Origin of the sequence: Oceanihabitans sp. IOP_32 (genome assembly GCF_009498295.1) — a bacterium.
Classification (GTDB): domain Bacteria; phylum Bacteroidota; class Bacteroidia; order Flavobacteriales; family Flavobacteriaceae; genus Wocania; species Wocania indica.
In genome coordinates, this window is sequence record NZ_CP040813.1 from 3,317,580 (window position 1) to 3,375,250 (window position 57,671).

Genomic DNA, 57,671 nt, shown 5'->3' on the forward strand with positions numbered 1-57,671 from the left:
TGGAATACTATTAAAGATTTAAAATCTGATTTATTTACGGGAATTAACGAAAATGAGTACATGTATTTAATACACAGCTATTATGCCGAGCATTGCAAAGCAACCATTGCCAAAACGCATTATGGACTAAATTACGCATCGGCATTGCAGCACAATAACTTTTACGGTGTACAATTTCATCCAGAAAAGAGTAGTTTAGCGGGAGAAACCATATTGGAAAATTTCCTGAGGTTAGGAACTGGTTAGAAATTTTTCGAGGAAATACTACCAGAAAAATCAGAAGAAATATAAAAACTAAAAAAGAAGGCAAGGAGTTGCTGGCCATAACAGAAGCCTCAATTAATATGGCCAAAAGGAATAACAACAAAAAGGATTAGGTTACTTTGTATCTTTAACTTTTTAATATTTAATATTGAATATGAGAATAATACCAGCAATAGATATTATAGACGGTAAATGTGTGCGTTTAACCAAAGGCGATTACGGCACAAAAAAAATATACAGCGAGAGCCCTCTTGAAATCGCTAAAACTTTTGAAGGTTCTGGAATTAAATACCTGCACTTGGTAGATTTAGATGGCGCTAAAGCAAACCACATTGTAAACTATAAGGTTTTAGAACAAATTGCATCGAAAACAAGTCTTAAAATTGATTTTGGCGGCGGTTTAAAAAGTAACGAAGATTTGCATATCGCTTTTAATTCTGGTGCTAGACAAATTACAGGCGGGAGCATTGCGGTTAAAGATCCAGAAATTTTTGAAGGTTGGATAGCCAAATATGGTTCTACAAAAATTATTTTAGGAGCCGATAGCGATAACGGAAAAATTTCGATAAGCGGTTGGATGGAACAGAGTAAAGAAGCGGTCATCCCGTTTATAAAAAAATATCAAAAAAAGGGCATTCAATATGTTATTTGTACAGACATTTCAAAAGATGGTATGCTAGAAGGTCCTTCGGTAGAATTGTACCGAGAAATTCTTGAAGCCTGTACCAATAGTAGTAGTGGTCAATCTATAAAATTAATAGCATCTGGCGGTATTTCAAGCATTGAAGAACTGCCTGTTTTAAAAACCTTAGGATGCGAAGGCGTGATTATAGGAAAAGCGATTTACGAAAACAGAATCAGTTTAAAACAATTGGAAAAATTCGTTTAAAATAAACTGTTTTTCTATTCCCATGAAGATGGAAATTATACTTAGATATGTGATGTATTAAGATTTCCGCCTTTGCGGAAATGAAAAAAATAATTTTTTATGTTAACAAAAAGAATAATCCCTTGCTTAGATATTAAAGACGGTCGCACCGTAAAGGGTGTTAATTTTGTCAATTTACGCGATGCTGGCGATCCCGTAGAACTGGCAAAACAATACGCTACGGTTGGAGCAGACGAGCTTGTTTTCTTAGACATTTCGGCCACCTTAGAAGGTAGAGCCACAACTTTAGATATGGTTTTACGCGTTGCCGAACATGTTAATATTCCCTTTACTGTGGGTGGCGGGATTTCTTCTGTAGAAGATGTGGACGCCCTTTTAAAATGTGGTGCCGATAAGGTATCTGTGAACTCCTCAGCAATAAAACGACCAGAATTAATAAATGAATTATCTAGTAAATTTGGCAGTCAATGTGTGGTTGTTGCCATTGATGCCAAGCAAATTAATGGCCAATGGAAAGTACATTTGGCAGGGGGTAGTGTGGCAACCGATTTGGATTTATTTGAATGGGCCAAAGAAGTTGAAAGTCTTGGCGCGGGTGAAATTTTATTCACATCCATGGATCATGATGGCACAAAAAATGGTTTTGCAAATGACGCTTTAAATAAGCTTTCTGAAACATTAAACATTCCTATAATAGCCTCTGGTGGCGCAGGAAATGTGCAGCATTTTATAGATACCTTTAAAGACGGAAAAGCAGATGCAGCATTGGCCGCTAGCGTTTTCCATTTTGGAGAAATTTCTATTCCAGACTTAAAAAAAGAATTAAAAGCTAATCGTATTGAAGTGCGTTTTTAGAAACTTTAGACTAAACTAACTTCAAGAGCTTAAAACTGTAATTTATGACCATAAAATTCGACTCTAACGGACTTATACCAGCAATCATCCAAGATGCTACAACTAAAAATGTATTGATGCTTGGGTATATGAATGAAGATGCTTACCAAAAAACCATTGAAACTAAACAAGTCACTTTTTTTAGCAGAAGTAAACAGCGCTTGTGGACCAAAGGCGAGGAAAGTGGAAACTTTTTAAATCTCATCGATATTAAAAACGATTGCGATAACGACACTCTACTTATTCAAGTTAAACCTAATGGTCCAACCTGTCACAAAGGAACAGATAATTGTTGGGGCGAAACCAATCATTCAAATTTCGGTTTTTTCTCGACCTTAGAACAGGTAATTGCAGAGCGTGTTGCCAATAAAGACACCAATACATCTTACGTGGCCAGTTTGTTTTCAAAAGGAATCAATAAAATTGCACAAAAAGTAGGCGAGGAGGCTGTAGAAACCGTGATTGAAGCCATGGATAACAACGATGACTTATTTCTTTACGAGTCGGCAGATTTACTCTTCCACTATCTCATGTTACTGCAAGCTAAAGGGTTTACATTAAAAGATATTGAAGCCGAATTAAAAGGGAGACATAAATAAAATAGACCGTAATCGGCTTAAGATCAAGAGTCGTCTAAAAATGACCGATTGAAAAACTTTATCTTAAGATATCCAATATTTTGCAGTGGCCTTTTTTGAAAACCAAATGAGAAAAACACAAACAGCAATTACCATTAGAGGCATAACTACATTTGGCAGGTCGAAATTTATAAACAAATAAATATGCTGAGTAATGGCACTTAACCCAGAAAGAATAAATAAGCTATAAGCGATTTTCTTTCGCAAAAGCAAAGGCTTGATGATCTTTATTAAAACCTCTTGGTGCGGTTTTTACTTCATCGCCTACAAAACCGCCCCAAATACTTTTAAAGGTTTTGTTTTCGAGTATTTCTCTGATTTCTGAGTCGTCCATTTCAAACTCCTTTCTAATGCGAAGCAAGTCTTCTTTATTTGGTTCCCAAAAGCCAACAGCGATAAAACTCTCGTTGTGAGGCTGAATATGAAGATAATACCCACCTCGTAATCTGGGTTTTGTTCTATTAAACGATCCGCCAAAATGGGTTTTGTAAGGCAGTTTGTTTTTAGAAAAACGCACATCTCGATATATTCTGAATACTTTAGATTTTTCAATCCTATCGTGCTTGTTTAACTGTTCTGAAACCGAATTGTAAATGGCTTTTATTTCTTTTTCAACAGCTTTAAACTCAGCTTTGTTATCATTAAACCAATCGCGATTATTGTTTTTTTCTAGTTTCTTTAAAAAGCTGAAAGCGGATTTCAATGCAGATGCGCTCATGTAATTACTATTTTGAATTATTTGTATGTTAATATTAAATAAGTGAATGTAAGTAATTGGCGGATTGAATTAAACCATTTTTCCTCAAATTATCTAAAACTTCAAACTCATCTAAATCTGGATGTCTTCTATTTAACACTAATTTCTTAAAAGCTTCTATTGCTTTTTCGTGGTTTAAATCTATTATATCTGCAATGAAATCATCGGCAGATTTCGCAGCCAGTCCGAAAGACGCCAAATAGTCATTTGGAAAATCTTTCAAATTATTAGTTACAATAATATTTGCATTTGTTTTAATTGCGGCAGCCAGTACATGTCGATCTTTTTCATCAGGTAAAGTTAATCCTTCAATTAAAGGCTCGTAATTTATTACAAGTGCATCAGGGAAGGCCAAATTTGCCCTATTAATTCTTTTTTTTATTTCTTTATCTTCTAGTCCTTTTCTAATCATTACGTCTTCCCATTCATCAAAAATATGATTGCTCCATTTTGGCGTGAACAAATCATAATGAGCAAACCAAAATAACAAGTCTCTAATTTCTATCGGATAAATAACATTCGTGTCAAGAACACAAGTAAAACGTACGCTATGAATCATATAATCCTAATTCTTCATCAGACTTCATCATATCTATAAGAAGTTGTTCCCGTTTCAATTTCATTTTTTTCTTGTAATTCATGACATCTTCAAATTTCACTCTGCGATGTCTTCCTACCATAGTGAAAGGAATATTTCCTTCCTCTAATAATTTAACAAAGTGAGGTCTTGAACAGCCCAATAATTCGGCTGCGGCTTGTGTAGTCATTTCGGTTGCAATAGGGACTACGGAAATTGGCTTTCCTTGACCGGTTGCTTTTAAGATTTTAGCTAAAAGCTTAAGTGCTTTTAAAGGAATCTTAATTTTTTCTGTAGTTTCCTCAATTTCAATTTCTAAACTTTCAGAATGTATATCCTCCAATGTGGCAGCAAGGGCATTATAAGATTCCATTGCTGCAATCTGCTCCTTTTTTGAAGGCTTTTTTATGTCGTTAAAGTATTCCATTTTAATAAAATTTTCTTTATATTATAAAAATAAACGAAATAAACGAAACAGTTTTAATCTGGTATGTTAATTTTTTGATAATAAAAATCATTAATGTCCGACAAAAGACATAAGACCGCTTCGCTAATAGACATAAGAACCAAGACTTGATTCTAACTAACTGATAAACAGAAGTACTTTAAATTAACAAAATAGTTCATTAAATCTTAATAATTATTTCAAATAAGCAAGGTGACATTTTAAAAAACGTGCAAAGTTCTTAATTTTAAAAGGATTGACAGCATTTTAATATTTTTAATCGGACACTAGTGAATATAAATTAATACAAAGTATAAAATATATTGAATGGTTTGGTTTAGAGCTACTAAAAATTTGTATAAATTTCGTATTGATAAGTCTCTTTCTTGTACATTAATGACGCAAAACTCACAACATACCACATATACCTCCCATTGACAGCCAAACAATAAACTACAAAAATATCATCTTGGTTCAAACTCTATATCTTTAAGAATTAGACCCGATGCTGGTGCGATATAGTCCATTCTCTTGTTGTAGTCTTCTTTCAAGCTTAATTCGATGTCCTTTAACGTTAATTTTCCTTTGCCCAAATCGAATAGCGTCCCCATCATTAAGCGTATTTGGTTTCGCATAAAACCCTTGCCTTTAACTCTTAACACATAACTTTTTTCTGGGAAATAATTAGCGGTATAAATCGTGTTTTCAACCAATTCGCAAAGTAATACCGTTCTATTATAAATACCATTATCGGTGGGTTTATAGCAATAGGATTTAAAATAATGTGAACCCTCAAAAAGCTTTGCCCCTTGTTTCATGGTCTCGATATTTAAATCATCGAGAATGGTAGTCATTATGGGGGCACAAAACGGATGGCATTTTTGCCCATAAGTAAACAAGTATAAGTACTCTTTAACTTTGGAGTGTTGTATAATATTAAACTTATTATCTACCTCCTGGATGTTTAAAGCCCTAATATCTTGAGGCAGATTGTAATTAAATAACTCTAAAAAAGCGTTTAAATCTTCAATAGGTTCAAATAAAAACAACTCGATTGCTGCACATTCTGCCGATACCATAGCATCTGTTCTACCCGAACTTAGAGTTTTAAAACGCTGGCCTTCTAAAATATAATTAAAGGTTCTATCTACCATATGGTGCAAGGTTTTAACATTGGGTTGTTTTTGCCAACCATGAAAACGATACCCTAAATATTGAATAGAAATGAGGTAATAATATTTTTTCATTATTTCTTTTTAGAGGAAGGGAAAATACATTCTTTTATTAATTGTGACAAAAAAATTATAAATTGTATTCGTACTAAACATTTTAAAACTAATTATTATGACAAATTCTTCTAATAAACCACCTGTTTGGTTCTGGATTGTAAGCCTTTTAGCTTTAATATGGAACGGCTTAGGTGTTATGGCGTATTTAACAAGAGCATATGCCACCGATGAAATGATTGCTTCATTGCCGGAAGCGCAACAAGCCGAATTTCTTGTGGAATATCCTACTTGGTATACTGCTGCTTTTGCTATGGCGGTTTTTGCGGGTGCATTAGGCTGTATAGCTTTGATTTAATAAAAAAGAAACAATACATTTTTATTAAAAAATTCTCAGATAAAGAAGTTTTAGACTCTAAGTTTATCGATACAGTAAACGAATCATTTAAAGTGGTTCGACCTTTTTTAGATTATATGAGCGATGTATTAACTACAGATTTGAATGGGGTTTCGCTTATTGATTAACGCCATTAAATAAAAAGACGTATTACCGCAGATAGCGCAGATTTGCAAAAAAAAATATTGAATACTATAACAAATGAAACTAATGAGAGAAATCTGCGGTAATCTTTGCAATCTGCGGGAGACAAATCACGAGCGTTCAAAAACACACACGTAAATATTTAGGCAAAAATGTCATATAGATTTATGGCCTTCACACTTTTTAAAGATTTTGATATATGGTTTGCAACTACATAACAATCAATAGCTCAGGCTTCTCAAAAAGTTGCATGTTACTCAGTAATCGCTCTTTTATCATGTTCATCATACGTCTGTTAAGCGCTGAAGAATTTTCAATATAAATTAAATATTCTTCAACCGTAAAAAGTCCGATAATCATACCTTTTACAGAATTTCGAAATTTCATATCTTTTTGCACTAGATTTTCAATATAATCCTGACGTTTTTGTAGGGATAAATCATAAAAAACAGATTTGTATTTAACGACATAATTTTTAAAAACCTCTATAATTAATTCGTTTTGGAACTTTATTATTGGTCGTAAAACTAAATTCTGAAAATGCTCTTCAGCACTCATATTTTCCTTTATTTTTGCCGAAATAATTTCTGGGCGAATACGTTTTAGGCTAGATGCTCTTGTTGTCATAACTTAGGAATTTTATTAAAAATACCATTAATTGAGCTATAAAAATTTCTAAAGCCTTTATTATTATCAACGAGTTTATTAACATTGAATAATTTATATATTTTTAGCACAAAATAATGTAATTTTGCGCTCTTAATAAGCTATAGCGAATGGCTTTTAGTTTTCCTTTACATCAACTATTAGCGGCTTACTATGACTAAAGTTAGAACCATAGCTTTTTAATACTTGCATAACCAAAACACATAGGTTCATAAATTAATTACAACACATGAAATTTAAAACAAGAAAATGGATTAAACCGGGTGATTTAAACCCAAACGGCACTTTATTTGGCGGGCGATTATTAGAATGGATTGACGAAGAAGCCGCATTATTTGCCATAATTCAATTCGATAATAAAAAAGTCGTGACCAAATCTATGGGTGCCATAGAATTCTTGGCCTCTGCCAAACAAGGCGATATTGTAGAAATTGGTTTAAAAATCACCAAGGTCGGGAATGCCTATATTGCACTGTGTTGCGAGGTTAGAAATATTATGACTCAAGTTACCATTATTAGTATCTCTAATATTGTTATGGTGAATTTGGGCGAAGACGGTAAGCCCAAACCTCATAATAGAAATATTTTAAAGGCTTAAAAAAATGGGGTTATGCCATTTAAATATTATAAACAATACAGCTGTTCGGTTGCATAAAATATAATTTTTAAATCATTTGTTATAAATTTTATAAAAATATAAGAACTAAGTGTTTTTAAGTTTTAATTGCGTGCTAGAAAGCATAAATTTGAATTAGATTACATGTTTAAAAGCCTGTTTTTTGTTTTATTGCAAAGGCTTTTTAACACCAAAAAATTAAATTATATGAGCAGTACATTGTTTGATAAAGTATGGGATTCGCACGTGGTGCGACAAATTAAGGGCGGACCAGATGTGCTATTTATCGATCGTCATTTTATACACGAAGTAACTAGTCCTGTGGCTTTTCTAGGTCTTAAAAACAGAGGGTTAAAAGTTATGTACCCTGAACGCACTTTTGCTACAGCAGATCATAATACGCCGACTATGAATCAGCATTTGCCAGTTCAAGATCCACTTTCGGCAAATCAGCTAAAGGCTCTAGAAGACAACTCTAAAGCCCACGGAATTAGTCATTGGGGATTAGGCCATGAAAAAAATGGTATTGTGCATGTTATAGGACCAGAAAATGGTATTACATTCCCTGGAGCGACTATTGTTTGTGGCGATTCACATACTTCCACACATGGTGCTTTTGGTGCTATTGCTTTTGGTATTGGTACATCGGAAGTCGAAATGGTGCTCTCTACACAATGTATTATGCAGCCAAAACCTAAAAAAATGCGTATTAATCTCAAAGGGCAATTAGGCTTAGGCGTAACCCCTAAAGATGTCGCTTTATATATTATCTCGCAGTTAACGACTTCTGGTGCAACCGGATATTTTGTTGAATATGCAGGAGATGTTTTTGAAAACATGAGTATGGAAGGTCGTATGACGGTTTGTAACATGTCTATAGAAATGGGGGCACGTGGCGGTATGGTTGCTCCAGATGAAACCACTTTCAAGTATCTAAAAGACAAACCCTTATCTTTAAAAGGTGAAGCTTGGGATGAGGCCGTGGCGCATTGGAAGACCTTAAAAACAGATCCCGAGGCGACGTTTGATAAAGATTTAACATTCGATGCCAGCGTTATAGAACCTATGATTACTTACGGTACGAACCCAGGTATGGGGATGGGTATTTCTAAAAACATACCTAAAGCCGATTCTCTTGAGGGTGGTGTAGCCACTTATAAAAAGTCTTTAGAGTATATGGGATACGAAGAAAACGAATCTATGCTTGGTAAAAAAGTAGATTACGTGTTCTTGGGAAGCTGTACCAACGGAAGGATTGAAGATTTTCGTGCGTTTGCTTCTATAGTTAAAGGTAGAAAAAAGGCTGCTAATATTACAGCTTGGTTGGTACCAGGCTCGCATGAAGTTCAAGAAAAAATTAAGAAAGAAGGTCTATTAGATATTATTAACGAGGCTGGTTTTGTTCTAAGACAACCCGGATGTTCGGCGTGTTTAGCGATGAACGACGATAAAGTTCCTGCTGGAAAATACGCGGTTAGTACTTCTAACAGAAACTTCGAAGGCCGTCAAGGCCCTGGCTCAAGAACCTTATTAGCAAGCCCATTAATGGCTGCTGCTGCCGCAGTTACTGGCATAGTTACAGATCCAAGAGACTTAATATAACAGCTTTTAGCCTTTGGTTTTAGCCATGGGCTTATAAAAACTAAAACACCATATTGCTAATAGCTATCGGCCAACAGCAAGGTGCAAAAAACAAAAATAATGGCATACGATAAATTTAATATACTAACAAGTACCGCAGTTCCGTTACCTTTAGAAAATGTAGATACCGATCAAATCATACCTGCACGATTTTTAAAAGCTACTAAACGTGAAGGCTTTGGAGACAATTTATTCAGGGATTGGCGTTATAATAATGATAACACACCAAAAGAAAGTTTTGTTTTAAACAATCCTATTTATAGCGGAAAAATATTAGTAGGCGGTAAGAATTTTGGTTCTGGATCTTCGCGAGAGCATGCGGCTTGGGCGGTTTACGATTATGGTTTCCGATGTGTGGTTTCCAGTTTTTTTGCAGATATTTTTAGAAATAACTGTTTAAATGTAGGTGTTTTACCCGTACAGGTGAGCCCAGAGTTTTCCGAAAAGATTTTTGAAGAAATTTACAAAGATGCTAATACCGAGATTGAAATTAATCTTCCAAATCAAACCATAACCATTCTTTCTACTGGTGCTCAAGAATCTTTTGAGATTAATTCTTACAAAAAAGAAAATATGTTAAATGGGTTTGACGACATTGATTATCTTCAAAACATGAAAGATGAAATTCAATCTTTTGCAGATAAATTAATGCTCTAATATAACCATTATCCTTTTTGGGGCTTTGCCAATAGAGCACCCCAGAAAAAAGTAAATAATAGTTTATTTTTCTCAACCTTCTTATTATGGTCTAGCAAAGCACTGTCTAGACTAAAGTTAAAATTAAAAGTTTAAAAACCATACTAATGAAATTTAATATAGCCCTTTTAGCGGGAGATGGCATAGGTCCAGAGGTTATCGATCAAGCTGTAAAAGTTAGCAATGCCGTTGCCAAAAAATTTGGTCATGAAATCACTTGGAAACCGGCCTTAATGGGAGCTGCTGCTATCGATGCTGTTGGCGAACCATACCCTGCAGAAACTCATGCTATTTGTGCGGCTGCAGATGCCGTTTTATTTGGGGCAATTGGACACCCGAAATACGATAACGATCCGAGTGCTCAAGTTCGTCCAGAGCAAGGTTTATTAAAAATGCGTAAAGCCTTAGGCTTATTTGCTAATGTACGCCCAACCTTTACATTTCCGTCGTTATTAGACAAATCACCTTTAAAAAAGGAGCGTATTGAAGGTACCGACTTGGTGTTTTTGCGTGAGTTAACAGGTGGTATTTATTTTGGAGAAAAAGGAAGACGTGATAACGGAAACACCGCCTTCGATAATTGTGTGTACACCAGAGCAGAAGTGGAACGCTTAGCCAAAAAAGGGTTTGAGTTAGCCATGAAACGTTCGAAAAAACTGTGTTGCGTCGATAAGGCTAACGTTTTAGAGACTTCACGTTTATGGCGTGAAACGGTTCAAGACATGGAAAAAGATTACCCAGAGGTGGAAGTGAGTTATGAGTTTGTAGATGCCGTGGCCATGCGCTTGGTACAATGGCCAAATAGTTATGACGTGTTAATTACCGAAAACCTATTTGGAGATATCTTAACGGATGAAGCCTCTGTAATTTCGGGTTCTATGGGGTTAATGCCTTCAGCTTCAATGGGAGCAGATATTGCTCTGTTTGAGCCTATTCATGGGTCGTACCCTCAGGCTACAGGGCTAAACATTGCCAATCCTATGGCAACCGTGCTATCTGCTGCGATGATGTTTGAAATGGCGTTCAATTTACCAGAAGAAGGCGAGGCGATTAGAACAGCTGTTAATAGAGCACTTGCTGAAGGTTATGTAACTGAGGATTTGGCAAACGGCGGCAAAGCTTATGGCACCAAAGAAGTAGGGGATTGGCTCGCCAAAAATATCTAGTACAGAATACATTGTTAAATTGATATTAAACGCCTGTTTTATATAAAATCAGGCGTTTTTTAATTTTAAAAATCTAAAAATATTCTATTTCAAAAAGAGAAATCATGTTGTTTTTACGCGCTCTGGTTTTATGAAATCGGTGTTACTTGGTAACTCGAAAAGTTCTAATTCAAAATAAGAGAGTGCAGCTATAAGATGATCAAAAATATCGGCCATAATATACTCGTAATTCGCCCAGCGTTTGTCACTACTAAACGCATAAATTTGTAACGGTATACCTTGGGTTGTAGGTTCTAATTGACGCACCATAAGCATCATATCTTTATTTATACCAGAATGGTGATTTAAATAGCTATCGATGTATTTTCTAAAGACTCCAAAGTTAGTTAGATTTCTACCGTTTATAAGTAATTCTTTATTCGCGTTAATATTGGTATTGTACGTTTTAATATCACTTTGACGGTTTTCTAAATAGTCTGTAATTAATTGAACTGCTTTAAGTTTTTCAACTTCATTATCCTTTAAAAATTTAATGCTATTTTGTTTTACAAACAAGGATCTCATAATACGTCTTCCATCAGAATCCGTCATCCCTCGCCAATTCTGAAAAGAATCGGAAATAAGAGCGTAAGTCGGTATCGTTGTTATCGTATTATCGAAATTTTGCACTTTAACGGTTGCTAAAGATATTTCGGTAACATAACCATTTGCCCCATATTTATCGAAAGTAATCCAATCGCCAATGCGAACCATATCGTTTATAGAGACTTGAATACTCGCTACAAAACCTAAAATGGTGTCTCTAAAAATTAAAATAATAATGGCCGACAGGGCTCCTAAACCGGTAAAGAATTTTACAAATGGAATGTCGGTAATTACAGCGAATGCAGAGATAGAACCTACGATCCAAGCAAAAATCATAAAGACTTGAATATAGCTATCTATGGGCTTGTCTTTTAAGTTAGGTAGGGATTTTAAATAATCTTTAACGGTATTTAATAGGCTTCTAACAATCCAAAGTGCCAAAACAATAGCAAAAACCTCTAAGGTTTTTCTAATAAAAGTTTGAAAAACAGGAAAGTCGAAAAAGATGATAGGAATATACTCTATAACGATTAATAAAGGAATAATATGCGCTATGTTTCGAGGCGCTTTATTAGAAATTAATATGTCGTCGAACCGTGTTTTAGATTTTGCAGCAATCTTTGAAAATAGTGCTCGAATAAGTCTTCTAAGAATGTAATCAAGAATAAAGACAACAATTAAAAGCACAATTAAAAGCGCCAACATATTTAAATATTTTGCAAGCGTGCTATGGGTGCCTATCTCAACTAGATAGTCATAAATAATTTTCTTGTAAAACTCCATGTGTTTTATTGGTTTAAATAATGTTTATCGACATAAAAGGTACCGAAAGGGATAATAGAAGCAAAAAGCACAATACCAAACTGTTTGTTATTCCAAGAAAAGTCTTTTTTGTAAAGAAAAGCCAAGACAATGTAAGCCATGAATAAAATACCATGTGGCATCCCCAAGAGTTTTACGTATTGCGCGTCGTTAGCCAAATATTTAATAGGTGTTGCTACAAACAATAACAGTAAGTACGAGATTCCCTCAAAAAAAGCGACCACTCTGAAAATATTAATATAAGAAAACATACCCGTTTATTTTATTACAAAAATAGAACAGAAATATCTAGAAAGAGAAGGTTTTCAAATTATTTTATAAGGCATTAAATATGATAAGACCGTAAATTGCAAAGCGCAATAATCTTAACGAACCAAACAGAACAACAGCCTTAAATGGGAACTTGATAATACCAGCCGCAATACAAGAAATTGAAAAGGGTAGTGGTAGCAAGGCACCGACAACTATTAAAAAACCACCCCATTTTTTAGAGTTTTTAAGTTGTTTATGCATTTTTAGCTCTAAATAGTCATGGACGTACGGTATTTTTGTAATGGCGCGTCCCATCCAATACGATAATAATCCACCACCATAAGATAGCAGTCCTAGAAGACTTAAATAAAACCAAGGACTATGCATTTTTCCTGCCCAGGCAATAAAAACTTCGGGCGGAATGAGTCCTAAAAGCGTTTCGGATACAAAAAAGAAAGATAATACTCCAATGGCTGGTAATATTTGGGTTAGTCGCGTTAAAGCATCATTAATATTGTAATAATGATTGATGGTATATAAAGCTATTACAGCTAAAATTATATAAGGTAAAGCCGATTTAACTGCCTTCCATACAAAGGTATAAAAACCAGTATAGGTATAGTATTGGTGCAGTAGTTGTAATTTCGATTTCCCTGATTTCGATTTATCTTTTGACTTCATATATTCACTTTAAAAGATATGCAAATATAAGTTTATAAATTTTACTTTTTTATCCCTTTAAATGGTTTAATTAAATTTTAACAGAAAACCAGAGATAGATTAGAGCTATTCAAGTAGAAAGAGCTCGTCTAATTCTGCTTTAAGCATATTAAACAAGCTCTTTTTTAAAGGACTATTTTCTAAAATAATTAACTGAAAATCAAGTAAGTTTTATGATTCACTGTCCATAAGTGCAAAAAACTTATTGATATTTGGTAAAATAACGATACGAGTTCTTCTATTTTTTGCCCGGTTCTCCTTGGTTTCATTGTCGGCGATTGGCATATAGCTGCTACGTCCTGAGGCAATTAGTTTCTCTGGAGCCACATTGTAGTTATTTTGTAATTTACGAACTACCGACGTGGCACGTAAAACACTTAAATCCCAGTTGTCAGCAATTTTTTCGGTGTTGATAGAACGCGGATCGGTGTGTCCTTCAACCATAACTTCAAGACTTGGCTCAGAATTAATAATGTTTGCTATTTTCTCTAAAATACCATCTGCTTTACCGCTCAATCTATAGCTAGCCGTATTAAAAAGCATTTTATCAGAAATCGAAATCATTACTACAGTTTCGTCGATATTAATTGCAATATCTTCGTCTTCGTTAAGCGTGTTATTGTCTATAGATTTTTGAAGCGTGTAAGATACTGCTAAATTCATAGAATCTTGAAGGGTGTTGGCTTGAGCTAAAACTGCGGGATCTACATTTTTAAGTGTTTCACGCATTTTTACTTTAGTGGCATTAGAAATAACAGCAACATCGCCAACGGCTTCAAATTTAACATCGTTTTCTTCGGTAAGTTGATTTATTTTAGAATTGTAGGTGTCTACACGGGCTTGAATTTGAGCAAATTTAGATTCTAATTCTTCATTTTCTACACGTGCTTTAGTTAGTGCACTTGTGATTTCACCATTTTCACGCTCAAGCGCTGTGTATTTCCTTTTTGAAACGCAGCTTGATAAAACGATAGCGGCTACAACTACAAGGGAAATGTTCTTCATATTCATAATATCTTTAAATTTATGGTTTAATGATATCTACGGCTGTAATAGGTTTTTGGATTTTTTAAGATGAGAAGATTTCTAATTAATCTGATAAAAGGGGTTAAATAGGAGTTTCTAATATTTCTATTTTACATAATATAAATTATAGTACAAATATAGTAATTTCTGTATAGCCGTTTTTCAGGCTATTTAAACATAATTGTAGATATAGTGCCTTTAGGTCTATATCGTCAACAATTATGTTAAAAGAAATTACGGCTAATTAACTTGTAGGTTTATTTGATAGCTATAATTCTATACTATGTAAAATATCCCAGTAAGTTCAGTACACTAAATAAACTTTAGTAATTGGGGTCATTAAACATTCGTGTTTTTATTAATCGTTTAATTTTAATATTCTGTACAATTGTTCAACTTTTTTAAAATACGCGATTCTCAAGAAACATCGTAACTACAAATTTGATACTATAATTAGTCGTTATGTAAAATTGCCGCCTACAAACGCTCGATTGTTTATTTAAAACATAATTGCTATTGCAATCATTTTTAAAACGCAATTATCCATCGCTTGCCAACGCCAAAATAAAAGCTAACCTTTTTTCTCTTATTAAAAATCGCGTATTCGACAAATCATCCACTGGATCATTGTATTTGTATAGCCTAAAATATGCACGCTCATTTCTCCTATTGTTTTACCAAAATTTTATGAGGCCAAGTTTAATATCGAGATTCTATTTTACATAATAAAATTCTAAAACATACCGAAATCATATCCCAAATTGGATAATCTAAAAGACATAGCTTGAGTACTAACATTAAATTTACTAGCTAATTTTTCTATTATATCATCACCATTTAAGTTTTTTGCTTCTTCTAGAATTAACGGTATTGGCATTAATAATGCTGCCGCAAATGCGTTCGCCTCTCTTTCTTTAAGGATTTCTCCTGTCGATGATTCTGAATTACGATACATTATACTTTTATTCTTATCTATGAATAAAGATTTGCTTTTAGAATGCAAAACAAAATGTCCTAATTCATGTGCAATGGTGAATCTTCTTCTTTTCTTGCTCTGATTTAAATTAAAAGCAATATAAGGCTTGTCATCTTTTATGACAAATAAACCTGACACATCGTCATTGAAATTTGAAGCTTCTACTCCTACTCCCAACTTCTTTGCTAACTTATTAACATTAATTGGAGACTTTAAAAGATCAAATTCCTTTAAAATGTTTACAGTTTTTTCTTCGATATAGTTAAAAATCATTTATTTAGATTCTTTATTATTTCTTCTATTGCCTTCTTGGAATCTTCATCCAAATCACTAATATTCTTTAAAATATCACTGTACTCGTTTGTAGAAATATGCTTTTCGACCTCGTTAAAAGTTGGTAGCAACTGTTGTAAATCAAAATTTAACACGGAAGAAATATCATATAATACGTGCAATGGTGGCTGATGCCTTCCTAATTCTATATTAGAAATTGAAGCTCTACTAATAAATATTTTTTTAGCTAAATCTTCTTGACTATAATTTAGCCTATGACGAGCTTCTTTTATTCTTAATCCTATAATCTTATATAGGGTTGAATTAAAATCTTTCATATAATACTTAACGTTTTGCAAATATAAATATTGTTTTGTTAATAAACAATGTTTGTTTAATAAACATATAAACTAAAAGCTTACTATATTGGCATAATTATTGTTTTTGATTTGGCTAATTCTAAAAAGAAAAAAATGGCTACAAACAAACCAGTCGGAGACAACGCAAGAAAAGGAGCAGTAAAACAGCGCTCACAAGTATTAAACCCTAAAACAAATCTTTATGTAAAACGAGATACACAAACAGGAAAGTTTATGGACGTAAAAACTTCTGGAGGGAAATTCAAAGGAGTTAGAAAAGAAAAATAATGGAAAAAGAAAGATTATTATATACCATAAATAGGTTTGACCACTATTTTGATAGTGTAAATAACAAGACAGCTGTATACATAGCTATTAACACTTTTGTTGTTGGTTCTCTTATTACTTCATATGTGACCTTAATAGATGATATTAGTTGTTATTCTGGAATATTTCAAGTTTTAATTTCAATTTCATTTCTGATTGGATTGACAACATTAATAATTTTAGTAAACGCAAGTATCCCGTTTTTTTCTAAAGATTCAAAATCATTGTATTATTTCGGTGGTATTGGAATGATGAAAAAAGATGAGTTTGAATTATGTTCAAAAACGCTCACAACAAAAAAAGAAATGAAAGATTTAAGAAATCAGGTGCATACTCTTTCTTCTGGTTTAACAACAAAATTCACCAAATTAAAATTAGCAGGTAGATTATTGATAATACAATTCGTCTTGTTAATCCCAATTTTTATAATAATAATTTTTAATAAATAAGAATATGAAAATATACAATGACTACCTCCAAATAATTAAAGACGCTGTTGAAAGTGATGCATCCAATCAAATTTATAAAGGATTAGGTTCTCCAATACATAGTAGGACAAATGAGCAATTTAAAGCAATATTAAACAGAGTTGAAAGTAAAGAAATAGCATCAGAGATGAAAATGTTTTCTGAAGGCTTAGGCAGACCAATTAATTATAATCAACAATTAGGACTTCATCCTAGTTTTGCTCATTTAAAAAACACTGACAACGTAGAAGAACATTATATTGTATCAGTATTTATTGATATTAAAGGAAGTACAAATCTTTTCAAAAAATTTAATAAAGAAACTAACTTTTTAATTACAAATGCAATTATCAAAGCAGGAATACATACGGCACTAATATTTGGAGGATATGTTCATAGACTACAAGGTGATGGTATGTTTTTATATTTCGGTGATGAAAATACAGAGCAGAAGAAAGCAGTTGAACTAGCATTACAAATGGTTAGTGTTTATACACATTTTGTAAAAAATGATCTTAAAGAATATTTAATGTCTCAAGGTATTGAAAATATTGGAGTAAGAACTGGGATTGATCTTGGAAAAAAGGAAGATGTATTATGGGGCAATTCTGGAATAGGTGAAATTAGTGAAGTTACAACTTGTAGTTTGCATACAAGCTTAGCCAGTAAAATGCAGTCCTCAGCTTTAAGAAATGGAGTTGTTGTTGGTCAATACGTAAAGGATGAAATTCTAGCTGATGATTATTTCAGTCTTGTTTGTAATCGTCCTGATAAAACCGAAAACGACAGATACATATATAGAATTGATGATAGAAATTTCTATTATAGTCAGTATGACTTTGATTGGGGAAAATATTTAAAAAAGCAGAGTTTTGTAGCAATTGACTCCAATGGAAATCCTGTTATAAAACTTCCTTCAAGTGTAAATACAATTTCAGCACTCAAACCTATTGCAGCAATTAATAAGCCATATTTTAATGAAGGAAAAAACAAAACTTGAAAGAGATATTGATAGGTTTTGTGAGGTTTATCCATCATTTAAATACTACAAAAATTATAATAAAAAGTTTTGCCATTTAATTGGCAATCTTGATGTATGCGATTTAGAAGGGAACTACTACTTTACATTTAGAATAAAGATTTATTTAAATAAAGATAAGTATCCTTACTCTATTCCTAGAATTCAAGAGATTACTAAACACATAAAACGTACAGATGAAAATCACATTGACGAGGAAGGATTTTGTTGCTTAGATATAGAACACATTCTTGAAAAAGAATCTAGAAAAGGAATCAACCTAACTACTTTCTATAAAAATAAGGTTTATCCTTTTTTTACAAATTATATTTTTAAGAAAGAAACTGGAGACTATGCCAACGGAGAATATGCACATTTTTTTGATGGAGTAATTCAGTATTATAAAGAAGAGTTAGAAATTGAAGATTTTAAGATAATTACTAATATTATCTATGCAGTGGCTTCTAATTCAATACCTAACCGCAACGAACTATGTTTATGTGGAAGTGAATTAAAAATTAAGCAATGCCATTTGATAAAGATTAATTCATTGAAGAGCTTATCAAAATCTAGATTGATTTCAGATTTGATTAATTTTGAAAAATTTGTAAATACAAACTACTCAAATCACTTTACTTCCAACAAGAAAAAAAGATTTCTTTAAAGTATGGTTTTTCAATTCCATTCCACACACATTAAGCTTCCCTCCTACGTCGTCGCATAAAAAGTGTTCCATTAACATTGCAGAAGAAACTTTTGGGAATAAATTTTTTAAAGAAACTGTAGTAACAACTTTCGCTTTTACCAAATCGAGGCACAAGATTCGTGAACACCTCTAAAACAATAAAAAAACGTTGAGCAAAGCTCAAGTTACATAACGCAAGTACATTATAGTACAATTTACAACAATTAGCGTAATAGCGCTTTTGGGCGATAGTAATTACGTCAAGCTAATTCTGACTTTGTTATCATAATTTTGGTTACGATGCGAACTCTAGTACAGTAATATAAAAGATGATGTTTTTCCTAATCCAACTTAATCACTTCACTCTTTAGAATCCAGTTTCCATTTTCTTGGACACTTTTTGTAATTGTTATTTTATTAGTTCCTGTTTTTTTAAAAACATCTACAAGTTTTAGGTTTTTATGTACTGCGGTATTAATCATTACCGGCTCTGTGAGTAAGGCGCCATTGGTGGCATTAAAAATATAGAGGCTCTTGCTTGTGGGTTTTATATCCCAAAAACCAATCTCGTCTGCACCATCGCCGTTAAGATCTTTAAGGTTTTCTAATTGCGATTGGTAAGCACCCTCAACTGTTATGGGTTTTAAATCTTTATTGCTAAACATAATCACACTATGGCATTCACCAACGCACTCTACACTCTCGCTGGTTTGAGATTCGCCATTTAAGCTGTTTTTTATTACTGGTGAAATTACCGTTGCATAATCTGAAAGCCCATCGCCATTAAAATCGCCATAGAGTTTTCTTGTATTTGCCATTATTATACTATCGTCTTCCGCACTCGGGAAAATGGGGGCATCCAAGTTTTCTGAATTTTCGTCAACGCCTTCTCGCGATATTTTAAAATTACCGTTTCTATTTATCACGGAAAGAAAAGATTTGTAATTGGCTTCTACACCATTATATTTTACTCGTTTTATAAAGGTTACCAAATAGTTTACACCCACTTTTGTGATTGTCATTTCATCATTTAAAATATCTTGAGTATAGTTCGGAAATTTTTGAAAAAGTATGTTCTTATGTTCTTGCACCTGCGCTCTTGTGCGTTCTTTGTCGTAATACGTAACTACTGGCATATAAAAATTGCTGAGATAAGGTGATTTTAACTGCGAATGCGCTGTATTCCAGTCTATCATAAACTCGCGGACTTCTTTTTCACCCTTAGGATTAATCTGATTGCAGCTAAATAATAATGCCATAAGTAGGCAGGACATCAGTGAAAGATACTTCATATATTTAATTCGGTTTTACCTGTAAATAAATTTACCATAAAGGTACATGTTTTTAATGAAATTATTAAACCATTTCAACCTTTAATCATTCAAAAAATGATACCTAATTTGTGCCGAATGCCACCTAATTTCGAGCCAACAACTAGTTTTATTTTATATCGAAATATTACCCTTCCCGTCTTAGAACCTCCAATGGCGAACTTTTTAAAACCGTTTGAATATTACTTAATCCAATGCCCAGAACCAATAGTGTAATTCCTGGTAAAAACACCACAAACGGAATAATTGAAGGTAAAAAAGGTTCTTTAAAGGCAAATAGGGCTAAACATAAACTGCTCACTAGAGCTAAAATAATACCAACTAAACTGCCTAGAAGTCCTAAAAACACGTATTCAAAGGCAGTAATTTGCAGAATCTGTTTATTTTTTGCACCAAGGGTTCTAAGCAATACACTTTCTTTAATACGTTGATATTTACTGGTTCTTACAGAGCCAATAAGTACAATAATTCCTGTTAGAATACTAAAAAACGCCATAAAATTGATAACCCACGACACCTTATCCAAAATATCTTCCACTAAGGTAAAAACTTGTCGTAAATCGATAATGGATACATTTGGAAATTTACCAACCAATTCGCGTTGTAGGCTTGCAGAGCTGGCCTCATCTGGCACTGTGGTTGTCAAGACATTAAACTGTGGAGCATCTTCTAAGACGCCTTTTGGAAATACAATAGTGAAATTGAGTTGTACTTGCGACCAATCTACCTGCCGGATGCTTCCCACCGTGGTCTCTAGCAATACACCTTGCACGTTAAAAACAACTTGATCGCCAACGGTAATATTAGCATCTGAGGCTAAATTATCGGCAACAGAAATCACCACGGGATCATTAGAATTTACAAAGGGAGTCCACTCCCCTTTCAATAAGGTTTCTGAAGCTGTAAGCGTATCGCGGTAGGTCGTTCTAAATTCATGATTTAAAAGCCAACGGCGGATTTGCCGTGTTGTATCTTGTCGAATATCGTTTACCAATCGTCCTTTAATGCTATGCATACGCATGGTAACCAAAGGAATATTATCTACCACCGGTAAGTCTTTCGCCGCAATACTTTGTGCGACTGCGCTACGTTGTTCTGGCTGAACGTCTAAAACGATAATATTCGCATTTTGAGTAGTCTGTCCGACTTCCGTTTTAGAAAGCAATATGTCTTTAGTAAAATATAAGGTACTAATTAAAAATGTTCCTAAACCAATGGCCACGATTAAAACCACTGTTTGATTGTTAGGCCTGAATAAGTTTAGTAAACTTTGGCGTGCTGTAAAACTCCAATGTTTCGGAAAAAAACGTTTAATAAGGGTAATAAAACCTAAAGAAACACCCGCTAAAAGTAAAAATGTGGTCACTGTAGCACTAACAAATACAATGGCATAAAGCACATTCTGTATTAACCAGAAAGAAAACAAAAAAAGAAATACTAAAATCACTCCAAATACTAAAAACCGTATTTTTAATGGTTCTTGAGAGGCTTTTTCGTCTACTCGTAACACGTCTAAAGGCGAAACATACCAAGTACGAAGCAATGGTAATACGGCAAATAAGACAGACATAAATAGACCTAAAAACACCCCTATTAAAATGGGTTGAATCGAGATAGAAATGTCGAGTGCAAACGGCAAAAAGTCTTTTAGAAGATATGGGAACAAGAGTTGCAATCCAATTCCAATAAAAGCTCCTATAAGACCGCCAAGTATACCTATACCAGCGATTTGAATTAGAAAAATAAGAAAGCTTTGAAGCCTTGAAGTCCCCAAACATTTTAAAACGGCAATGGCTTTTAATTTCTCTTTGATGTAAATATGTACCGAACTAGCAATGCCAATACAACCCAATAATAAAGCGATAAAGGCTGTTAAATTCAAGAATTTACCCACATTATCATAACGTCGCCCAAGCCGTTCGGTCGCGCTAATATGCGTTTTTAAGTCGGCGTTTTCAGCCTCTAAAAGGGGTTCTAATTTTCTTTCTAGCTGTTTTAAATTTAAAGTGTCTGCTGCCTTGTAAAAATATTGATATTCTTTTCTGCTTCCAAATTGCAACAAGCGTGTGGCTTCAACAAATCGATACGGTATAATAACAGGCGGTGCTACCGAACTGGAAATAGCCGAACTGCCGGGAATGGATTTTAATGCACCAGAAATAGGCAGGGTTAGTTCCCCAATTTTTATAGAATTTCCTGGTTTTACATTAAATTGAAGCATTAAAGTCGCATCAACTAAAGCTCCACCTAAGTCTTGGTAATTATCTGAAGAATAACTTGGTACGGTTTCTATCTTACCATAAAACGGAAAGTCGCCATGTAAACCACGAACCCGTACTAATTTAGTGCCTCCGTTTTTTGGAAAAACCACCATAGAGGCAAAATTAACTTCGTAGGCATTGGGCTTTAAAGAGTCAATTATAGCTTGGGCGTCTTCTGTAGGCTCTTGTCTAGAATCAATTATAAAATCTGCACCCATTAAGGTTTTAGATTGATTCTCGATATTTTCTTTTAAATTTGTGCTAAATAATTGAATAGATACCACTGCGGCAATACCAAGAATGATGGATGCCATAAATAATAACAGGCGTACTTTACTCGCTTTGGCATCGCGCCAAGCCATTTTAAATAGCCATGGTATTTGTAGGTTTTGTTTAAAATTGTAGTTTTTCACAGTACGCTAGTCGGTTGATTGGTTACTATTTTCCCACCTTTAAGTCTCAAAATTTGTTGTGTTCGATTAGCCAATTCCAGATCGTGTGTAATGATAACCAAAGTTGTTCCGTTTTCTTTGTTTAAATCGAATAATAGCTGAATGATCTTTTCACCAGTGTCATCGTCTAAGTTCCCGGTAGGTTCATCGGCAAACAAAATAGAGGGGGCATTAGCAAACGCACGAGCCACAGCCACGCGCTGTTGTTCGCCACCAGAGAGTTGCGACGGATAATGATGAACACGGTCTCCCAATCCCACTTTTTCTAATAAAGCCCTACTCTTTTTTGTCGCTTCTTTAGAGCCTTGCAATTCTAAAGGCACACTCACATTTTCAAGCGCAGTAAGGGTTGGTAATAATTGAAAATTCTGAAAAATAAAACCCACCTCCTGGTTTCGTAACTGGGCGCGTTGGTCTTCATTTAAACGGTTTAAATCTTGTCCGCACAATTCTACGCTTCCAGCATTTGGTTGGTCTAAGCCAGCACAAAGCCCTAATAAAGTGGTTTTTCCGCTTCCTGATGGCCCTACGATTGAAAAGGTTTGTCCTTTTTCAACATCAAAAGAAATGTCGTGTAAAACCGTTAATTGTTTATCACCACTCACATAGGTCTTTTCCAAACCAGTTATCTTTAATATCTTTGACATGTAAATTCTAATTTAAATAGCGACTTATGTCTCAGCACGAAAATAATCAATTGCAGCTTAATGCACCAACTAGAATAACCTTTAAACTCTTAAAGTTTTGTTATTTTATTACCATTTTTCTACTGGTTTCTTGCGGAGATTCTAAGGCTAAAAATACTGGAGAAACTGAGCAGTCTGCAACTCAAACTGCAGATACTCTGCCAACAGAAAATTCGAATAAAACGATTTTGTGTTTTGGCGATAGTATCACAGCAGGTTACGGTTTAGAGGATACCAATGATGCTTTTCCAGGCGTTTTGCAACAACGTATAGATTCTTTAAACTTAAACTACACTGTAATTAACTCGGGTGTTAGTGGTGAAACATCGGCAGGTGGTAAGAGTAGAATTGACTGGGTAATTAAACAAAAACCAGATGTTTTTCTTTTAGAACTTGGGGCTAATGATGGTTTACGTGGCGTCGCATTAACAGAAACACGATCGAATTTGCAAGCTATTATAGATGTTGTAAAATCTAAGAGTCCAGAAACTACTATTATACTTGCTGGTATGCAATTACCGCCCAATATGGGGCTCGAGTATACCAATTCGTTTAAACAGCTTTTTGCAGATCTTGCAAAACAGAATAATTTAGAATTTATTCCCTTTATTTTAAAAGATGTTGGTGGTGTAGATTCTTTAAATTTAGCCGATGGCATTCATCCAAATCCGGCCGGTCATAAAATAGTGGCAGATAATGTGTGGGAAGTCTTAAAGCCAATAATCCACTAGTTTTAAATCAAGCCATAATTTTGCTAACGACATCAAACTGGAATCTAATTGACTAAATAAATTACATGGATATTGGTACAATAAAATTGCTTTTTGATTTTGGTCTTTTTGTGCTTATTTGGATGGTTCAGCTCGTGGTTTATCCTAGTTTTTTGTACTATCAGAAAAATGATTTAATAAAATGGCATAAATGGTACACAAAAGGATTATCTGCCATTGTGATTCCGCTTATGATTGGACAACTTATCACCGCGATTACCCAACTTATTGAGCATATGGCTCTTGAAACTGTTGTAAGTCTGTTGTTAATTATTCTGGTTTGGATAGCTACTTTCACTCAATTTGTACCCATACACTATAAAATTACTAATAAGGAAGCAACAGACCAATTACTTAAGCAGCTGGTAAACAAAAATTGGTTGCGCACGCTATTATGGACCTTTATTTTAATTTGGAACTTATATTTTAACTGGAATTAGAAAAAAAATGAAAAAGCAAGATTATAACATACACATTATAGGTGCAGGAATTAGTGGATTAATAGCAGCAAAGGTTTTAGAAAATAAGGGATTTCATCCTATTGTTTTCGAAGCCAGCGATCGCGCAGGCGGAAGGCTTAAAACCGATATGGTTAACGGTTACCAATTAGATCACGGGTTTCAAGTGTTATTAACCGCCTACCCTAGTGCCCAAAAACACTTAGATTTTAAAGCTTTAGATTTACAAAAATTTCTACCAGGTGCCGCCATTTTTAGTAACGGAAATATCAAAACTATTGGCGATCCTTTACGAAATATATCACTATTGTTTCCAACCTTGTTTTCAGGTATTGGCTCCTTTTCAGATAAATTGAAAATACTTAAACTAAACGCACTTTTAAAGAAAACCACTCTAGATGACATTTTCGCTAAAGCGGAAAAACCAACGGCTCAGTATTTAAAAGATTTTGGTTTTTCTGAAGACATGATTTCCAAATTCTTTAAACCCTTTTTTAGTGGTATATTCTTAGAACCCCACTTGGAAACATCAAGCAGAATGTTTGAGTTTGTCTACAAAATGTTTGGAGAAGGTTTTGCAGCCTTACCAAAAGCTGGTATCGAGGCCATACCAAAGCAATTGAAAGCGAATTTAAGCAAAACGACATTTCATTTTAACACAGAAGTGAAGTCGGTCGAAGACCGAAAAACACGGCTTTTTGATGGTACCGAATTAGAAAGTGATTTTACAATTATTGCTACAGACGCGAGTAAATTAGTGGGAAAATTAAAGCATAAAGAATTACAATGGAAATCTTGCGACGCCCTATATTTTGAAACTGGACTTAGAACAATTAGCAAACCTCTTATTGGGTTAATAACCGATAAAGACGCATTAATTAATAATATTTTTTACCATAACAGCATTAAAACCGCATCAAAAGGTCACCAAGAGTTATTATCGGTTACCGTTGTTAAGGATCACGATTTATCTCCAGAAGCCTTAATAAAAAGGGTTCAGGAGAAATTAAAAGTCTATTGCGGAATAGATTCGGCGTCATTTTTAAAGCATTATTCCATATTGCGAGCTTTACCTAAGCTCGATCATTTAAAATATGACATGTTACCGTCTGAAACGTCTTTCACTCATCACGTTTTTCTTGCAGGGGATATTTTGTTGAATGGCTCACTTAATGCAGCCATGATTTCTGGAGAGCGGGCTGCTTTAAATCTGATAGATACTATAGAAAAGGAATTAAAACGAGCGTAATGAGATCTAATTATTGTGATTACTCAGGTTTAGCTTGAATTTGAAGGAGTCATAGTTTATTTCTGAAACTCATATCTTTTTAAAAGCTCTAACGACGTATAATCTAGTGTTTTTTGGAGCGTACTTTCTAGAACTATTGGAGGGGCAACACCAGCTTTTTCGGCTTGTAACCACCGCGATATACTAAGACACCATTTAGAACCGGCAACAAGACCTGGAAATTGCCATTGTGGAATTGGAGTGCTTAAGTCGTTACCTTTTGATTTCGTGTAAGCTAAAAACTCGGTGGTCATGATGGCGCAAACAACATGAGTGCCCGTATCATGAGATGCGGTACGACAATAGCCATCACGAAAATACCCTGTTGCAGGATGACTACAACAGGGCTGTAATGGGGTACCGAGTACATTTAATTCCTCCATTCTAAAATGCGGGTTCAGGTCTTCCTTTTAAACGGACTTCAATTTTTTTCTTTTTAACCGTTAAACGCTTCATTAAATCCATTATGCTAGAGTCTTTAGTTTTTTTATAAACTTCATTTAACTCCAATATTAAACGTTTTGCTTCTCTTGAAGCCACCACCCTGTCGCTAGTAGACATATGGCTCATTTTTGCGTTTTCAAATTCTATTGCTTTATTTATTAATTCCATGTATTATGTATGTTTTGTTACTTTTGATCTAAATTTAATTCAACAAAATCTATTATCAAAAATTATTCAATTGATTAACTTTATTTTAAGATTGATTTAAATGATAAGAAAGCAGGTAAAAGTGATGTAAAGTAGCGCTAAACGTCATAATTGATCACTTCTAGCTCATACTCTGAAACTTTTTTTTGAAAATCTTAATTTGATAAAATAATTAAACATTTACTACGAATATTTTATTAGTGCTGACTTGTTGTGAAATATTTTAAAGGTTTAAAAAAAATCCTGAAATATTATTATTCCAAAATACGCATAAAAACTATATTCGCGCCATGTGGATGTATTTGGGTTTATTAGCAGCGCTTTTTTTAGGTTTACACAATCTGTGCAAAAAACATGCCGTACAAGGTAATGAGGTTTTTCCTGTGCTTTTAGGCACGATTTCTAGTGGGTTTTTGTTTATTGCGACATTTTATGTGATTTCTGTATTTTATCCGGAATACGCCTTAGAAAATGGTTATAATTTTCAGAATATTTCTTGGCATACCCATGGTTTTATTTTTATTAAATCTGCTATCATGGCAGGTTCGTGGGTTTTAGCATATCAAGCTTTAAAGCACTTACCCATAACTATCGTTACTCCAATTCGCTCGGCCGGTCCATTCTTTACTTTTATTGGTGCCATGGTTATTTATAAGGAGAGTCCTAATTTGTATCAATGGATAGGGTTTTTCTTAATTATTTTTTCTGTGCTTTTATATTCCAGAATCGGAAAAAAAGAAGGTATTATTTTTAAACGTAATAAATGGATTTTTGCCATAATTGGGGCCACTTTTTTAGGTGCTTCAAGTGGTTTATACGATAAGTTTTTAATTCAGGATTTAACTTTAAATCCGCAAACCTTACAGTTTTGGTTTTGTTTTTATACCATTCTTATTTTACTAATCATATTAAGTATAACTTGGTTTCCTTATGCCGAAAAACGAAAGGCGTTTAAATTTCGTTGGTCTATTATAGCGGTTGGTGTCTTATTACAAGCAGCCGACTACTTTTACTTTAAAGCCCTACAAGATCCCGATGCCTTAATTATGCTGTTATCGGCTATAAAACGCAGTCAGATTTTAATTGCGGTTGTTATTGGTGGTTTGCTATTTAAAGAACAAAATAAGCGTAAAAAATTAGTTCCTTTAGCTGGCATTATGCTTGGTGTATTTTTGATTTTGTATTCCAATTGATTTTACAATTTAGCCAACTTGGTTATTTTTAATGACACTTCGCAGTCTCTAATCATACTTAAACGATTCACATGGCATTCTAATAAAATAAATTAGCTCTAAAAAGTATTTTATTCATATTAAAAAAGAATGAACATTCATTTTTTGCTATCTTTGTAAATCAATATTAGTATTATGGTAAAACTTCAAAAAAGTATCGATAAGCGCAATGCCCTGATAAAAGCCACCATAGAGTTGGTAAACAATAATGGTTTCCACGCCACACCCATGAGTAAAATCGCTAAAATGGCAAAGGTTTCACCCGCCACTATTTATTTATACTTTGAAAATAAACAAGATTTAGTAAATCAGACCTACATAGAAGTCAAAGCAAAATACACCAATTACGCTTTTGCAACCTATAATGAAACCTTAAGCGTTAAGGAAGGTTTTGAAACCATCTGGAAGCGTATTGCCGACTTTAAACTAAAAGACTGTGAAAACGCCCTGTTTTTAGCCCAATGTGATAACACGCCTATAATAGATGAAACTTGTAGACAAGAAGGCATTAAACACTTAAAACCCCTACTCGACCTTTGGGATCGCGGAAAAGAAGAGGGTATTATTAAACCTATTTCTAATTATATTTTATATGCTTATGCTATAAATCCCCTATCTTTTTTAATGATTTCACAAAATCGCAAAGTCTTTACTTTAAACAAAAAACATATTGAGGAAGCCTACCAATCGGCTTGGAATAGTATAAAAGTTTGTAAATAGCATGAAAAAAACAGCCATTATATTAGGAGCAACTGGTTTAACTGGAAATATTCTTCTTCATAAATTAATTGCAGATGATAGGTACGATCACATCAAATTATTTTCACGCTCAAAAATTAAAGGATTACCCCATAAAGTAAGTCAGTTTACAGGAAACCTTTTAAAACTAGACGCTTTTAAAGTAGATTTTACTGGTCACGAAGTGTATTGTTGTATTGGCACTACCGCCAAGAAAACCCCCGATAAAAATCGTTACAGACAAATAGATTACGGTATTCCAGTAACAGCGGCAAAACTTGCAAAAGAAAATAATATTCCTACTTTCTTGGTTATTTCAGCGATGGGAGCTCATTTAAAAAGCCTTGTGTTTTACAATAGAACCAAAGGAGAAATGGAACGTGATATTTTACAACAAAATATACCAAACACCTGTATTTTAAGACCTGCCTTAATTGGTGGTAAACGAAAAGAACGCAGATTACTAGAAAAAATGGGCTTGATTCTCTTTAAAGTTATTCAACCATTATTTATTGGTAACCTAAAACACTACAAGATAATTGATGCGGAAGACATCGCGCAAGCGATGATAAATTTAGCGAATACCAAAAACTGTAAGGGCATCATAATCCCTTCGAACGACATTAAAAAAATTGCAAATATTTAATACTTAAAATTAAAACAGATGGAATTATTAGACAAATTAAAGTGGCGATATGCCGCTAAAGCGATGAATGGTAAAAAAGTTGCAGACGATAAAATAGAACGTATTTTAGAAGCGGCACGTTTAGCACCAACATCTAGCGGATTGCAGCCTTTTGAAATTTTTGTAATTAAAAATCAAGCTATTAAAGAAAAAATTAAACCAGTGGCATGGAATCAATCTGTAATCACAGATTGCTCTCACCTACTCGTTTTTGCAGCTTGGGATACCTACACAGAAGAGCGCATAAATTATATGTTCGATTTAACAAACGAGATTCGTGGGTTTAAGAACGAAGGTTGGGAAAATTACCGCAAAATGTTACTTGATATGTATCCAAAGCAAGATGCCGAAGAAAATTTTAATCATGCGGCAAAACAAGCCTATATTGCATTGTCTCAAGCCATTATCGCTGCAGCTTTTGAGGGTGTAGATTCAACACCAATTGAAGGCTTTGATCCTGCTGCTGTAGATGAGATTTTAGGACTACGCGAAAAAGGATTACGCAGCGCTGTTTTGTTGCCTTTAGGCTACAGAAAAGAAGAAGACGATTGGTTAGTTAACCTGGTTAAGGTGAGAAAACCTATGGAAGATTTAGTGACTGTAGTTGAATAATTGATGCTGAATACAACATGATACTAAAACTTGAAAAAGGAGTTTATAATTGATTACGAAAAAGCCTGTAAGTAAACCGATTACAGGCTTTTTTGTTTTAAATAGGCCATTATTTTAGGACTTGAACTAAGCTGAAAAAATATTTTGGTAAAAAGAATTAAATATTTAAATAATTTCGTCGTTAAAACAACCTTTTTAGATCACTAGTGTCCGATTAAAAATATTATAATGCTGTCAATCCTTTTAAAATAAAGAACTTTGTACATTTTTTAAAATGTCACCTTGCTTATTTGAAATAATTATTAAGATTTAAAGGAGCTATTTTGTTAATTAAAGCACTTCTGTTTATCAGTTAGTTAGAATCAAGTCTTGGTTCTTATGTCTATTAGCGAAGCGGTCTTATGTCTTTTGTCGGACATTAATGTTTTTAAATCATAAAAATCTATTCACATTATCCTTGAAGCGTTATGGTTTTCAATTTAAAACAGGTATTAAGACATTAAATTAAAAGAAAGTTTAATACCATTAATTACCATTCCCGTGCCAATAATAGCAATTATTAATCCCATTATTTTTCCAATTACCGAGATAACGTTATTACCCACTATTTTAACAATAACATTACTCAATTTAAAGGTGTAGTATGATAAAATACTCATAAATCCGAATATTCCAATTACCAACATGATTTCTATGGTTTCCACTTTGGCCACAAAATTCATGGCTGTAACAATAGTTCCTGGACCCGCCAAAATTGGGATGGCTAAAGGAGAAACCGCAATGTCTTCATCAATATCAACGTTTTTTATTCTTTTAACAGTAGATGGTTTGGATTGTAACATTTCAAATCCAATAAAAAATATTAAGATACCTCCGGTGATTTTAAATGCCGGAATACTAATATTAAATAATTCAAAAATAAACTTTCCTAATAACACAAACACCGTCACAATTATAAAGGCAATAATGTTAGATCTTTTGTTTATATTATTCTTAACCTCTTTATTTAGACCTTGTGTTAAGGATACAAAAACAGTCATGTTTGATATGGGATTAGTTATAGCAAAAAATCCTGTAAATACTGTAATTGAAAAGGTGATTAGGTTATCCATTTATTGCAATATAATTGTTTTAAAATGCAAAATTACCTCTTTTATTTAAAGTAATTTATAATTTTAAAAATAGTTTTAATTGATTTCAATAAAACTGTTTTTTTACAAGCTTATATTTTTATAACTTAAAGGTTTCTAACTAGTAATTTCATTTTTTTGCTGATAAAGACAAATATTAACACTATTGATTTTTAAGAGTTTACTTCCAAATTATACTCTCTTTTGTTACTTCTGTAAAGGCATTGTAAATATGAGATAATCGCGCTTTTAAAAGTAGTTTTCTTCCTTCAGTACTTCTTGTAAATAGTAATTTACTTCTGCCCAAATAGGCTCTCCAATATTTTTGAAATACTAAAGCATTTTGTTTGTTATCACCAAATAACTCGGGTACTGGATAGAAATTCTCGATATCCAAACGTTTTCTAAACAGGTTGGTTTTTATAATTAAATATCTGGGAGATTCTAAAGGTTCTAGAAGATCGCTTAATGCTTTGGTAAACAATGTGTTTTCTAAGGCGTTGGCACCATTCAAGTTACAAACTACATATCCTTTTCCCTCTAAATGAGATCTTACAGTAATACCGTTTCTATTAGAAGTTATATAACCCAAGGCATCTAAAGTATCTAAAATGGCAAGCCCCATTTTTTTTATTTTTTTATAGAGATAGCCATAACGTATATAAAGTTTAAAAGCCTTATAAAATTTATATCCAAAAGTAACTAAAAACGCCACGATAAAAGCCTTTATGACATAAAAAACACCCTGCTGAAAAATAAGATTAAAACGAGTCGCAATGAATTCGATATTGAATAACACTACGGCAAAAAACAATTCTATTACAAAAAACCGTAGCGCATCAAAATAATAAATTTGCTTTTGCTTTTTAAAGGGTTTTGTTCCCTTGTGTAACCATTTAACTTCTTTAGTGAGTCTAGCGCCCTTCTCTATCGCCTTATCCCATTTTTGGGTAATTAAACTGCGGTTTGTGGCGCGTTTTATTGTATTGGTGTTTAAAGTTTGGAGGCTTTCTACAGGGATTTCTTCAGGGATGTTTAAACGCTCAAACCCATTGCAAATAAAGGGAATATTACTATTTGTAAGGCCTACAAAAGCTTCAAATCGTCGTTTTAAGGTATCTACTTCTTGGCTTCCATCTAAAGTTGTAGGGTCTAAACAGGCTAAATGCCAAATATTTCCTGTTTTATTAGGCGAATCTGCATCTTTTCGAATGGCTCTGCCTCGCATTTGATTAGAGGATACAAACGATCCTATAAAAGAGGCTAAAATTAAACTGTTAATCGACGGCGCATCCCAGCCTTCGCCCAACAGAGATTTAGTGCCTACCAAAACTTTAATATACCCCGCCTCAAATAGTTGAGTGAAGATACTTACTATAGACGATTTTGATGTACTTTTTGATTGAACCAATAAAAACGAAGTATCTATTTGTATGGGTGCAAATGAAAAATTTTCGAGAGTTTCAAGGGCTTCAAAAGCATTTAAAACAGATTGATGAATAATAACCATACTTCCTGTAAGTACAGCTAACTCTTCTGGTTTTTCACAAGATTGTCTTATAAATTGAAAAATGGGAAGCACCCCTATTTTATTGATGTCTTCTACTGTTTCAGCCTTAATATTTAAAAATTCTTTACGAATATAATCCGTAAGAATTACACATCTTAAAGCTTCTTTTAAGTTTTTCCGCTCTGCATTAACAATACTTACAATGCTTTTTAGTTTACTTGGGCTGTTGGATAGTGATTTATAGAGTCGGTTTTCGCCAATAAAATCGATGGTATTCCGTTCAAAAACATGCAGTCGTTTTAAGCGTTTTTCCAATTGAGAAAGATAATCCTCTTGACTCAATAATTGTTTGCGGTCTGAAACCAAAAGGTTTTGAAATAAAATACCCAACCACTTTAAATCAAGCTCAGGAAACTGAATCGTATCCTTTTTTCTGAAACCTAAAACCTTTAATTTTTCATGCTCAATTTTAAATCCACAAGCATTCAGAAAAATCAGTATCGCCGAAAAATATTCGGTATTGGCGTAAAGTTCATCTAAATGACTATTGGGATGATTATAAAAACGGTGTTCTTGTAAAAATGAAATAAAAGACTCATCTTCTAACAATGCATCTTTAAAATGGGCAATATTTCTTCTAAAATCAACAATAAAATCAATCGCTAAGGCTTCGGGTTTAGAGAAATACACAAAATCTTGATGCGGACACAGATCCCTTTCCCTCACCAAATCTGGCACTGCAATTTCGTCGTCAACCTCACCACAAAGGGTGAAATATTTTGAAACCTCTACACTAGTATTATCGTATGGCGGTGTTGCAGTAAGAGCCACAATGTAAAATTTACTATCGCGTTTTAATTCCATTAAACAAGTCCACCAAGCGTTTTTTAAATGGTGTGCCTCGTCTAAAACTAAAGTTTCAATTTTGTGCTTTTTAAAGAACTGAAAATACTCACTTTTATCTTCAAAAGTTTTATAAAAAGCATAGAGCGATTGGTAAGTAGAGAATGTAATATCGTTAGGTGTTCGTAAATCGAATGAATAAGCCCTAAAACTAGAGGCATTGGTGAAAAAATTTTGTAAGCGATTTTCCCATTGATTCCTAATGGTTAATGTTGGAGCAAGTACTAGCGTTTTTTTACCTACTTTTCTTATAATTTCTATGCCTAAAATGGTTTTTCCCGAGCCTGGAGGTGCGATAACATGAAAGTGATCATCTGAGATATGACTATCAAAATGTTTTAAAAGTTCTGATTGATAACTACGCCAGGGATAAATAAATTTTAAATCGTTTAAAGATGTGAGCAAAATGGATGGTGTTTAATACGCTGTTTTGTAGTGAACGAAAGTAATAAAATTGATGAAATTTACATTGTATTTTGTTCTGTTTTTATTGCGATATTTATACAATAAAAGCAATCAAATTATCAAATAAAGATCATTTGGTTAGAAATAATGAATTTTTATTAAAATTTATAAAAAAAACTACCATCACTCCCTTCGTGGAGTCTCATAAGTAATTTTTTTTAGTTATTTTCACAAAAGCATAATCCCAATCGAATAATATGAAAAAACTATTACAATTATTTATTCTCCTATTTTTATTTATAAGTACTTCTCTTTATGCACAAGCGGGGTTTGAGTCTAGATGGAATACAACTAATCTAAGTACTGGTTCTTCTGGAAATAATCAAATTACCATCCCAACTAATCCTGCTTTTACTTATAACTACACTGTAGATTGGGGAGACACGAATATAGATAGCAATGTAACGGGCAACATTACCCATACTTATACCACTCCAGGTATTTATACCATAACTATTACCGGTACTTTTCCCGCCATTTATTTTAACAATGATGGAGATCGTTTAAAAATTACAGAAATTTTAAGTTGGGGCACTACCATACAATGGCAAAGTATGGAAAATGCCTTTTATGGTTGCGAAAACTTAAATTTTGATGCGATTAATTCTCCAGATTTATCTCAAGTTACTTCTTTAAGAAATATGTTTAGAGGCTGTACCTCTTTTAATGGTATTCTAAACAATTGGGATGTGAGCACCATTACCGATATTTCTGGTCTTTTTGCTGAAGCAGGAATCTTTAACAGACCTTTAGAGAGTTGGAATACCATTAATGTGACTGATATGTCGTACACATTTCATCAAGCTAGACGCTTTAATGAACCTCTAGATAATTGGAACACCGCCTCTGTGACCACTTTAGAATACACATTTTCTGAAGCAAATGATTTCAATCAAAATATAAATAATTGGGATGTAAGCCAAGTTACCAATATGTATGGAGCCTTTAGGTATACTGGTAATTTTAATAATCCATTAAACAATTGGGTTGTAACTCAGGTTACAAATATGTCTAGCATGTTTCAAGGTTCTGGCTTCAATCAGCCCATAGCAAATTGGAACGTAAATAATGTGACCAACATGTCTGCCATGTTTAGAGAATCATTATTTAACCATCCTATTGAAATTTGGAATGTTTCATCAGTAACCAATATGCGTGAAATGTTTCACAGACACAGAACTTACAATCACCCTTTAAATAATTGGGATGTAAGCAATGTTACCAATATGGCAAGTATGTTTGATGGTTGGTTATGGGATGCTATCTATAATCAACCACTTAATAATTGGGATGTTAGTAAGGTTACCGATATGCGTAATATGTTTAGAGAAAATTCAGCTTTCAACCAAGATATAAGTTCTTGGGATGTAAGTAGTGTTACCAATATGTCGGGAATGTTTCAACAAACTCCTGTTTTCAATCAAGATATTAGCTCTTGGGTTGTTACTAATGTAACTAACATGGCTTATATGTTTAATCAAGCCACTGTATTTAACCAACCTCTAAATACTTGGAACGTTAGTAATGTGGTAAACATGTCTTATATGTTTGATCGCGCTTTGGCGTTTAACCAGCCGCTTAACACCTGGAATGTTAGTAATGTCACCAATATGCGTAACATGTTTAACGAAACCCCTGTATTTAATCAACCCCTTAACAATTGGGACACTACCAATGTTACAAATTTTAGCGCTATGTTTAATTCAGCGAGCAGTTTTGATCAAAACCTCGGAAACTTCAATATTAGCAATGCTAATAATATGATAAACATGCTTTCTAACTCAGGACTTTCACAAACTAATTATGACGATACATTAATCGGTTGGGCCACCCAAACCGTAAATAACAATATTACTTTAGGGGCAACTAATTTACAATATTGCGATGGTCGTTTTGCCAGACAACAACTAATAGACAGTAATAATTGGTCTTTTGCAGGAGATATTATAAATTGTTCTTTTGTGCTTTGTACCAATTTAGTTTCGCCTTTAAATGGTGACACCAATGTGCCTGCTAGTGCGAATCTGGTTTGGCAAACTACACCTAATGCCGCAGGATACCGTGTTACTGTAAGAATAATTAGAGGTGGTATAGAGTCCATTCCGTTTAACGATTTTGATGTTGGAAATAACACGGCTCTTAACCTAGAAACTCCCTTAGGTGCCGATCTTTTGGTAGCCGGAGATCAAGTTTTCGTTACCATTGTGCCTTATAATAGTAGTAATGAACCTGCAGTTAATTGTGTAGAGGAAAGTTTTACAGTTGTTGAGAGTTGGGTAAATAGTCCTGATGCCTTTAAATTTACCATAGATACCCGTAACCTTGATACAAACTCTAGTGCTGCAAATCAAATTAGGTTAGAGTTGTTATCTGGTTTAACATATAATTTCTCTGTCGATTGGGGAGACGATCAATTTAACAACAATGTGTCCAACCCCATTACGCATACTTACGCTGTACCTGGTATATATACCATCTCTATTATTGGTAATTATCCTGCACATTATTATGGATCTTCAAATAGAGATAATTTAAAATTAATTTCGATGGATCAATGGGGTACGCAAGTTTGGGAATCTATGGCAAATGCATTTTATTATTGTGAAAATATGGTGTATAACACAACTGATGTTCCAAACTTAGCCAATGTAACTAACATGTCTGGCATGTTTTCAAATTGTCTTTTATTTAACAACAATATAGATAATTGGGACGTAAGTAGTGTTACCAATATGTATAGAATGTTTATTGGTGCAAGACTATTTAATCAACCCCTAAATAGTTGGAATGTAAGTAACGTGACTAACATGTCTGACATGTTTTTAGCTGCTACTGCTTTTAATCAACCCTTAGACAATTGGAATACTGCAAATGTTACAGATATGTCGCGTATGTTTGAGAGTGCTTCTGTGTTTAATCAAAACATTAATAACTGGAATGTAAGTAATGTCACCAATATGGCAAGTATGTTTGACCGTGCTTTAGTTTACAATCAACCGCTAAATAATTGGGATGTTAGTAACGTAACCGATATGAGTAAAATGTTTACGGGTTTGATCTTAAGTATGGCTTTTAATCAACCAATTGGTATGTGGGATGTTAGTAACGTGACCGATATGAGTGAAATGTTTAAAAGCTCTACAAGTTTTAATCAGCCTCTAAACACATGGAATACTGCCAATGTAACCACCATGAATAGTATGTTTGAAGATGCAGATAGCTTTAATCAACCTTTAAATAATTGGGACGTATCATCTGTAACCAACATGGGAAGAATGTTTCAAGCCGCTTCGGTATTTAATCAAAACATAAATTCTTGGAATGTCACAAACGTTATATTTATGCAAAGCATGTTCTTTAATGCTACGGCCTTTAATGAGCCATTAAATAATTGGGATGTAAACTCAGTAGTAAATATGTCTAGAATGTTCAGAAGGGCCTCTAGTTTCAATCAACCTTTAAATTCTTGGAATGTGAGTGCCGTAGCCAATATGTCCTCAATGTTTGAAGATGCCATAGCTTTTAATCAACCCCTAGATAATTGGGATGTGTCTTCTGTAACACTAATGGAGTCCATGTTTGAAGGTGCAACGGTATTTAATCAAAATATAAACGCTTGGAATGTTGGTGTGGTGACCCAAATGGAAGCCCTGTTTAAAGAGGCTGTGGCTTATAACCAGCCTTTAAACAATTGGAATACCAGAGAAGCTTTAACCATGCAAGAAATGTTTAGAGGTGCTACAGCCTTTAATCAACCTATAGATTCTTGGGATGTGTCTTACGTGACCAATATGGAAGAGATGTTTAGAAATGCAACCGTTTTTAATCAAACTATGAATTCTTGGAATGTGGCTTCGGTTACCACCATGCGCAGCATGTTTGAAGAGGCCTTAGCCTTTAATGCTGCTATTGGTAATTGGAACGTAAGAGCTGTAACAACCATGCAAAATATGTTCTCTGGTGCGACTAATTTTAATCAGAATATTAATAATTGGCGCGTTTTTAATGTAGAGAATATGAATTATATGTTTAGAAATGCTACGGCCTTTAATCAACCCTTAAACCAGTGGAGTTTTGGCGCAGTAAGCATGAATTCTATGCTTTTTACTGCCTCTGCCTTTAACCAATATCTTGGGGATTGGGATATATCTGGTGTAAGTGATATGACAGATATGTTAGACAGAACTGCAATTACAAGAGAAAATTACGACAATACTCTTATAGCTTGGTCTCAACAAGCCCTTACACCAAATATTACACTTGGCGCCGAGGGTTTACTGTATTGCGATGCTTTAGAAGAAAGGCAAACCATGATTGATAATTTTGGATGGACAATCGCAGATGATATTTTAGATTGTCCGTTGCCAACATGCACCCAATTAGTCTCGCCTTTAAACGGAGCAACCAACGTACCTGTAAACACCAATTTAACTTGGGATCCTACCTTATTTGCTCGTGGTTACAGATTAACGGTAGGCACAAGTCCTGGCGGAAACGATATTGTAGATAATGAAGTGGTTAATGATACTAGTTACGAATTTACATCAGACTTCACTGGCGGTGAAACCGTATATGTTACCCTTATTCCTTTTAACGATACTGGTAATGCCATAGGTCCTTGTGTTGAAGAAAGTTTTAGCATTTCAACCGATGCTGCTACGGTACCAAATTGCACTACGCTTACTGCGCCTGTTAATAATGCTACCAATGTAACAGTGGGCACCAATTTATCTTGGCAACCCATTGCAGATGCAGACGGATACCAACTTAGCATAGGAACAAGTGCTGGTGCTACTGATATTTTACCTAACACAAACGTGGGTAACGTAACTATATTCGATTTACCAACAGATTTACCAGAAGACACCGATATATTTGTGAGTATTATACCTTTTAATGATCAAGGTTTAGCAACAGCATGTGCGTCAGAGCGTTTTACCACAGAATTAATACCTGCGCCTCCTGTTTGTACAAACCTAACCAACCCTTTAAACGGGGGCGTTAACGTACCTTTAGACACTAATATTAGTTGGAGTGCTGTACCTAATGCAACCGGATATCTTGTTATTGTAGGAACTACACAAGGAGGTAATGAAATAGTTAATAATGTAGATGTAAATAATAATACAAGCTATGTTATTCCTACTAACCTGCAACCCAATCGAACCTACTATGTAACCATAATACCGTATAACGCTATTGGTGATGCTATGGGTTGTGCCGAAGAAAGCTTTAGAACAGGAACAAGTCTTATAAACGCTGTACCTGCATGTACCTCATTAACTATGCCTTTAAATAACGCAACTAATGTAGCAGTTGGTACAAATATTGAATGGAATGCTGTAGCAAATACAACAGGTTATAATTTAACTATTGGCACAACTTCTGGAGGAGATGATATTTTGCCATTAACCGATTTGGGAAATGCTACGACTTATAATTTGGTAAGCGATTTACCAGAGGCCACAACAATATTTGTAACGATTACTCCTTACAATGCTATTGGAGATGCGGTAAGTTGTACTGAAGAAAGTTTTACTACAGAAACCTTAGCAACCGCTCCAAATTGTACCACATTAATAAGCCCTTTAAATAATGCCACAAATGTTAGTGTAAGTACTAATTTAACTTGGACTGCCATTACCAATGCAGACGGTTACAGAATTTCTATCGGCACAACTTCTGGCGGAATAGAACTGGTAGATAATGAGGTTTTAGGAAATGTTACGAGTTACAATCCAATAAATGATTTTCCAGAAAACACCACTATTTATGTTCGTATTACTCCGTTTAATGCGTTTGGAGATGCAGTAAATTGTTCCGAAGAAAGTTTTACTACAGAAACTTTAGCAACCGTTCCAAATTGTACCACATTAACAAGTCCTTTAAATAATGCCACAAATGTTAGTGTAAGTACTAATTTAACTTGGACTGCCATTACCAATGCAGACGGATACAGAATTTCTATCGGCACAACTGTTGGCGGAATAGATTTGGTAGATAACGAAGTTTTAGGAAATGTTACGAGTTACAATCCAATAAATGATTTTCCAGAAAACACCACCATTTATGTTCGTATTACTCCGTTTAATGCGGTTGGAGATGCAGTAAATTGTTCCGAAGAAAGTTTTACAACAGAAACTTTAGCAACCGTTCCAAATTGCACCACATTAACAAGTCCTTTAAATAATGCCACAAATGTTAGTGTAAGTACTAATTTAACTTGGACTGCCATTACCAATGCAGACGGATACAGAATTTCTATCGGCACAACTGCTGGCGGAATAGAACTGGTAGATAATGAGGTTTTAGGAAATGTTACGAGTTACAATCCAATAAATGATTTTCCAGAAAACACCACTATTTATGTTCGAATTACTCCGTTTAATGCGGTTGGAGATGCAGTAAATTGTTCCGAAGAAAGTTTTACTACAGAAACTCTAGCAACCGCTCCAAATTGTACCACATTAACAAGTCCTTTAAATAATGCCACAAATGTTGCTGTCTCCACCAATATAACATGGAATGCGGTGGCTGATGCAGACGGTTATAGAATTTCCATAGGCACCACAGCTGGTGGCTCAGAATTGGTAAGTGATGAAGTTTTAGGAAACGTTACCAGTTACAATTTAACAAACAATTTACCAGAAAACACTACTATTTATGTGCGTGTGATTCCGTTTAATTCTATTGGCGATGCTATTAATTGTGCTGAAACATCCTTCACTACAGAAACCTTAATTCCTGAGTGTACAACGCTTACATATCCTTTAAATAACGATACAGATATTCCAATTGATACAGATTTATCTTGGAACACTGTTGACAATGCTACAGGTTATAGATTGAGCATTGGCACAACAGTAAACGGAACAGATATTTTAAACAATGAAGATGTAGGCTTAGCAACATCTTACAATGGTCTAGATAACTTCGCCTTCGACTCTATAATTTATGTTTCGGTAACACCTTATAATAATCAAGGTGACGCACTTAATTGTGATTTTACATCTTTTACTACAGAAACTGAGCCTTTACTTGAATCCAAATATGGCTTATCCCCTAATGGTGATGGTATAAACGATTTTTGGGAAATAAGAGGTATAGAAAACAGTCCGCAAAACACTGTTAATATTTACAACAGGTGGGGCGATTTGGTCTTTACAATTTCTAATTATAACAATCAAGATAGAGTATTTAGAGGTACGGCTAACAAACTAACCAAGCTTGGTGCTGGACAACTACCAAACGGTACCTATTTTTTTGATATTAAAGTTCAAGGTACTCATAACTTAAAAAAATTAAGAGGTTTTATTGTCCTCAAGCGCTAATCATATGAATAAAAAAAACTACCCCGTTTACATAGCCATATTGCTAGTAATTTCAATGTTTAAAGTAAAAACCAGTTTTGCTCAACAAACTCCGACATTTTCAGAATACAATTACAATCCTTTTATTATAAATTCTGCCTATACAGGTTTAACTGAAAACACAGAATTATCGCTAAGTAATTCAGGGCATTTCAATCAGTTTGAAGGCAGTCCTAAATCTTTTTCATTTAGTGGTCATGGGTCGTTTCGCAACCCCAAAATGGGAGTTGGTGCGGGTATTATAAGAGATGAAATTGGGGTTACCACCTCAACCCAATTTTTTGCTGCTTATTCTTATAAAATATTTTTTGATTTTGAAAGCGACCGTCCTGCTTGGCAAGTTTATAATCCAGGAGTGCTTTCCTTTGGGATAACTGCTGGAGTTCAACAATATCAAGATAATTTACTAGAATTAGGCATTTTAGACGATCCTAATTTTTCTGAAAATATTTCGACAACAATACCTACCATCGGACTTAGTTTTCTTTTCAATCACGCTGCATTTTATGTTGGCGTGTCTGCACCTAATGTGTTAGGTGATGCTTTAGCTTCAGAAGACATTGCTTACCTTAAAAATCCCATTTATGGGTATTTTGGATATCGCTTTTTTAATAATCGTTTTAGAGAGCTTATTATAAAACCAAATGTTTTATTAAAGTATGAGGACGGGGCACCTCTACAAGCAGATATAAATGTAGCCGTGAGTTTTAAAAACAAATTTGAAATTGGAACGGGTTACAGAACAAGCTCTTCAGTTAATTTTTTAGCAGGTCTTTATCTTTTTGATCATGTGCGTATTATCTATAATTACAATGTAACGAATAAGGACTCGCCTTTAGGAAATACGCACGGTTTTATTTTAAGTTATCAATTTGGAAGTGGATATCGTGTCAATTAAAACCTTTGAAGCCTTATCGATTCACTACTTTATAATCAATACGCATTATTATTCTGGATTCAATTGCGAACGCTTAAAGATTAGTCGTTTCTCCTCTAAGCTTCTCAAAAAAAATTAACTATAATAAACACTTTATCTGTTTTAAAACAATGGAAAAACAAAACTGTAGATGTAAAACAAATTAACACAAAATTAAAAGATTTAATAATTTAATTTTTTAACTTTGAAATATGTTTCAAATTACCCGAAAAATAACAGCTTTTTTTATGGCTTTTGTAGTGCTTATCTCTACAATGTCTTTTGCTGTTAATTTACATTTTTGCGGAGGTAATTTAGTTGAAACAGCATTATTTTCTAAAGCCGAGGGTTGCGGCATGGAAATGCAAAACCCTTCCACCGATGGTTGTTCTATAACTAAAGCCAATTGTTGTAACGACGAACAATTGGTTATAAATGGTCAAGATGAATTAAAACTAAGAATTGACACGCTTTCTTTTGAGAATCAAGTGTTTTTAGCTTCATATATTTACACTTATATTAATGGTTTTGAAGCTTTAGATAAAAATCTTTCTTCATTTGAAGCATACAGACCACCACTCGTTATCAGGCAAATCTACAAGCTTGACGAGACTTACTTAATTTGATTTTTTAGTAATTAGTTGTAGTGCAATTTTTTTTGCATTAGGACTTTTCTGTGTTTGATTTCATTTATAACGATTTCATAACACGCTGTACTCAATACCCTGTACTTAATACTCTATACTTAATACTTAGTACCCTGTACTTAATACTCTATACTTAACACCCTGTACTAATTACTTAAATCCCATTCTATGCTCAATAAAAGCATCAAATTTTTTATAGAAAATAAGCTCTTGGCTGTTTTGCTACTCGTTCTCTTTATAGGTTGGGGCACTATAAACGCGCCTTTTAATTGGAATTTAGGAATTTTTCCAAGTCATCCTGTAGCAGTCGATGCCATTCCAGATATTGGTGAAAACCAACAAATCGTGTTCACATCATGGGAAGGACGATCGCCTCAAGATATTGAAGACCAAATTACCTATCCCCTAACCACTTCATTACTCGGTATTCCTGGTGTAAAAACCATCAGAAGTTCTTCGATGTTTGGCGTATCTAGTATCTATATTATTTTTGAAGAAGATATCGAGTTTTATTGGAGCAGAAGTCGGATTCTCGAGAAACTAAACTCCTTATCTAGCGGTTTATTACCCGATGGTGTTAATCCTACACTAGGTCCCGATGCTACGGGATTAGGGCAAATATTCTGGTACACCCTTGAGGGCCGGGATAAAAACGGAAAAGTAACTGGTGGTTGGGATTTACACGAATTAAGGAGTATTCAAGACTATTACGTAAAGTATGCTTTATCTTCCGCGAGCGGCGTTTCTGAAGTCGCCTCCATTGGTGGTTACGTGCAGGAATATCAGGTCGATGTCAATCCAGAACTCATGCGCCAATACGATATTGGGTTACATCAAGTAGTAAAAGCTGTTAAGGAGAGTAATAAAGATATTGGGGCACAAACCTTAGAAATAAATCAGGTTGAATATTTGGTGCGTGGTTTGGGTTATATAAAGTCTATTTCAGACCTTGAAAATGCGGTGGTATCCTCTAAGAATTACACATCGATTCGCATTAAAGATATTGCTAAAGTATCCTTAGGCCCTGCCGCACGAAGAGGCATTTTGGATAAAGAAGGTGCTGAAGTTGTTGGCGGTGTTGTGGTGTCTCGCTATGGCGCAAACCCTATGGAGGTTATCAATAATGTTAAAGACAAAATTAACCAGTTAAGTGCAGGTTTACCCTCTAAAGTTCTGGCAGACGGCAGTACTTCGCAGGTCACTATTGTTCCTTTTTACGACAGAACAGAGCTTATTCAAGAAACCATAGGCACACTTAATGAAGCCTTAACACTACAAATTTTAATTACCGTTTTGGTTATTATCGTTATGGTTTTTAATCTTCGTGCTTCAGTTTTAATTTCGGGATTACTACCAGTTGCCGTTTTAACGGTATTTATTGCCATGAAACTGTTTGATGTCGATGCCAATATTGTCGCCCTTTCAGGAATCGCCATTGCTATTGGTACCATGGTGGATGTTGGTGTTATACTTTCTGAAAATATTATTCGTCATTTAGACGAGGAAAGTGAAAATGTCATTCCTACAGAGCGTCTTACGAGCGACGAGGAACGTGAGTTCAGCGAAGCTAAATCTCATAATGAGATTCTTCAAGCTGTTCAGAAAGACAAACGTTCAATAAATCAAATTGTTTATAATGCCACCTCAGAAGTTTCTGGTGCCATACTCACGGCGGTATTAACAACCATTATTAGTTTTATTCCGGTTTTTACTATGATAGGCTCTGAAGGTAAATTATTCAGACCTCTAGCCTTCACAAAAACCTTCGCTTTAATAGCTTCTATAGTGGTAGCCTTATTTTTAATTCCGCCATTCGCCGCGTTTTTATTCCGAAGAAAACCTACTAGGAAACACGTCGCTTTAATTATTAATCTCGCTTTAATTATTGCTGGAATTACTGGCGTGATTTACGGTTATTGGTTGGGTATTATTTTAATAGCTTATGGGATAGTAAACCTTCATAAATTATTTAATTTTTTACCTTTAGAAAACCTAGCTTTCGGAAAGACACTATTAGCAAAGGCAAATGGTTTGATTTCGGTAGTGGCCATAGTCTTTCTATTGGCAGAATATTGGAGACCTCTAGGCGTCGATAAAAGTATTTTTTGGAATCTCGTTTTTGTAGGTGTTATTTGCTTTGGCTTGTTGAGTGTTTTTACGATATTTAGAAGGTATTACACTCGTATTTTACGATGGTGTTTAGATAACAAATTATTATTTTTATCTGTTCCTTTAGCTCTTGTTATTGCAGGTTTTTTCATCATGAAAAACACAGGAAAAGAATTTATGCCGTCATTAAACGAAGGTTCTTTTCTTTTAATGCCCACCTCTATGCCGCACTCTGGAATAGAAGAAAATAAACGCGTTTTACAGCAGTTGGATATGGCCGTGGCCAGTATTCCAGAAATTGAATCTGTCGTGGGTAAAGCTGGTAGAACCGAATCGGCTTTAGATCCCGCGCCACTTTCTATGTATGAAAACATTATTCAGTATAAACCTGAATATATGCTAAATGACAATGGTGAACGTCAACGTTATAAAGTCAATGATGATGGTTTGTTTGAATTAAAAACGAATGTCATTCCGACAGAGCGAGGAACGAGCAATGAGCAATCTCATCAAGAGATTCTTAAAGATGATCAGAATGATGAAGCAACACGTTACATTGCTTCTGGAAATTCTGTTAAAAGGTCTCAACTAATTGAAGACAAAAACGGCGAATTCTACCGCAACTGGCGACCAGAAATTAAATCGCCAGATGATATTTGGAACGAAATTGTACGTGTTACCAAATTACCAGGCGTAACATCGGCTCCAAAACTACAACCTATTGAAACCCGTTTGGTGATGCTTCAAACCGGCATGCGAGCACCAATGGGAATTAAGGTAAAGGGTCAAGATTTAAAACAAATTGAAGCCTTTGGCGTACAATTAGAAACGATTATTAAAGAAGCCGAAGGCGTTAAAAAAGAAGCCGTTTTTGCAGACCGCATCGTAGGTAAACCGTATATGTTAATTGATATTAATAGGGCTAACATTGCGAGATATGGGGTTTCTATACAAGACGTACAAGATATATTACAGGTGGCCGTTGGTGGCATGGTACTAACCCAAACTGTTGAAGGCAGAGAGCGCTATGGTGTTCGTGTACGTTATCCGCGAGAATTACGTGCTAATCCATCCGATTTAGAGCAAATTTACATACCCAGCGCTACTGGTAACCCTGTTCCATTAAGTAAACTTGCCGCTATTCGTTATGAGCAAGGGCCTCAAGTAATAAAAAGTGAAGACACCTTTTTAGTCGGTTATGTACTATTTGATAAATTAGACGGTTTTGCAGAAGTTACGGTGGTCGAAAATGCACAAGCTTTAATTCAACAAAAAATTGATTCTGGGGAAATAATCGTTCCAAAAGGTATCAATTACCAATTTACTGGAACCTACGAAAATCAACTGCGAGCCGAGAAAACCTTATCGGTTGTTGTGCCTTTAGCTTTAGCCATTATTTTTATAATCCTGTACTTTCAATTTCGCTCGGTAACCACATCTTTAATGGTGTTTACCGGCATTGCAGTGGCTTTTGCTGGAGGATTTATCATGATTTGGCTCTATGGTCAGGATTGGTTTTTAAATTTTAATTTCTTTGGCGAAAATATGCGCGACTTGTTCCAAATGCATCCTATTAATTTAAGTGTTGCCGTTTGGGTTGGGTTTATTGCACTTTTCGGAATTGCTACCGATGATGGTGTGGTTATGGCCACCTATTTAACCCAAACTTTCGAAAAAAACACACCAGAAAACAGAAGCGAAATTAGAGCATCTATTGTCGAAGCCGGAGAAAAACGAATCAGACCCTGTTTAATGACTACAGCAACCACCATTTTAGCTTTATTACCAATTTTAACCTCCACAGGTCGAGGAAGTGATATCATGATTCCTATGGCAATCCCGAGTTTTGGAGGCATGCTAATTGCGCTGATTACGTTGTTTGTAGTGCCCGTTTTGTATAGCTGGAGAGCGGAGTTGGTTATATATAGAATAAAGAAAAAAGAGAATAGAGAATAGACTAAAATAATCTACAATGAGAAACCTTAATTTACAAATTATCCGAAAAGCTGTCTTAATTCTTTGTTCTTTATTCTTTGTTCTTTCATCTCAAAGTCAAGAACTAGAAACACTAATAAATGAAGCGCTTGCAAACAGTCCTGAAATCCAAAAATTCGATTTAAAATATAAAATTGCTTCCGAAAAGGTAAACGAAGTCAATAGCTTACCAAACACCGAATTTAACTTGGGAGTTATGGCTGTAAAACCTGAAATGGACATGCCTATGGAACGTTTTCGAGTTTCTGTCATGCAAATGCTACCTTGGTTTGGTACCATAACAGCTAGAGAGAATTATGTCACATCTATGGCTGATGCGCAATATATAGACATCACCATCGCAAAACGAAAATTGGCACTTTCTGTGGCGCAATTCTATTATCAACTTTACGAAATAAGTGCGAAGCAAAAGGTTTTAGATAAAAATATTTCACTCTTACAATCCTATGAGCAGCTAGCGCTCACTTCGGTGGAGGTAGGCAAAGCATCAGCCGTAGATGTCTTACGATTACAGATTAGACAAAACGAATTGCTGCAAGAAAAAGACGTATTAATTCAACAATATAAAGGCATACAAGCAGCTCTAAATAGTGCCATGAATCGAGACTACAATAAAGAGGTATTTGTGGTGTCTTCACTAGAAATACCTGAAAATGATAATTTCTTTAGTTTTGATAGCCTTTCCGTAAACCCAGAATTACTTAAATATGATAAATTATATCAATCTGTGGAACAATCCGAATTGTTAAACCAAAAAGAAAGTGCACCCATGATAGGTATTGGTGTGGAATATATTAATCAAGATAATAGTCCCATGATAACCAGTTCGTATAAAGATATGGTCATGCCTATGTTATCGGTCTCTATACCCATTTTTAATAAAAAGTACCGTTCGCAAAGCAAGCAAAATGAATTTCGAAAACTGGAAATTCAATCTCAAAAAGAACACCGTTTAAATACACTAGAAGCGGAATTATCTAAAGCGATCTCAAATCGAAATCAGTCGAGAATTAAATTTATCACGCAACAGAAAAACCTAAAGCAAGCTAAAGATGCTGAAACTATTTTAATTAAAAGATATGAGACTGGAACGATTGATTTTAATGCTATTTTAGATATTCAGGAGTTACAGTTAAAATTTGAAATGAATCAAGTGGAATCGCTTAAAAATTATTATGCTAAAACTGCGATTATCAATTATTTAACCAATTGATTTTCGTATTTTAAGGTTGAGCAGTCCTAATAGGTTTTTGAAATCTGTTAGATCTAAACTAAATTATTAACATTAAAAACAAAGTATTATGACCTATTATTTTAACAAAACAGTAAAAGGAAATTTTAATGACACCATAGAAAAGGTAACAGAAGCACTTAAAACAGAAGGTTTTGGTGTTTTAACCGAAATTGATATTAAAGCAACACTCAAAAATAAACTAGATGTTAATTTTAATGACTACAAAATTCTGGGTGCATGCCAACCATCGTATGCGCACAAAGCCTTGTTGACAGAAAATAAGATTGGCACCATGTTGCCTTGTAATGTGATTGTTCAGAAATTAGATTCTGGAGATATTGAAGTATCAGCAGTAAATCCTATGGCTTCTATGCAAGCTGTAGATAACGCTGATTTAAAAGTGATTGCCGAGGAAATTACAAATAAATTAAAATCGGTTATTGATAAGTTGTAATGAACAGACCTCACAGGTTTCAAAAACCTGTTAGGTCTAAACCATTAAATAATAATAAAATGAAACATCAACCTTTTGAACCTGGACATTTTTTCCACCTATACAATAGGGGGAATAATAATGAAAACATTTTTTTAGAACAAGAAAATTACAGGTATTTCTTGGTCTTGATGAAAAAATATATAGTTACAGTAGCTAATGTTTATAGCTATTGCTTACTCCCAAATCATTTTCATATTATTATAAAATTCAAAGAAGAATCGCAACTAGAAGCAGATATTAAGAATAAGAAAAACAGTTTACACCAAGCCATTTCGAATATGATGAATGCCTATACTAAAGCCATTAATAAAAGGTATAATAGAAGAGGGAGCTTGTTTCAGGAGCATTTGAAGCGCGTAAAAATTACAGAAGAAAATTATTTAAGAAACCTTGGTGTATATGTAAATACAAATGCTACCCATCATCAAATTGAAGATTATAAAACATATCCACATTCATCTTATAGTGCTTTGATAAGCCATCAAGAAACATTGATAAAACGGGATGAAGTTATAGAACTGTTTAGCGATGTGGATAATTTTAAACATGTATTGCATTGCAAAAAACTAGATATTGAAAAAATACAGGAATTAATTTTAGAATAAAAAAAAAGAATCCAGACCTAACAGGTTTCAAAAACCTGTTAGGTCTAAGGTACAAGAAAAATGACACGTACGCTAATTATAAAAAACATGGTTTGTAACCGTTGTAAAACAATTGTTAAACAGTTGTTAGACAATGAAAACTTCGAGGTTATATCTCTAGAGTTGGGTAAAGCTGTTGTTAATAAGGCTGAAAAAAACGACTATACTAAGCTGGAAAAACGTTTAAATAAAGAAGGTTTTGAACTGATTAAGACTTCTTCTGAATTTTTAGTCGAACAAATTAAAATTCGACTCATAGAAAATATAAATAAATCGAACACTGAACTTATGCCGTCTCAATTAGCTGAAGAATTAGGAAAAACCTATTCAGTTGTAAGTAAAACTTTTAGTAAATCTGAAGGCATTACACTTGAGAAGTATGTTATACGTCTAAAAATTGAAAAAGTAAAAGAATTAATTCAGTTAAAGCAGTTAAATTTTTCAGAAATAGCGCATAGATTAAATTATAATACCAGCAGTCATTTAGCTAAACAGTTTAAAAACATTACGGGAATGTCGATGAGTGAATATCAGAAATTACAAGATTGGGACAGAAAATCTCTAGACCAAATTGTATAAACTTTATGCAGAATTAGAAAAATGAGTTTCAATAGATTCATGTATTTTGGTTGATTAATAAAAAATGAATTTAAAAAAATGATACATACCTAACAGGTTTTTGAAACCTGTTAGGTCTAAAATACGACAAACATGACACACACATATCACATCCATGGCATGACCTGCAACGGTTGTCGCAGTCACGTTGAGAACCTGCTCTCAAAAGTAGAAGGTGTTTTAAAAGCCACTGTTAATTTAGAAAAGGCAGAAGCTACTATTGAAACGGATTCGCATATTCCTATTGAAACCTTTCAAAAGGCTTTAAAAAAAGATGGAGACACCTATAGCATTCATAATTTGGCAGAAAAGGATGAGGGTTCCACTTCCGTGGGAATTAAAAACACATATCACATACATGGCATGACCTGCAACGGTTGCCGCAGTCACGTTGAAAACCTGCTCTCAAAAGTAGAAGGTGTTTTAAAAGCCACTGTTAATTTAGAAAAGGCAGAAGCTACTATTGAAACGGATTCGCAGATTCCTATTGAAACCTTTCAAAAGGCATTAAAAAAAGATGGAGGCACCTATAGCATTCATAATTCTGGTGAAGCGCATGCAGAGTCAGACCTAACAGGTTTTAAAAACCTGTTAGGTCTAGAAAAACCAAAAGGTAAAGGTACTGGCGTATTTTATTGCCCCATGCACTGCGAAGGCGATAAAACTTATAATAAAGCCGGCGATTGTCCGGTCTGCGGAATGGATTTGGTAGAAGAACAAAATCTATCAACTAGCTATTCAGAGCAATGGACTTGCCCAATGCATCCAGAGGTTGTTAAAGATGAAGAAGGCTCTTGCCCTATCTGTGGTATGGATTTAGTGCCCATGCAACCAGAATTGTCATCAGAAGAAAAAACCTACAAAAAATTATTGAAAAAATTCTGGTTAGCTTCAGCATTCACCTTGCCCATCTTCATTATTGCGATGAGTGAAATGATTCCCAACAATCCATTATACCGTATCCTGGAGCAAAAACATTGGAATTGGATTCAGTTTGCATTATCCATACCAGTCGTGTTTTATGCGACATGGATGTTTTTTGAACGCGCCTACAGAAGTATCAAAACCTGGAACTTAAACATGTTCACGCTTATTGGCATTGGTGCGGGTGTGGCTTGGATATTTAGTGTATTTGGCTTGTTTTTTCCAGCGTTTTTTCCGGAGCAGTTTTTATCAGAATCTGGCGCAGTTCACGTATATTTTGAAGCCGCAACCGTAATTTTAACCCTTGTGCTCTTGGGGCAACTGCTAGAAGCTCGAGCGCATAGTAAAACCAATTCGGCAGTCAAAGAATTATTAAAATTGGCTCCAAATAAAGCTATAAAGGTGGTGAACGGTGAAGATGTCGAGGTTAGCATCGATAAAATAGAATTAAACGATATTTTAAAAGTAAAACCAGGCGATAAAATTCCTGTAGATGGTTCGATAACCGAAGGCAAAACCACTATTGATGAGTCTATGATTACTGGCGAACCCATTCCAGTAAATAAATCTGAAGGCGATAAAGTAAGCAGTGGCACCATAAATGGCAATCAAGTTTTTTTAATGCAGGCCGAGAAAGTGGGTAGCGATACCCTTCTCTCTCAAATTATTCACATGGTAAATGATGCGAGTAGAAGTCGTGCCCCAATTCAAAATCTAGCCGATAAAGTATCAAGTTATTTCGTGCCTATCGTCGTATTAATTTCAGTGATAACTTTTGCTGTGTGGGCTATTTTGGGGCCAGAACCCGCAAATGTTTATGCCTTTGTGAATGCTATCGCAGTCTTAATTATTGCCTGCCCCTGCGCCTTAGGCTTAGCAACACCAATGTCTGTTATGGTGGGTGTTGGTAAAGGCGCTCAAAATGGCGTGCTCATTAAAAATGCCGAAGCCCTAGAAAAAATGGACAAGGTCGATACCTTAATTGTGGATAAAACTGGCACCATTACCGAAGGAAAACCAACTGTTGAACAAGTTGCTGCTTTTGGTAATGATTATTCCGAAGAGAAAGTTCTGCAATATATCGTATCCTTAAATAGCAATTCTGAACATCCATTAGCCCAAGCTACTGTAAAATATGGAAAAGAACAGAATACCAAGGTGTTAAAATCTGAAGAATTTAGCGCCGTTACGGGTAAAGGTGTTGAAGGAAAAATTAGCGGTAAACGGGTAGCATTAGGCAATCCAGAAATGATGAATCATGCAAAGGCCGAAATTTCTTCAAAAATGGAGGAAGCAACAAAAACCCATCAAAAACAAGGGAAAACGGTGTCTTTCATAGCCATTGACGAAGATGTTGTGGGCTATATTGTAATTGGCGATAAAATCAAAACCACAAGTACCAAAGCCATTAAAGCACTTCAAGATAAAGGCATAGCTGTTATTATGCTTACAGGCGACAACCACAATACCGCACAAGCCGTTGCTACAGCATTAAATTTAGCCGATTTTAAAGCCAGTATGCTACCAGAAGACAAGTTAAAGGAAGTCGAAAAACTACAAGCTCAAGGCAAGGTAGTCGCTATGGCTGGAGATGGCATTAACGATGCGCCAGCATTAGCAAAAAGTGATGTGGGCATTGCTATGGGAACAGGAACCGATGTCGCTATAGAAAGTGCCTCAATTACTTTAGTTAAAGGCGATTTACACGGTATTGTAAAAGCCAAAAATTTAAGTCACCAAGTCATGAAAAACATCAAACAAAATCTGTTTTTCGCATTGGTATACAACACATTAGGCGTTCCAATAGCAGCAGGTGTCTTATTTCCCTTTTTCGGATTATTACTGTCGCCCATGATTGCGGCATTAGCCATGAGTTTTAGCTCGGTCTCTGTTATTGGAAATGCGTTGCGATTACGAAAGACAAAAATTTAATTTTAAAACCAAATGACAATGGAAAACTCAGAACATAGTAAGCATTACAAAACCTTTTTTATCATGTTGGGTTGCTCATTTGTGGCCATGTGCGTCACCATGTATTTAAACACCTATACCATAGACCACGTTTATTTTAGTCTAACACGTTTTTATATGACCTGTTTAGGAATTTCAACCATGGCAGTTATTATGTGGTTTTTTATGCGCCACATGTATAACAATAAAAGAAAGAATATAGCCATTCTTGTGGGGAGTTTTATACTTTTTGTGAGTGCGTTAAGCTTGGTTAGAACACAAGCACCAATTGTTGGAGATGTACTTTGGTTAAAAGGGATGATTCCCCATCATTCCATTGCTATTTTAACTAGCCAGCGTGCCGATATTCAAGATCCAGAGGTTAAAAAATTAGCCAATGATATTATTGAAGCCCAACGTAAAGAAATTGAGGAAATGAAAGTTATGATTAAACGATTAGAAAACGAAAAATAGATTGATTTGGGCGCTCGAGCGGGCTTTTCGTTGCAATCTTTTTTGTCCCGAAAAAGTACAAAAAAGGATTTCCACTGCAATCCCTAGCGCAAATGCAGTACGGAACCAAACCTAATAGGTTTTAAAAACCTGTTAGCTTTACAAAAAACAGAAGGAATTATGAAAAAATACATCATTTACATCGCAATATTGGTAGTTGGTTTACTTTTAGGTTGGATGATTTTTGGCGGAACATCTAACAACAAAACAGCGCACAATCACGATACCGTAGCAGAAACCAACCAAATGTGGACCTGCTCTATGCATCCTCAAATTATGCAGCCAGAACCAGGTGATTGCCCCATTTGTGGCATGGATTTAATTCCTGCCGAAGCTGGTGCCGATGGTTTGCAAGCAGATCAATTTAGACTTACTGAAAATGCTATGGCGTTGGCAAACATCCAAACCTCTATGGTTGGTTCTAAAAACACAGAAGAACATACCATCAAATTATCTGGGAAAATTGTTGCCAATGAAGAAGCAAATGCTGTACAGATCAGTTATTTTTCAGGACGAATTGAACGACTTGAGGTAAATTTCACAGGTGAAGAAGTGCAGAAAGGACAGCTACTAGCAAGCATTTACTCACCAGAATTGTACGCCGCTCAGCAAGAACTCATTACAGCCTCAGCGCTAAAGGAAACGCAACCCGCATTGTACAAAGCGGTTCGCAATAAACTAAAATTATGGAAATTATCTGAAAATCAAATCAACCAAATAGAAATATCGGGAAAAATAAAAGAAAATTTCCCAGTTTATGCCACGGTTTCTGGTACGGTTTCAGAAAAATTAGTAGAACAAGGCGATTTTGTAAAACAAGGACAACCCTTACTTAAAATTGCCAATTTAAATTCCGTTTGGGCGCTTTTTGATGTGTATGAAAATCAAATCGATTTATTTAAAAAAGGTCAGGACATGACTATAACTACTCGTGCCAATATTAACAAAGAATTTGAGGCAAAAGTGGACTTTATAAATCCCATTTTAGATGCCCAAACACGAACTGTAAAATTAAGAGCAGTGCTTAGCAATGCCAATCAGGTGTTTAAACCAGGCATGTTTGTCGAAGGACAAATAAAACGGAGTGCTTCAACTAAAGATGCGGTGCTAACCATTCCGTCAACAGCGGTTTTATGGACCGGAGAGCGCTCTTTAGTCTATCTTAAAAGCGACCCTAACCAGCCTGTTTTCGAAATGCGTAAAATTACTTTGGGTCAACAGATTGGAGATCACTATCAAGTTTTAGCAGGTTTAAATGATGGTGATGAAATTGTAACAAACGGCACCTTTACTGTAGATGCCGCTGCCCAATTACAGGGTAAAAATTCGATGATGAATAAAGATGACAAAAATGAAGAGCTAAAAGTGAAAAATGAAAACGGGGAAGATAAAAATAAACGGGTAAGCGTTTCAGAAGCATTTCAAAATCAATTGAAAACGGTTTTTAATGATTATATCCATGTAAAAGATGCTTTAGTTGAGGATGATTCAAAAACCGTGCAAAGCAAATCAAAAGAACTAATAGAAAAGATATCTAAAGTGGATATGAAACTTCTAAAAGATAATGATGTGCATAAACATTGGATGGCTTTAGAAACCGAAATAAAAGCGGCGGCAATAGCTATCTCAAAAACAACTGAGATTAAGGAACAACGATTGCATTTTGAAAACTTGTCTATACCATTAACCAATGCTATTAAAGTCTTCGGTATTAATGAAATCGTGTACCAACAATACTGTCCAATGGTAGATAACAATAAAGGCGCGTATTGGTTAAGTAAGGAAGAAAAAGTTTTTAATCCCTATTTTGGGGACGCCATGCTAACTTGCGGAGAAGTAACACAGGTAATAGAATAAGTAAAATTAGTAATTAATATTTAAATTTTAAACTATGAATTTTTCAAACAAAAAAGTAATTTTAAGTGTAGCCCTAATTGCGGCTATAGGTTTCACAAGTTGTAAAAATGAAGCCAAGCAAGAAGATGAATCAACAAACACAGAGGTAACTCAAGAAATAGCCATGGCCGAGTTGTCTTTTGGTGTAAAAGGTAATTGTGGGATGTGCAAAACAACTATCGAAAAAGCTGCTAATAGTGTTGAAGGTGTTGTAAATTCAAATTGGGATATCGTCAAAAAGAAAATCGATGTCACTTTTGATGACGCAAAAACAGATGAAATGGCCATACATAATGCCATTGCCGCTTCAGGTTACGATACTGAAAAAGCAACGGGTAATTTAGAGGCTTATAACAATTTGCCTGAATGTTGTAAATACGATCATGACATGATGATGAACCAAACAGGCCAGCAACAAGAAGGTGATCATTCCAATCATAAGCATTAGTCCAATAAAAAAGAACCTATTACAAAAAGGAAGTAATAGGTTCTTTTTTTACTTTTATTCAGGCTGACAAGCAGGATGTTTTATAAATAAAGTAGGAGTATTAACTTACCCACTTCATCATCAAGGCACAAGCAAAAGCGGCATAAGTCCCTAGAGCATACCCTAAAGTAGCTAATAAAACACCTACAGGTGCTAACGAGGGGTGAAAAGCACCAGCAACAACAGGAGCAGATGCAGCACCGCCAATATTAGCTTTAGAGCCTACTGCTAAAAAGAAATAAGGCGCTTTTATAATTTTTGCAACGATAAATAATAGTCCCACATGAATAATCATCCACACAAAACCAATAGCAAATAAGCTTAAATTATCGATAATAGCATTTAAATTCATTTTCATACCAATAGAAGCTACCAGAATATAAATAAAAACTGTTCCTATTTTACTGGCTCCAGCCCCTTCATAACTTTTTATTTTTGTAAAAGATAAAATAACACCCACGGTTGTGGCCATAATAATTAACCAGAAAAACGAACTTCCTAATCCGAAATCAACTAAATACGGCGCATTTTCAGGTATCCAATCTTTAAAGAAATCACCGACAATATGCCCTATAGATGTCACACCAAAACCAATTCCTAAAAGAATCATCAAGTCGGTAAAAGACGGCACTCTGGCGGTTTCTAAACTAAATTTTTCCATTTTATTTTTAAGTGTGGTAATAGATGTGTTATCGGCTTTAAAATACTTATCTATTTTGTCAGATTTTGCCACGCCAAGTAATAAGAACACCATCCAAACTTGAGCTACTAGAACATCGACCACAGCCATGATACTAAAAAGGCTATCGCTAACCTCCCACTGTTCTTTCATGGCTAACTGGTTGGCACCACCGCCAATCCAGCTTCCTGCAACAGTCGATAAGCCTTTCCATAATTCGGTACCTTCTACAGCGGTCAGGATATCTGGAGCTACAAACTTAAAAAACAAGATGGCTAAAGGTCCTCCTATCATAACACCAAACGTAGCTGTTAAAAACATAATTAATGCCTTCGAACCCAACTTGAATACCCCTTTTAAATCGATACTCATGGTTAACAGTACTAAAGATGCCGGCAGTAAATATCGAGAAGAAACGAAGTACAAATTACTTTTACCCATAAACTGGGAATATTCAGAAGAATCTATGTTGTTTGATATTATATAGGCTTTTAAACTCTCTAAGTTAGTCACACCATCTAAATTGCCATAAACCGATTGTAAATGGGCTATGGTTGCCGACACATCGATCCATTGATCGGCAATAAAGCCTACCGAACTCAAAAGAGACGGTATAAAATAGCATAATAACAGTGCCGGAACAATATTATAAAACTTAGAAAAACGAGGCAGACTTGATGTGTAAAAAATAAGCGCAAGGACTACAGATAAAATACCAAAAATAATGGTATCGCTAGCGAATAATGGGATATCGCTACTTATTTCTGCTATATTCATAAAGTAATGTTTGTTTAGGTATTGTAATTAAATATTTATCATTTATAATGAAAAGGCCTTTAGAAAATTTCTAAACTCCCCTTTCCTTCTCTTAAAATAACGGGTTCGTCTTGAGATAAATCTATAACGGTTGAGGCTTCATTATCACCATAACCACCATCGATTACCAAATCGACCAAATTACCCCATTTTTCAAGAATTAACTCAGGATCTGTTGTATACTCTAAAACTTCATCATCGTCATGTATAGAGGTCGATATGATAGGATTGCCCAATTTCTCAACAATTTCTAAAGCGATACTATTATCTGGTACACGAATACCAACCGTTTTTCTTTTTTTAAAAGGATTTGGTAAAGACTTACCACTTGGAAGTATAAAGGTGTACGGCCCAGGGAGTGCACGTTTTAAAATTTTAAAAGTCTTGGTATCTATTTGCTGTACATAATCACTTAAATTACTTAAATCGTGACAAACAAAAGAGAAATTAGCCTTTTCTAATTTCACTTGCTTTATTTGTGCGATACGCTCTAAGGCTTTAATGTTGGTAATATCGCAACCTAAGCCATAGACTGTATCGGTTGGGTAAATAATAAGACCGCCGCGTTTTAAAACATCTATTACCTTTTCAATCGCTTTTGGATTGGGATTTTCTTCATATATTCTTATAAAATCAGCCATAATGCCTATATTTTAATTCAGCTTACAAATTAATTATT

General features: G+C 34.5%; 53 protein-coding genes (1 of these 53 only partly in view). 33 read left to right on the top strand and 20 right to left on the bottom strand.

The window, feature by feature from the left end; genetic code table 11:
* The 4 genes from hisH to hisIE all read left to right on the top strand — a co-directional run.
* Window positions 1-246 carry the end of an imidazole glycerol phosphate synthase subunit HisH gene (gene hisH / locus FEZ18_RS13905; RefSeq protein ID WP_153268879.1) on the top strand. Its footprint begins 345 nt before the window's first position, so only the last 246 of its 591 coding nucleotides appear in the window; its start codon lies off the left edge, out of view; it ends in the stop codon at window positions 244-246.
* A 172-nt stretch (window positions 247-418) separates the two neighbouring features.
* Window positions 419-1,153, top strand: coding sequence for a 1-(5-phosphoribosyl)-5-[(5-phosphoribosylamino)methylideneamino]imidazole-4-carboxamide isomerase (gene hisA / locus FEZ18_RS13910; protein WP_153268880.1), 735 nt, complete (start codon window positions 419-421; stop codon window positions 1,151-1,153).
* A 99-nt stretch (window positions 1,154-1,252) separates the two neighbouring features.
* Window positions 1,253-2,008: an imidazole glycerol phosphate synthase subunit HisF gene (hisF, locus tag FEZ18_RS13915; protein WP_153268881.1), complete on the top strand. Its 756-nt coding sequence runs from the start codon at window positions 1,253-1,255 to the stop codon at window positions 2,006-2,008.
* A 44-nt stretch (window positions 2,009-2,052) separates the two neighbouring features.
* Window positions 2,053-2,646: a bifunctional phosphoribosyl-AMP cyclohydrolase/phosphoribosyl-ATP diphosphatase HisIE gene (hisIE, locus tag FEZ18_RS13920; protein WP_153268882.1), complete on the top strand. Its 594-nt coding sequence runs from the start codon at window positions 2,053-2,055 to the stop codon at window positions 2,644-2,646.
* Window positions 2,647-2,869: 223 nt separating this feature from the next.
* Here the strand turns inward: hisIE and FEZ18_RS13925 are convergent, their stop codons facing one another.
* From FEZ18_RS13925 to FEZ18_RS13940, 4 genes are all read right to left on the bottom strand, one after another.
* Window positions 2,870-3,403, bottom strand: a complete 534-nt coding sequence (locus FEZ18_RS13925) for a DUF2461 domain-containing protein (RefSeq protein WP_153268883.1) — start codon at window positions 3,401-3,403, stop codon at window positions 2,870-2,872.
* 34 nt (window positions 3,404-3,437) lie between these two features.
* Window positions 3,438-4,001: a PIN domain-containing protein gene (locus tag FEZ18_RS13930; protein ID WP_153268884.1), complete on the bottom strand. Its 564-nt coding sequence runs from the start codon at window positions 3,999-4,001 to the stop codon at window positions 3,438-3,440.
* Window positions 3,991-4,446: a helix-turn-helix domain-containing protein gene (locus tag FEZ18_RS13935; RefSeq protein WP_153268885.1), complete on the bottom strand. Its 456-nt coding sequence runs from the start codon at window positions 4,444-4,446 to the stop codon at window positions 3,991-3,993. Before FEZ18_RS13935 ends, FEZ18_RS13930 begins: the two co-directional genes overlap by 11 nt.
* Before the next feature lie 482 nt (window positions 4,447-4,928).
* Window positions 4,929-5,711: a tRNA pseudouridine synthase A gene (locus FEZ18_RS13940; RefSeq protein ID WP_153268886.1), complete on the bottom strand. Its 783-nt coding sequence runs from the start codon at window positions 5,709-5,711 to the stop codon at window positions 4,929-4,931.
* A gap of 97 nt (window positions 5,712-5,808) precedes the next feature.
* On the opposite strand from FEZ18_RS13940, the gene FEZ18_RS13945 reads away from it, so the two are divergent.
* Both FEZ18_RS13945 and FEZ18_RS14775 read left to right on the top strand, forming a co-directional pair.
* Entirely contained in the window at window positions 5,809-6,048 is a 240-nt protein-coding gene (locus tag FEZ18_RS13945) for a hypothetical protein (RefSeq protein WP_153268887.1), read from the top strand.
* A complete protein-coding gene (locus FEZ18_RS14775) occupies window positions 5,982-6,215 on the top strand; it encodes a DUF2461 family protein (RefSeq protein ID WP_317164444.1) in 234 nt (77 codons plus the stop codon). Before FEZ18_RS13945 ends, FEZ18_RS14775 begins: the two co-directional genes overlap by 67 nt.
* Window positions 6,216-6,441: 226 nt before the next feature.
* On the opposite strand, the gene FEZ18_RS13955 is transcribed toward FEZ18_RS14775, so the two are convergent.
* Window positions 6,442-6,858, bottom strand: a complete 417-nt coding sequence (locus tag FEZ18_RS13955; RefSeq protein ID WP_153268888.1) for a glyoxalase — start codon at window positions 6,856-6,858, stop codon at window positions 6,442-6,444.
* A gap of 268 nt (window positions 6,859-7,126) precedes the next feature.
* Between FEZ18_RS13955 and FEZ18_RS13960 the strand changes: the two genes are divergently transcribed.
* The 4 genes from FEZ18_RS13960 (at window position 7,127) to leuB (ending at window position 11,016) form a co-directional block, all read left to right on the top strand.
* Window positions 7,127-7,495: an acyl-CoA thioesterase gene (locus tag FEZ18_RS13960; protein WP_153268889.1), complete on the top strand. Its 369-nt coding sequence runs from the start codon at window positions 7,127-7,129 to the stop codon at window positions 7,493-7,495.
* Between the two features lie 225 nt (window positions 7,496-7,720).
* Window positions 7,721-9,115, top strand: coding sequence for a 3-isopropylmalate dehydratase large subunit (gene leuC / locus FEZ18_RS13965; RefSeq protein ID WP_153268890.1), 1,395 nt, complete (start codon window positions 7,721-7,723; stop codon window positions 9,113-9,115).
* A 99-nt stretch (window positions 9,116-9,214) separates the two neighbouring features.
* The gene (gene leuD / locus FEZ18_RS13970) at window positions 9,215-9,811 is read left to right on the top strand and encodes a 3-isopropylmalate dehydratase small subunit (protein WP_153268891.1); all 597 of its coding nucleotides are present in this window, start codon (window positions 9,215-9,217) and stop codon (window positions 9,809-9,811) included.
* 146 nt (window positions 9,812-9,957) lie between these two features.
* Window positions 9,958-11,016, top strand: coding sequence for a 3-isopropylmalate dehydrogenase (gene leuB / locus FEZ18_RS13975; RefSeq protein ID WP_153268892.1), 1,059 nt, complete (start codon window positions 9,958-9,960; stop codon window positions 11,014-11,016).
* Between the two features lie 102 nt (window positions 11,017-11,118).
* Here leuB and FEZ18_RS13980 read toward each other — a convergent pair whose 3' ends face one another.
* The 6 genes from FEZ18_RS13980 to FEZ18_RS14005 form a co-directional block, all read right to left on the bottom strand.
* Window positions 11,119-12,384, bottom strand: a complete 1,266-nt coding sequence (locus tag FEZ18_RS13980; protein WP_153268893.1) for a mechanosensitive ion channel family protein — start codon at window positions 12,382-12,384, stop codon at window positions 11,119-11,121.
* A 5-nt stretch (window positions 12,385-12,389) separates the two neighbouring features.
* Window positions 12,390-12,674, bottom strand: coding sequence for a DUF3817 domain-containing protein (locus FEZ18_RS13985; RefSeq protein ID WP_153268894.1), 285 nt, complete (start codon window positions 12,672-12,674; stop codon window positions 12,390-12,392).
* 64 nt (window positions 12,675-12,738) lie between these two features.
* The gene (locus FEZ18_RS13990; RefSeq protein ID WP_153268895.1) at window positions 12,739-13,356 is read right to left on the bottom strand and encodes a VTT domain-containing protein; all 618 of its coding nucleotides are present in this window, start codon (window positions 13,354-13,356) and stop codon (window positions 12,739-12,741) included.
* A 210-nt stretch (window positions 13,357-13,566) separates the two neighbouring features.
* Window positions 13,567-14,400: a flagellar motor protein MotB gene (locus FEZ18_RS13995; protein WP_153268896.1), complete on the bottom strand. Its 834-nt coding sequence runs from the start codon at window positions 14,398-14,400 to the stop codon at window positions 13,567-13,569.
* Window positions 14,401-15,154: 754 nt separating this feature from the next.
* Window positions 15,155-15,670 (bottom strand): ImmA/IrrE family metallo-endopeptidase, encoded by a 516-nt coding sequence (locus tag FEZ18_RS14000; RefSeq protein ID WP_153268897.1) that lies wholly within the window; start codon window positions 15,668-15,670, stop codon window positions 15,155-15,157.
* Window positions 15,667-16,008 carry a helix-turn-helix domain-containing protein gene (locus FEZ18_RS14005; protein WP_153268898.1) on the bottom strand — a complete coding sequence of 114 codons (342 nt, stop codon included), beginning with the start codon at window positions 16,006-16,008 and terminating at the stop codon, window positions 15,667-15,669. Before FEZ18_RS14005 ends, FEZ18_RS14000 begins: the two co-directional genes overlap by 4 nt.
* A gap of 135 nt (window positions 16,009-16,143) precedes the next feature.
* Between FEZ18_RS14005 and FEZ18_RS14610 the strand changes: the two genes are divergently transcribed.
* Genes FEZ18_RS14610 through FEZ18_RS14020 form a run of 4 tightly spaced genes read left to right on the top strand, consistent with a single transcriptional unit; the run spans window position 16,144 to window position 18,505 of the window.
* Entirely contained in the window at window positions 16,144-16,317 is a 174-nt protein-coding gene (locus tag FEZ18_RS14610) for a hypothetical protein (RefSeq protein ID WP_194269486.1), read from the top strand.
* The gene (locus FEZ18_RS14010; RefSeq protein ID WP_153268899.1) at window positions 16,317-16,805 is read left to right on the top strand and encodes a hypothetical protein; all 489 of its coding nucleotides are present in this window, start codon (window positions 16,317-16,319) and stop codon (window positions 16,803-16,805) included. The genes FEZ18_RS14610 and FEZ18_RS14010 overlap by 1 nt, the downstream gene beginning before the upstream one ends.
* Window positions 16,806-16,809: 4 nt before the next feature.
* Complete coding sequence (locus FEZ18_RS14015; protein WP_153268900.1) at window positions 16,810-17,823, top strand: adenylate/guanylate cyclase domain-containing protein; 1,014 nt, start codon at window positions 16,810-16,812, stop codon at window positions 17,821-17,823.
* Complete coding sequence (locus FEZ18_RS14020) at window positions 17,801-18,505, top strand: SEC-C metal-binding domain-containing protein (RefSeq protein ID WP_153268901.1); 705 nt, start codon at window positions 17,801-17,803, stop codon at window positions 18,503-18,505. The genes FEZ18_RS14015 and FEZ18_RS14020 overlap by 23 nt, the downstream gene beginning before the upstream one ends.
* Window positions 18,506-18,867: 362 nt before the next feature.
* On the opposite strand, the gene FEZ18_RS14025 is transcribed toward FEZ18_RS14020, so the two are convergent.
* From FEZ18_RS14025 to FEZ18_RS14035, 3 genes are all read right to left on the bottom strand, one after another.
* The gene (locus FEZ18_RS14025; protein WP_153268902.1) at window positions 18,868-19,818 is read right to left on the bottom strand and encodes a hypothetical protein; all 951 of its coding nucleotides are present in this window, start codon (window positions 19,816-19,818) and stop codon (window positions 18,868-18,870) included.
* A 166-nt stretch (window positions 19,819-19,984) separates the two neighbouring features.
* The gene (locus FEZ18_RS14030; RefSeq protein WP_153269129.1) at window positions 19,985-22,480 is read right to left on the bottom strand and encodes an ABC transporter permease; all 2,496 of its coding nucleotides are present in this window, start codon (window positions 22,478-22,480) and stop codon (window positions 19,985-19,987) included.
* Window positions 22,481-22,527: 47 nt separating this feature from the next.
* Window positions 22,528-23,217 carry an ABC transporter ATP-binding protein gene (locus tag FEZ18_RS14035; protein WP_153268903.1) on the bottom strand — a complete coding sequence of 230 codons (690 nt, stop codon included), beginning with the start codon at window positions 23,215-23,217 and terminating at the stop codon, window positions 22,528-22,530.
* Between the two features lie 26 nt (window positions 23,218-23,243).
* Here FEZ18_RS14035 and FEZ18_RS14040 point away from each other — a divergent pair, with 26 nt between their 5' ends.
* The 3 genes from FEZ18_RS14040 to FEZ18_RS14050 all read left to right on the top strand — a co-directional run bounded on the left by FEZ18_RS14040 (window position 23,244) and on the right by FEZ18_RS14050 (window position 25,733).
* Window positions 23,244-23,987 (top strand): arylesterase, encoded by a 744-nt coding sequence (locus tag FEZ18_RS14040; RefSeq protein WP_153268904.1) that lies wholly within the window; start codon window positions 23,244-23,246, stop codon window positions 23,985-23,987.
* 65 nt (window positions 23,988-24,052) lie between these two features.
* Entirely contained in the window at window positions 24,053-24,466 is a 414-nt protein-coding gene (locus FEZ18_RS14045) for a hypothetical protein (RefSeq protein ID WP_153268905.1), read from the top strand.
* Between the two features lie 7 nt (window positions 24,467-24,473).
* Window positions 24,474-25,733, top strand: coding sequence for an NAD(P)/FAD-dependent oxidoreductase (locus tag FEZ18_RS14050; protein ID WP_153268906.1), 1,260 nt, complete (start codon window positions 24,474-24,476; stop codon window positions 25,731-25,733).
* A gap of 56 nt (window positions 25,734-25,789) precedes the next feature.
* Here FEZ18_RS14050 and FEZ18_RS14055 read toward each other — a convergent pair whose 3' ends face one another.
* Window positions 25,790-26,155, bottom strand: coding sequence for a DUF2237 family protein (locus FEZ18_RS14055; RefSeq protein ID WP_153268907.1), 366 nt, complete (start codon window positions 26,153-26,155; stop codon window positions 25,790-25,792).
* 1 nt (window position 26,156) lies between these two features.
* Window positions 26,157-26,384, bottom strand: coding sequence for a hypothetical protein (locus FEZ18_RS14060; RefSeq protein ID WP_153268908.1), 228 nt, complete (start codon window positions 26,382-26,384; stop codon window positions 26,157-26,159).
* 329 nt (window positions 26,385-26,713) lie between these two features.
* Here FEZ18_RS14060 and FEZ18_RS14065 point away from each other — a divergent pair, with 329 nt between their 5' ends.
* The 4 genes from FEZ18_RS14065 (at window position 26,714) to FEZ18_RS14080 (ending at window position 29,690) form a co-directional block, all read left to right on the top strand.
* Window positions 26,714-27,616 (top strand): DMT family transporter, encoded by a 903-nt coding sequence (locus FEZ18_RS14065; protein WP_153268909.1) that lies wholly within the window; start codon window positions 26,714-26,716, stop codon window positions 27,614-27,616.
* A 174-nt stretch (window positions 27,617-27,790) separates the two neighbouring features.
* On the top strand, window positions 27,791-28,375 hold the full coding sequence (locus tag FEZ18_RS14070; RefSeq protein ID WP_153268910.1) for a TetR/AcrR family transcriptional regulator: 585 nt from the start codon (window positions 27,791-27,793) through the stop codon (window positions 28,373-28,375).
* A gap of 1 nt (window position 28,376) precedes the next feature.
* Entirely contained in the window at window positions 28,377-29,039 is a 663-nt protein-coding gene (locus FEZ18_RS14075) for an NAD(P)H-binding protein (protein WP_153268911.1), read from the top strand.
* An 18-nt stretch (window positions 29,040-29,057) separates the two neighbouring features.
* A complete protein-coding gene (locus FEZ18_RS14080; protein WP_153268912.1) occupies window positions 29,058-29,690 on the top strand; it encodes an NAD(P)H-dependent oxidoreductase in 633 nt (210 codons plus the stop codon).
* Window positions 29,691-30,181: 491 nt separating this feature from the next.
* On the opposite strand, the gene FEZ18_RS14085 is transcribed toward FEZ18_RS14080, so the two are convergent.
* Window positions 30,182-30,802, bottom strand: a complete 621-nt coding sequence (locus FEZ18_RS14085) for a MarC family protein (RefSeq protein ID WP_153268913.1) — start codon at window positions 30,800-30,802, stop codon at window positions 30,182-30,184.
* A gap of 199 nt (window positions 30,803-31,001) precedes the next feature.
* Window positions 31,002-33,638 (bottom strand): DEAD/DEAH box helicase family protein, encoded by a 2,637-nt coding sequence (locus tag FEZ18_RS14090; RefSeq protein ID WP_153268914.1) that lies wholly within the window; start codon window positions 33,636-33,638, stop codon window positions 31,002-31,004.
* 257 nt (window positions 33,639-33,895) lie between these two features.
* Between FEZ18_RS14090 and FEZ18_RS14095 the strand changes: the two genes are divergently transcribed.
* From FEZ18_RS14095 to FEZ18_RS14150, 12 genes are all read left to right on the top strand, one after another.
* Complete coding sequence (locus FEZ18_RS14095; protein ID WP_153268915.1) at window positions 33,896-41,029, top strand: BspA family leucine-rich repeat surface protein; 7,134 nt, start codon at window positions 33,896-33,898, stop codon at window positions 41,027-41,029.
* A 4-nt stretch (window positions 41,030-41,033) separates the two neighbouring features.
* Window positions 41,034-41,966 (top strand): PorP/SprF family type IX secretion system membrane protein, encoded by a 933-nt coding sequence (locus FEZ18_RS14100; RefSeq protein ID WP_153268916.1) that lies wholly within the window; start codon window positions 41,034-41,036, stop codon window positions 41,964-41,966.
* Window positions 41,967-42,196: 230 nt separating this feature from the next.
* The gene (locus tag FEZ18_RS14105) at window positions 42,197-42,610 is read left to right on the top strand and encodes an HYC_CC_PP family protein (RefSeq protein WP_228122775.1); all 414 of its coding nucleotides are present in this window, start codon (window positions 42,197-42,199) and stop codon (window positions 42,608-42,610) included.
* 189 nt (window positions 42,611-42,799) lie between these two features.
* Window positions 42,800-46,696, top strand: coding sequence for an efflux RND transporter permease subunit (locus FEZ18_RS14110; protein WP_153268917.1), 3,897 nt, complete (start codon window positions 42,800-42,802; stop codon window positions 46,694-46,696).
* A 16-nt stretch (window positions 46,697-46,712) separates the two neighbouring features.
* On the top strand, window positions 46,713-47,948 hold the full coding sequence (locus FEZ18_RS14115; RefSeq protein WP_153268918.1) for a TolC family protein: 1,236 nt from the start codon (window positions 46,713-46,715) through the stop codon (window positions 47,946-47,948).
* An 88-nt stretch (window positions 47,949-48,036) separates the two neighbouring features.
* Complete coding sequence (locus tag FEZ18_RS14120) at window positions 48,037-48,423, top strand: DUF302 domain-containing protein (protein WP_153268919.1); 387 nt, start codon at window positions 48,037-48,039, stop codon at window positions 48,421-48,423.
* A 59-nt stretch (window positions 48,424-48,482) separates the two neighbouring features.
* Window positions 48,483-49,070, top strand: coding sequence for a transposase (locus tag FEZ18_RS14125; protein WP_228122777.1), 588 nt, complete (start codon window positions 48,483-48,485; stop codon window positions 49,068-49,070).
* A gap of 60 nt (window positions 49,071-49,130) precedes the next feature.
* Entirely contained in the window at window positions 49,131-49,688 is a 558-nt protein-coding gene (locus tag FEZ18_RS14130) for a helix-turn-helix domain-containing protein (RefSeq protein ID WP_153268920.1), read from the top strand.
* Window positions 49,689-49,820: 132 nt separating this feature from the next.
* Window positions 49,821-52,583, top strand: coding sequence for a heavy metal translocating P-type ATPase (locus FEZ18_RS14135; protein WP_153268921.1), 2,763 nt, complete (start codon window positions 49,821-49,823; stop codon window positions 52,581-52,583).
* An 18-nt stretch (window positions 52,584-52,601) separates the two neighbouring features.
* Complete coding sequence (locus tag FEZ18_RS14140; RefSeq protein ID WP_153268922.1) at window positions 52,602-53,075, top strand: DUF305 domain-containing protein; 474 nt, start codon at window positions 52,602-52,604, stop codon at window positions 53,073-53,075.
* A gap of 159 nt (window positions 53,076-53,234) precedes the next feature.
* Complete coding sequence (locus FEZ18_RS14145; protein WP_153268923.1) at window positions 53,235-54,971, top strand: efflux RND transporter periplasmic adaptor subunit; 1,737 nt, start codon at window positions 53,235-53,237, stop codon at window positions 54,969-54,971.
* Window positions 54,972-55,005: 34 nt separating this feature from the next.
* Complete coding sequence (locus tag FEZ18_RS14150) at window positions 55,006-55,458, top strand: heavy-metal-associated domain-containing protein (protein WP_153268924.1); 453 nt, start codon at window positions 55,006-55,008, stop codon at window positions 55,456-55,458.
* Between the two features lie 100 nt (window positions 55,459-55,558).
* On the opposite strand, the gene FEZ18_RS14155 is transcribed toward FEZ18_RS14150, so the two are convergent.
* Together FEZ18_RS14155 and FEZ18_RS14160 are read right to left on the bottom strand one after the other, a co-directional pair.
* Complete coding sequence (locus tag FEZ18_RS14155) at window positions 55,559-56,953, bottom strand: DUF819 domain-containing protein (protein ID WP_153268925.1); 1,395 nt, start codon at window positions 56,951-56,953, stop codon at window positions 55,559-55,561.
* 59 nt (window positions 56,954-57,012) lie between these two features.
* Window positions 57,013-57,633: an L-threonylcarbamoyladenylate synthase gene (locus tag FEZ18_RS14160; protein WP_153268926.1), complete on the bottom strand. Its 621-nt coding sequence runs from the start codon at window positions 57,631-57,633 to the stop codon at window positions 57,013-57,015.
* Window positions 57,634-57,671 lie beyond the last annotated feature (38 nt).

Excerpts from the sequence above, each read along its gene's own strand:
- FEZ18_RS14135 (WP_153268921.1), top strand. The coding sequence starts at position 49,821 with ATGACACACACATATCACATCCATGGCATGACCTGCAACGGTTGTCGC.
- FEZ18_RS14020 (WP_153268901.1), top strand. The coding sequence starts at position 17,801 with ATGAAGGAAAAAACAAAACTTGAAAGAGATATTGATAGGTTTTGTGAG.
- FEZ18_RS13990 (WP_153268895.1), bottom strand. The coding sequence starts at position 13,356 with ATGAAGTCAAAAGATAAATCGAAATCAGGGAAATCGAAATTACAACTA.
- FEZ18_RS14100 (WP_153268916.1), top strand. The coding sequence starts at position 41,034 with ATGAATAAAAAAAACTACCCCGTTTACATAGCCATATTGCTAGTAATT.
- FEZ18_RS14140 (WP_153268922.1), top strand. The coding sequence starts at position 52,602 with ATGGAAAACTCAGAACATAGTAAGCATTACAAAACCTTTTTTATCATG.
- FEZ18_RS14010 (WP_153268899.1), top strand. The coding sequence starts at position 16,317 with ATGGAAAAAGAAAGATTATTATATACCATAAATAGGTTTGACCACTAT.
- FEZ18_RS14025 (WP_153268902.1), bottom strand. The coding sequence starts at position 19,818 with ATGAAGTATCTTTCACTGATGTCCTGCCTACTTATGGCATTATTATTT.
- FEZ18_RS14035 (WP_153268903.1), bottom strand. The coding sequence starts at position 23,217 with ATGTCAAAGATATTAAAGATAACTGGTTTGGAAAAGACCTATGTGAGT.
- FEZ18_RS14120 (WP_153268919.1), top strand. The coding sequence starts at position 48,037 with ATGACCTATTATTTTAACAAAACAGTAAAAGGAAATTTTAATGACACC.
- FEZ18_RS14030 (WP_153269129.1), bottom strand. The coding sequence starts at position 22,480 with ATGGCTTGGCGCGATGCCAAAGCGAGTAAAGTACGCCTGTTATTATTT.
- leuD (WP_153268891.1), top strand. The coding sequence starts at position 9,215 with ATGGCATACGATAAATTTAATATACTAACAAGTACCGCAGTTCCGTTA.
- FEZ18_RS13960 (WP_153268889.1), top strand. The coding sequence starts at position 7,127 with ATGAAATTTAAAACAAGAAAATGGATTAAACCGGGTGATTTAAACCCA.
- FEZ18_RS14115 (WP_153268918.1), top strand. The coding sequence starts at position 46,713 with ATGAGAAACCTTAATTTACAAATTATCCGAAAAGCTGTCTTAATTCTT.
- FEZ18_RS14130 (WP_153268920.1), top strand. The coding sequence starts at position 49,131 with ATGACACGTACGCTAATTATAAAAAACATGGTTTGTAACCGTTGTAAA.
- FEZ18_RS13995 (WP_153268896.1), bottom strand. The coding sequence starts at position 14,400 with ATGAAGAACATTTCCCTTGTAGTTGTAGCCGCTATCGTTTTATCAAGC.
- FEZ18_RS14040 (WP_153268904.1), top strand. The coding sequence starts at position 23,244 with ATGTCTCAGCACGAAAATAATCAATTGCAGCTTAATGCACCAACTAGA.
- leuC (WP_153268890.1), top strand. The coding sequence starts at position 7,721 with ATGAGCAGTACATTGTTTGATAAAGTATGGGATTCGCACGTGGTGCGA.
- FEZ18_RS14155 (WP_153268925.1), bottom strand. The coding sequence starts at position 56,953 with ATGAATATAGCAGAAATAAGTAGCGATATCCCATTATTCGCTAGCGAT.
- FEZ18_RS14050 (WP_153268906.1), top strand. The coding sequence starts at position 24,474 with ATGAAAAAGCAAGATTATAACATACACATTATAGGTGCAGGAATTAGT.
- FEZ18_RS14160 (WP_153268926.1), bottom strand. The coding sequence starts at position 57,633 with ATGGCTGATTTTATAAGAATATATGAAGAAAATCCCAATCCAAAAGCG.
- FEZ18_RS14070 (WP_153268910.1), top strand. The coding sequence starts at position 27,791 with ATGGTAAAACTTCAAAAAAGTATCGATAAGCGCAATGCCCTGATAAAA.
- FEZ18_RS13940 (WP_153268886.1), bottom strand. The coding sequence starts at position 5,711 with ATGAAAAAATATTATTACCTCATTTCTATTCAATATTTAGGGTATCGT.
- FEZ18_RS14055 (WP_153268907.1), bottom strand. The coding sequence starts at position 26,155 with ATGGAGGAATTAAATGTACTCGGTACCCCATTACAGCCCTGTTGTAGT.
- FEZ18_RS13925 (WP_153268883.1), bottom strand. The coding sequence starts at position 3,403 with ATGAGCGCATCTGCATTGAAATCCGCTTTCAGCTTTTTAAAGAAACTA.
- FEZ18_RS14080 (WP_153268912.1), top strand. The coding sequence starts at position 29,058 with ATGGAATTATTAGACAAATTAAAGTGGCGATATGCCGCTAAAGCGATG.
- FEZ18_RS14105 (WP_228122775.1), top strand. The coding sequence starts at position 42,197 with ATGTTTCAAATTACCCGAAAAATAACAGCTTTTTTTATGGCTTTTGTA.
- hisF (WP_153268881.1), top strand. The coding sequence starts at position 1,253 with ATGTTAACAAAAAGAATAATCCCTTGCTTAGATATTAAAGACGGTCGC.
- FEZ18_RS14125 (WP_228122777.1), top strand. The coding sequence starts at position 48,483 with ATGAAACATCAACCTTTTGAACCTGGACATTTTTTCCACCTATACAAT.
- hisIE (WP_153268882.1), top strand. The coding sequence starts at position 2,053 with ATGACCATAAAATTCGACTCTAACGGACTTATACCAGCAATCATCCAA.
- FEZ18_RS14145 (WP_153268923.1), top strand. The coding sequence starts at position 53,235 with ATGAAAAAATACATCATTTACATCGCAATATTGGTAGTTGGTTTACTT.
- FEZ18_RS14065 (WP_153268909.1), top strand. The coding sequence starts at position 26,714 with ATGTGGATGTATTTGGGTTTATTAGCAGCGCTTTTTTTAGGTTTACAC.
- FEZ18_RS14075 (WP_153268911.1), top strand. The coding sequence starts at position 28,377 with ATGAAAAAAACAGCCATTATATTAGGAGCAACTGGTTTAACTGGAAAT.
- FEZ18_RS14060 (WP_153268908.1), bottom strand. The coding sequence starts at position 26,384 with ATGGAATTAATAAATAAAGCAATAGAATTTGAAAACGCAAAAATGAGC.
- FEZ18_RS14610 (WP_194269486.1), top strand. The coding sequence starts at position 16,144 with ATGGCTACAAACAAACCAGTCGGAGACAACGCAAGAAAAGGAGCAGTA.
- FEZ18_RS13955 (WP_153268888.1), bottom strand. The coding sequence starts at position 6,858 with ATGACAACAAGAGCATCTAGCCTAAAACGTATTCGCCCAGAAATTATT.
- FEZ18_RS14085 (WP_153268913.1), bottom strand. The coding sequence starts at position 30,802 with ATGGATAACCTAATCACCTTTTCAATTACAGTATTTACAGGATTTTTT.
- FEZ18_RS14095 (WP_153268915.1), top strand. The coding sequence starts at position 33,896 with ATGAAAAAACTATTACAATTATTTATTCTCCTATTTTTATTTATAAGT.
- FEZ18_RS14015 (WP_153268900.1), top strand. The coding sequence starts at position 16,810 with ATGAAAATATACAATGACTACCTCCAAATAATTAAAGACGCTGTTGAA.
- FEZ18_RS14045 (WP_153268905.1), top strand. The coding sequence starts at position 24,053 with ATGGATATTGGTACAATAAAATTGCTTTTTGATTTTGGTCTTTTTGTG.
- FEZ18_RS13980 (WP_153268893.1), bottom strand. The coding sequence starts at position 12,384 with ATGGAGTTTTACAAGAAAATTATTTATGACTATCTAGTTGAGATAGGC.
- FEZ18_RS14000 (WP_153268897.1), bottom strand. The coding sequence starts at position 15,670 with ATGATTTTTAACTATATCGAAGAAAAAACTGTAAACATTTTAAAGGAA.
- FEZ18_RS13985 (WP_153268894.1), bottom strand. The coding sequence starts at position 12,674 with ATGTTTTCTTATATTAATATTTTCAGAGTGGTCGCTTTTTTTGAGGGA.
- FEZ18_RS13935 (WP_153268885.1), bottom strand. The coding sequence starts at position 4,446 with ATGGAATACTTTAACGACATAAAAAAGCCTTCAAAAAAGGAGCAGATT.
- hisA (WP_153268880.1), top strand. The coding sequence starts at position 419 with ATGAGAATAATACCAGCAATAGATATTATAGACGGTAAATGTGTGCGT.
- FEZ18_RS14005 (WP_153268898.1), bottom strand. The coding sequence starts at position 16,008 with ATGAAAGATTTTAATTCAACCCTATATAAGATTATAGGATTAAGAATA.
- FEZ18_RS14150 (WP_153268924.1), top strand. The coding sequence starts at position 55,006 with ATGAATTTTTCAAACAAAAAAGTAATTTTAAGTGTAGCCCTAATTGCG.
- FEZ18_RS14110 (WP_153268917.1), top strand. The coding sequence starts at position 42,800 with ATGCTCAATAAAAGCATCAAATTTTTTATAGAAAATAAGCTCTTGGCT.
- FEZ18_RS13945 (WP_153268887.1), top strand. The coding sequence starts at position 5,809 with ATGACAAATTCTTCTAATAAACCACCTGTTTGGTTCTGGATTGTAAGC.
- FEZ18_RS13930 (WP_153268884.1), bottom strand. The coding sequence starts at position 4,001 with ATGATTCATAGCGTACGTTTTACTTGTGTTCTTGACACGAATGTTATT.
- leuB (WP_153268892.1), top strand. The coding sequence starts at position 9,958 with ATGAAATTTAATATAGCCCTTTTAGCGGGAGATGGCATAGGTCCAGAG.